A 55,831-nucleotide genomic window follows, 5' to 3' on the forward strand; every position below is an offset into this window, starting at 1 on the left:
GGTGCGGTTGTGGGCGGGGCCGTTCATGGTGGTGCCGCGTCGCAGGGTGCGGTTGTGGGCGGGGCCGTTCATGGTGGTGCCGCGTCGCAGGGTGCGGTTGTGGGCGGGGCCGTTCATGGTGGTGCCGCGTCGCAGGGTGCCGTTGCCGGCGGGGCCATTCGTGGTGGCGTCGTGTCGGCGGGTGCCGCTTTCGGGCGGGCGGTTGATGGTGTCGTTTCGGATGGTGCGGCGGCGGATCGGCCCGCCGCCGGTGGGCCGACGGGGATCCGGGTGACGCCGCGTGATCTGCGGGAGTCGGTGCACGTGGGGCGCGAGGCGAATCTGGTGCTCTTCGTGGTGGACGCGTCCGGGTCGATGGCGGCCCGGAAACGGATGACGCTGGTCAAGACGGCGGTGCTGTCGTTGCTGCGGGACGCCTACCAGCGGAGGGACCGGATCGGCATGATCACGTTCCGGGGCCGGGACGCCGAGGTGGTGCTTCCGCCGACGTCCAGCCACGAGGTCGGCGTGATGCGACTGGCCGCGCTGCGGACCGGTGGGCGCACCCCGCTCGCGGCCGGGCTGCGGGTCGCGGCCGCTACCATCGCAACGGAACGCCGCCGCGACCCGCGACGGCGGCCCCTGCTGGTGGTGGTCACCGACGGCCGGGCCACCAGCGGGCCCGACCCGGTCCTGTTGGCGCCTGTGCTGGCGGGTGTGGCCACCGTGGTCGTCGACTGCGAGTCCGGGCCGATCCGGCTGGGCCTGGCCGGGACGCTGGCCGCCGCGCTGCGCGCCGACCTCATGCCACTCGAACAGCTTCAGGCCACCACCGTCCTGCAGCCGGCAGGCCGCGCCGCCACCGCGTCGGTTCCCGCCGACCGCGCCTACCGGACAGCCGCGTAGGCGATCCCGGTGCGGGTCAGCCCTCCGGCCCCGTCCGTGTGCGGCCTTCACCCGAGCACCGGCGCTGTCCCGGCCGAACCGGGACAGCGCCGATCGTCGGCCACACCGGGAATGTCGGGATATCGGCGAGTCCTGTTCGGCTGGTCGTCAGTGCGGTCTCAACACCGTTGAGCCCGCACCCAGCGCCGGCCGAGTGGTTCCCAGAGCGGTCCCGGCGGGCCGTGGGCGATGTCTCAAACGCTCCGGGACAGCGCCCACGACCAGCCGAACAAGATCGACTGCGGCGCATCGCGGGCCACACCCGCCCCACCGAACGCGGCTGGCAGAGTCGGGCCAGCGCTGTGGGTGAACTGGTGGGGCTTGGCCGGTTGTGGGGGTTGTTCCGGCCGGGCCCGGACAGTGTTATGAGCCGGCTGGGTTGGGGGCCGTTTCGGGTGGATTGATGCAGCGCTGGGAGCCGGTCGGGGTTTGTGCTGGGCGGTGCTGTTCTCGTGTCGGAGCGGTCGAGTGGGGCCGGCGGCGGGGGTTCGGCTGGGCTTCGCGGCTGGTTGGGGGCTGTTTCGGGTGGGTTGAGGCAGCACCAGGGCTGGTCGGGGTGAGGGTGGGTTTCGCAGGGGGGTGAGGGGCGCGCGCCGGGCGGACCACCTTCGCCGCGGCCAGCGGGACGGTCAGGGTTCGGCGGGACGGTCCGGCCCGTACCGGGAATGAGTTTGATCTTGATTGGGAGAAGGAGGAGCGCATGCCGCAAGGGAAAGTGACGAGCGTGCCGGATGACGGGCTGACGACGCGGCAGCGGCGGCGGCAGGCGGTGTTCGCGGTGCACACCGGGGCGGGCAAGGGGAAATCGACGGCCGCGTTCGGGATGGCGTTGCGGGCGTGGAGCGCGGGCTGGCCGATCGGGGTGTTCCAGTTCGTCAAGTCGGAGAAGTGGAAGGTCGGCGAGGAAGCCGCTCTCAAAGCGCTGGGTGAGGCCGGCAAGGCGCCGGTGACCTGGCACAAGATGGGTGAGGGCTGGTCCTGGATCCAGCGGGCGGGCAGCGAGCGGGATCATGCCGCGGAGGCCGCCGAGGGGTGGGCGCAGATCAAGCGGGATCTGGCGGCGGAGACGTTCAGGTTCTACGTGCTGGACGAGTTCACCTATCCGATGAAGTGGGGCTGGGTGGACGTCGCCGACGTGATCGAGACGCTACGGGACCGGCCGGGGACCCAGCACGTGGTGATCACCGGGCGGGACGCGCACCCGGACCTGCTCGCGGCCGCCGACCTGGTCACCGAGATGACCAAGATCAAGCACCCGATGGACGCCGGGCGCAAGGGGCAGCAGGGCATCGAATGGTAGACCGGCTGGTCATCGCCGCGCCGGCGTCGGGGCACGGGAAGACGACCGTGGCGACCGGGCTGCTGGCGGCGTTCGCGCGGCGCGGGATTCCGGTGGCGCCGTTCAAGGTCGGGCCGGACTACATCGACCCCGGCTATCACGCGCTCGCCGCCGGGCGGCCCGGCCGCAACCTCGACCCGGTGATGGTGGGGGAGGAGCTGATCGGGCCGCTGTTCGCGCACGGGGCCCAGGGCGCTGAGCTGGCGATCGTCGAAGGGGTGATGGGGCTCTACGACGGGCGTACCGGTGCCGGCGACACGGGCTCCACCGCGCAGGTCGCGGCGCTGCTCGACGCGCCGGTGATCCTGGTCGTGGACGCCGCCGCGCAGGGCCGGTCGATCGCCGCGGTGGTGCACGGTTTCCGCAGTTTCGGGACGGTGCGGCTGGCCGGGGTGATCCTCAACCGGGTCGGCTCCGAGCGGCACGAGCAGATTCTGCGGGACGCCTGCGAGGAGGTCGGCACGCCGGTGCTGGGCGCGCTGCGCCGCGCTGACGCGGTCGCCGCGCCGTCCCGGCATCTCGGGTTGATCCCGGCGGCGGAACGGCGTGCCGAAGCCCTCGCCTCGGTCGACGCCCTCGCCTCGCTGATCACGGCGTCGGTCGATCTGGAGGCGGTCGCGGCGGTCGCCCGGTCGGCGCCACCGCTGCCCTTCCGGGCGTGGACCCCGATCAGCGAGACGCCGGTTGCGGGCCGTCCGGTGGTCGCGCTCGCCGGTGGTCCGGCTTTCTCCTTCGCGTACGCCGAGACGAAAGAACTGCTGGCCGGCGCCGGGGCCGACGTGGTGACCGTCGACCCACTCCACGACACGGCACTGCCCGGGGGGACGCGGGCGCTGGTCGTCGGCGGCGGATTCCCCGAGGTGTACGCGTCCGCGCTGTCCGCCAACGAGCGGTTGCGGGAGTCGGTGCGGACGTTCGCCTCGTCCGGTGGGGTGATCGCCGCCGAGTGCGCCGGGCTGCTGTGGCTGTGCCGCACCCTGAACGGCGAGCCGATGTGCGCGGTGATCGACGCGGAGGCGGTGATGACGCCATCGCTGACCCTCGGCTACCGGGACGCCGTGGCGCTGACCGACAACCCGCTGGCGGCGGCCGGAACCCGGGTGACCGGCCACGAGTTCCACCGCACCGTCACCCACCCGCGGTCGGGGCTGCTGCTGTCCCCGGCGCAGGGGGCGGCGTGGGCCTGGCGGGGCGCCGACCCGGAGGGGTTCGCCACGCCGACGGTGCACGCGTCGTACCTGCATCTGCACTGGGCCGGGCAGCGCGGGATCGCGGAGCGTCTGGTCCGGGCGGCGGCCTCGTGACGCTTGCCGTCGGGTTCGGCGCGCGCACCGGGGGCGGGGCCTCGTGACGCTTGCCGTCGGGTTCGGCGCGCGCACCGGGGGCGGGGCCTCGTGACGCTTGCCGTCGGGTTCGGCGCGCGCGCCGGGGTCGTGGCCGGTGTCCTGGCCGGAGCGATCCGGGATGTGCTGGCCGCGGAAGGGCTGGAGTCCTCACCGGTGGCGGTGCTGGCCACGCTGGACCGGCGGGCCGCCGAGGGCGGCCCGCGGGAGGTCGCGGCGTCGGCCGGGTGGCGGCTGGCCGGGTTCCCGGCCGCCGCGCTGGCCGCTCAGCGGGTGCCGACGCCCAGCGCGGCGGTCGGCTCGGCGGTCGGTACGCCGAGTGTCGCCGAGGCCGCCGCGCTGCTGGCGGCGGGACCGGGTGGCCGGCTGATCGTCCCGAAGCGGGTGTGCCGTGGCGTCACCGTCGCGGTGGCCGGCTGGCCGTGGGGGTCGCCTCGGCGGTCGTGAGTCAGCCCCGACGGCCGGCCGGATCCTCGGCTCACTTGCCCGGGGGCCACTCGTGGACCGGGATGTTGTCGTGCATCAGCGGCAGGTAGCGGCGCAGCATCTCATGCAGCGCCCGCTGCCGGTCCGCCCCCTGGGCCTCGATCTCGTGCAGGGTGTCCACCTGCCAGGACGCGCCGTTGCGGTGCCGCAGGCAGCGCTGCTCGATGATGCCGAGCAGCCGGTCCCGCTGGGCCGCCGAGACACCCCACATGTCCAGGCCCGCGGCGGCCTGCGGCAGCAGCCGGCGCAGCACCAGCTCGGTCACCGGAACCGTGCCGTGGCCGGGCCAGAACACGCTGGCGTCGATGCCGTGCCGGGCGCAGTTGTGGAAGTTCTCCTCGGCGGCGCGGAAACTCATCTGCGTCCACAGCGGGCGCTCCGCCTCGGCGATGCAGCGGACCAGGCCGTAGTAGAACGCGGCGTTGGCGATGGTGTCGGCGACGGTCGGGCCGGCCGGCAGCACCCGGTTCTCCACCCGCAGGTGCGGGCGGCCGTTGACCACGGCGTAGATCGGCCGGTTCCACCGGTAGACCGTGCCGTTGTGCAGGCGCAGTTCGCTCAGCTCGGGAATCTCGCCGCGTTCCAGGATCTCGGCCGGATCGTGCACGTCGCAGATCGGCAGCAACGCGGGGAAGTAGCGGACGTTCTCCTCGAACAGGTCGAAGACGCTGGTGATCCAGCGTTCCCCGAACCAGACGCGTGGGCGTACCCCCTGTGCTCTTATCTCCTCCGACCGGGTGTCGGTGGCCTGCTCGAACAGCGGGATGCGGGTCTCCCGCCACAGCTCGCGGCCGAACAGCAGCGGCGAGTTCGCGCCCAGGGCCAACTGCACGCCGGAGGTGATCTGCGAGGCGTTCCAGTACGCGGCGAACTGCGCCGGGCTCACCTGGAGATGAAACTGGGTGCTGGTGCACGCCGCCTCCGGCGCGATGGTGTCGGTGGTGACGGCCAGCCGGTCCACACCGTCGATGCGGATGTCCAGGTCCTCGCCGCGGGCCGCGAAGATCTGCTCGTTGAGCAGTTGGTACCGGGGGTTGACGGTGAGGGCCTCGCCGGTGAGGTGCTCGCGCCGCAACGTGGGAAGGATGCCGATCGTCACCATGTGCGCGCCGGCCGCCCGGGCCCGCCGCTCCGCCTGATTGAGACTGGCCCGCAGGCCGCGCTCCAGTTCCGCGAAGTCGTCGCCGGCCAGCCGCCGCGGCGGCAGATTGATCTCGATGTTGAACTGCCCCAGCTCCGTCTGGAAGTCGGGGTCGGCGATCGCGCCGAGCACTTCGGCGTTGCGCATCGCCGGATCGGCGTTGCCGTCGATCAGGTTGAGCTCGATCTCCATGCCGGTCAGCGGCCGTTCGAACTCGAAGCGTGCCTCGCGCAACATCGTCGCGAACACGTCGAGACTGCGGCGGATCTTCTGCCGGTAGCGGGTCCGGTCCTCACGGGTGAAATCGGTCTGGTCGACTTTCTCGCCCACCGCGCACCACCTTTCGAGCCGTCAGAGACGCCAGGAGATCGCGCGGCGCCGTAGCCGCCATCCCCTGCGCCCATGATGACCGCTGTCGATGGTGGAGCGCCCTGTGCCGACCGTCCATTCTCGCCAGGCTGGCAAACGATCTTCCATGGGCGCTGTCTCTACCCGAACCGGCCGGAGATCATCCCAACCAGGCGGCCAGCAGTGTCCCGGCGATCGCCACCCCCACCGCCGCCTGGAGCAGCAGCGCCGGGCCCATGTGCGACCACTGGGTCGGGATGCGGGGGGTCAGCGGCTGCATGGTGGTCAGGTTCACCACCTGTACCAGGCGTACCGGAAGTGTCGGGTCGGCCTGCGGCTGGGTGCGGACCTGCACCAGATCGCCACGGTGCAGCGCCGACTGCGGGAGCTGGCCGTGCATCTCGATCTCGTACGTCTGGCCCAGGTCGTCGCGCAGCCGCACCGGTGTCACCAGGAACTCCGGGCCCTTCCGGAGTTCCTTGAGAGTGCGCCGGGACGGTTTCATCCGCAGCAGGGCGCCGATCATCTGGGCGATGCCGGCGGCCACGAAGACGGCCAGCGCGATGGGGCGCCCCACCCGTACCTCACGGGTGTAGGAGGCCTGGAAGCCGAGGAACCGGCCGGTGATGATCGGACTGACGTGCCGGAGGATCCGCTCGCGGTGCAGTTCGGTGTCGTCCATGGGGGGTCACCTCCTGGAAGTACTTCAAATGCTACGGAGAGAACTCGCCTCACCACCGTGAGTGAATAGGCAGTCTTTGCATACCGCCTGCTCCGCGCCGCCGCCGCCGGATCACCCCGATTTCCTCTCCGGGCCCCGCTGATCTGCACAGATCTTCCGAAAATCACCCTCACGGCACACCCGAAGGGGTGAACTGAACCAGGGCCGTGTTGACCCGGCAAGACCGCCGTGCCGTCCCGGCACGTGGACAGCCGGGGATGGGGGGCGGGGACCGGTGAAGGCATACGTCAAACCGGAGAGCGTGCTGGCGAGCGTCGCACGCCAGGTGGTCGAGGCGCACGGCGGCGGAGCCGGCGCGCACGACGGCATGACGCACTGTCCCGCCTGCGGCGAGCCGCTGCCCTGCCGTGCCGCCCAGTCCGCGGCCGAGGTCCTCGTCGCGGCCGGGCTCGCCGAGGAGTCCGGGCTGGTCGCCGCGAGCCGTCCGGCATGGTCGCCGGGCTCGTCCGGGTTGATGCCGTCGGCGGTTCCCGGGCCGTCGCCGTGGGCTGTCGAGGAGTCTCCCGCACATGATGCCGCGCCTGCTGTATCTCATGGTTCTCCGCCTGCTGCCGCTGAACCGGCCGTCGCGCCCGGCCCGCCCGCCGGCGCGAGGTCCGGGCCGGACGGCGAGATCGCTCCGGCAGTCGGCTCGGCGTCCGTCGCCGGCTCCGTGCCGGCGGGCCCCGACATCACACCGGGGCCGTCCGCCACCGGTTCGCCGGGCCCCGCGTCAGGTACTGCCGCCGAGGGCGTCTCGGCGCCCGGCTTCGGGCAGGGCCTTCCCGCGCGGGGCGCGGTACCGATGCCTCCACCGCCGGCCGACGACCCGCTCGCCCCGGGTCAGGCCGCGGAGAGCCGTCGGCCCGCCGGGGGATGGCCGGCCGCCGGGCCCGGGAGCTGGCCACCACCGGAGGCCCCGGCGCGGAGCGAGTCACGCCCCTGGCCGCCGATGGAACCGTCCGCCCCGTCGTGGGCCACCGAGGAGACCGGAGCGTGGGCGACCTCGGGACGACCGGAGGGCAACCGGCCGCCGTGGCTGTCCGCCGAGTCCACCCCGGCCGATCCCGGACTCTCGGCCCCCGGCGGTCCGGCCCCGCTCAGCGGTGACTTCTCCCACCTTCCCGGTACGGGCGAAGCGGGCATTCCCGGGACCGCCACCGGCTTCCCAACGGTGCCGAAGACGGGACCGGGACCGGGCGCCGACGTCCCGAACCCAGGCCAAGACGGGCCGGGCGCGAACGGCACGCTGCCCGCGGGCGGCCTGCCGTCCGAGGCGTCCGGAATTCTCCTGGGCGGATCGATGCGGCCCGGGCCGGTGCTCGGCGGATCGTTGCCGCCCGGTCCCACGGCTCCCGGGTTCGGCGGTCCAGGGGCCGCCGGCCAAGGACCCGGTGACCGGGCTTCGGCCGGGCAGGCGCCGCCTTCGGGGATCTACCGGGCCGGCGACCAGGGATCCACCGCCATGCCGGGTCCCGGCCCGCTCGGCACGTTCGGGCCGGGTGCCGGGGACGCGGGGACGGCGGGGCGGGCGCGGTCCGGTTCGGGTGGTGCCGGGCCGGGCGCTCCGGATGCGGCCGGTCACTTCGGGCCGGGTGCTCCCGGCGGATCCTCCGGGCCGGGTGCTCAGGGTGGCGCTACCGGGCCGGGTGCTCAGGGCGGTCTCTCCGGGCCCGCTGCTCCCGGGGGCTTCCTCGGGACCGGTGCTCAAGGTGGCTTCTTCGGGCCGGGCGATCCCGGCGCCGGTGATGCGGGTTCGGCTGGTTCAGGCGGATTCGCCCCGGGTACCGCCGGGCCGGCGGTGGGGAATCAGGCCGCGACCCGGCCCGGTGGATTCGGGCCGGATGCTCCCGGTGTGGCCGGGGGCGCTGCTTCGGCGGAGCCGGGGGGACTCGCCCCCGGCGGGCCCGCGATGGCCCTACCCGATGGCCCCGGACCGGCCGGGTCTGGCGGTACCGGTCACGTCGGTCAGCCTTCGGCTGGTCCGGGAGCCCACGGAGCCACGGGCGAAGCCCCGGCCGGTTCGGGTTTCCTCGGGGCCGCGGGGCGGGAGTCGGCGGGTCCGGGTGTGTCCGGTGCGGTGGGCGACGGTTCGGCTGGTTCGGGCTTCTACGGGGCCGCCGGTCCGGGCCGGGGTGGGCCGGGTGACGGCGGTTCGATGCCGGCGGGCCCCGCAGCCGGTGGCCGGGCACTCGGTGGGCAATCCCGGACCGGGCCGGCGGCCTCCGGGGCGGGAACGCCGGGCCCAGCCGGCTTCGGCGCCGGTGGTCAGAGCCCGAACGAGCCGGCGGTGTCCGCGTGGGGAACAGCGGCGTCCGGCGCGGCGGGCCGCCAGCCGGCCGCCGGCCCGGCGCCGGACGCGCCCGTCGGCGTACACGGCCCGTTCACCCCGGAGGAACTGGACGAACTGGTCCGGCGTCCACCGGCCTACAGCCAGCAGAACAGCCCGCTCGACGCGCCGCGCTTCACCCGCTCGGCCCGGCCCGCGCCGGCCGCCGGCAGCCTCCCGGCGCCGGACACGACCGCGATCTTCCCGTCGCCCGTCTCGGCGCCGAGCGGGGAGACCGGTACGACCGGCCCGGCTCCCGCACCGTCACAGACACCGGACGTGGGCCGGCACAACACGCCCGTGCAGGCAGGCGGAGACGTGCCCGGCTCGCCGGGAACGACCTCCGCCCGTCCGCCGCTCCAGGCCCCGGATATGGGTCAGGACGACGGTGCCCGGTCGGCGGGTGTGGGTGGGCAGGGTTTGGGCCCGTCACCGCTGCGCGCTCCGGACATGGGTCAGAGCATCAGCCACCCGCAAGCTCCCGACATGGGCCAGCACGCGGCGCGGTCGCCGTTGCAGGCGCCGGACATGGGTCAGCAGAACGCGCCGGCGCGGAGTCCGCTTCAGGCGCCGGACATGGGTCAGACGGTGGGTCGGTCGCCGTTGCAGGCGCCGGACATGGGTCAGCAGAACGCGCCGGCGCGAAGCCCGCTCCAAGCGCCGGACATGGGCCAGCATTCGGCCCGGTCGCCGTTGCAGGCGCCGGACATGGGTCAGACCGCCCCGCCGGCGAGCCGCCCCGCCGGCGAGGGCCCGCCGATGGACGACGAGAACACCCCGTCCGGTCTGCCGTCGCGTACCGGGACCCCGCCGGTGCGCCCGGTCGCGCCCAGCGCTCCCGAGATGCTGGAGGATCCGTCGACCGCGCCGAGCGGCCTGCCGCCCCGGCGCCCTCGATGACGGCCGGCCGGGGCCGGTCCGGCGGGCAGCGGAACGGTGGTGCTGCGACATACGACCGCGGATCTGTTTGAAACGGTGGAGGATCGGGCAAGAGCGTCCCGATTACCGGGGTGGGTGCCGGAGGGCACGGCGCTGGGCGGCTCCGACGCCGCAGGGTGACCGCCGCCGCCGTGACGGCGGTGACCGCAGGGAGGAAGCACCGGGAAGGATTGGCATGTCCGCGCGAGGCGACATCGGTGAACAGACCGACAACACGCTCGAGGATCTCGACGCCGCCGCACTGGATTTCGCCGTGCGCCGGTCGGGCGCCGCCGAGGCCGAGGCCGACGCGCTGCGGGACGAACTGGTCCGGCATTGCCTGCCGTTCGCCGGGCGGCTCGCCCGCCGTTACCGCGGCCGGGGCGAGCAGATGGAGGATCTCGAGCAGGTCGCCCGGCTCGGCCTGGTGAAAGCCGTCGATCGGTACGATCCGGACCGCGGCTCGTTCACGGCGTACGCGGTGATCACCATCTCGGGCGAGCTGAAGCGCCACTTCCGGGACCGCACCTGGGGTGTCCACGTCCCCCGGCGGGTGCAGGACCTGAGCCTCGAGGTCGGGCACGCTTCGATGGTCCTGACCAGCGCGCTCGCGCGTACCCCGACGGTCGCGGAGCTCGCGGAGCATCTGGGGGTGAGCGAGCCGGCCGTGCTGGAGGCCGTGGAATCGGCCGCCGGATATTCTCCGGCGTCGCTGAACGCGCCGGTCGCCGGGGAGGGCGCGGCCGAGTTCGGCGATCTGATCGGCGGCGTCGACGACGATCTCGAGTCGGTGACCGACAAACTCACCGTCACCGATCTGCTGCTGCGGCTGCCGACCCGGGAGCGCCGGATGCTGGCGATGCGTTTCTACGGCAACCGCACCCAGGCGGAGATCGCCGCCGAGCTGGGCATCTCGCAGATGCACGTGTCCCGGCTGCTGAGCCGGGCGCTGTCCTGGCTGCGGGAGGCGATGCTCAACGACGCGCCGCCGCCGTGGGAGGGCGAGAGCCGGGCCGGCCACCAGCACGGCATGGAGGTGTCGGTCTCCCGGGACGGTTCGGCACTGCGGGTGCGGGTCCGCGGCGAAGTCGACCGGGACACCGCCGAGCGGCTCCGGACCGGTTTGCGGCACGCCGTCACCACCGGTGGCACCGGCTCGGTCGTGGTGGATCTCGCCGGTGTGCCGCTGGTGGACGCGGCCGGTGTGTCGGTGCTGCTGGAAGCGGTACGGGTGGCGGCCCAGGCCGGTACGGAGATCTGCGTGTCGGGGGCTCAGCCGTACGTGGCCCGGATCCTGGCCGTGTCCGGTCTGGCCGGGGTGCTGCGGCGCTGCTGACCGCCGGTCACCGGCGCAGCGACGCCCACACGACCTTACCGTCCTCGGACGGCAGCCAGCCCCACGAATGGGCCAGCTCCCCGACGAGCATCAGCCCGCGCCCGCCGGCGGCCTCCGGTGAGATCGGCCGGGACGGCACCGGCGGCGCCGGGGAGCCGTCGCGGACCGCGAGGCTCAGATCGCGGGAGTGCAGCGTCAGCCGCAACGTCATCATCGTGTGGGCGTGATCGACCACGTTGGCCACCAGTTCGGTGACGATCAGGCTGGCGGCGGGGATCAGGCCGGGCAGGTCCCAGCGCAGGCAGGCCTCGGTGGCGACGTCGCGGGCGTGCCGCGCCGATCCGGCGACCGGCGGCAGCCGCTCGTTCAGCGCCGGCAGGGACCGCCGCCCATCGTTCACGTGCGCCCTCGCCTCGGCCAGGCCGCCGAACAGCGGCAGCCGCTGGTGGGCCCCGGTGAGCAGCAGCTCCCGGGTCGCCGGAGGCGGCCCGCAGAGCAGCACCGGGGTGCCGGGCCAGTGGGCGGCCTGCCGCAGCACCGCGAAGAAGACGGCGACCGCCAGCGGCTGGTTCACCCGCAGACCGGACAGGTCGAGGAGCAGGGCCCCGGGCTGTTCGGCGAGACATTTGAGCAGGCGGTTCCGGAGCGGGACGGTGTCGGGCAGCCCCAGCTCCCCGGCCACCGCGACAACCACATCGGGGCCGTCGTCACGCATCTCGCACCGGATCGTCATGACCTCGCCTTCCAGGTGGCGGGCGCGTACCCGGGGGTGTGGACGGTAAACGTCAGGCCGTCTGCCTCACGGTGACGGCCCCGTCGCCGGGGCGGCGCGGTGCACACCACCCGTACCGTGACGGCGTGCCCGCGCCGGTCGACCGCGTCGAGGTCAAAGCGTGGCTCCGGTGGCGAGCCGGGTCCACACGACCTTGCCGTCGGTGACCGGCAGGACGCCCCACGCGTCGGTGAGGTCATGGATGAGGCGCAGGCCCCGGCCTCCCGTGTCGGCGACGCCCGGATCGAGGGCGCGCGGCATCCGGCGGCTGTGGTCGCGGACCGCCATGGTGAGCCGCCCCTCCCGCAGCCGCAGGGTGAACTCCATGGTGGTGTGGGCATGCCGGACGACGTTGGCGACGAGCTCGGTGGCGACCAGCGTGGCCGTCGCGGTGACGTCGCCGCGCTGCCACGTCTCGCACGCCTGGGTGACGAGATGCCGCACCTGACGGCAGGCCTCCGGCACCGGCCGCAACCGGACCCGGACGGCTGTCGGATCGACCTCGGAACGGACCTTCGCCAGGACTCCGGCGCAGTCCCCGGACACCTCCAGAGCCGCGCAACCCGGCTCGGCGGCGAGTGCGGCCACGGTGGGCGCGTCGGCGCCGCAGACCACTATCGGCACCGCCGGGAACTCCTCCGCCCGGCACACGACGGCACCCAGGGCGGACAGTGCCAGCGGATCGCCGATGTGTAATCGGGTCACGTCCAGAACGACTCGCAACGGCTGCACCGAGAGGCTGCGGCGGATCGCCGCGTCCAGTGCGCCACCGGTGACCCGGTCGAGGGTGCCACTGATCGCCAGGACCGCCACCGGAAGATCCTGCTCCGGCCGGCAGACGAGCTGGCTGGGCATGCGTCTCCCTCCGGGCAGCGGGCGTCGAACACCCAACGTGCCCGGCGCCCGCGGACGGCAAACGTCAGAGGAGCCGCTCGTAGAGGCCCAGATAGGCGCGGGCCATCACGGCCGGGGTGAACCGGCGCCGCGCCTCGGCCCGGCAGTCGGCCGGATCGATGGTGACGGCCTTGTGCACCAGGTCGCCGAGCGCCTCCTCGTCGCCGGTCAGCAGCCCGGTGTGGCCGTCCTCGATCAGCTCGGGCAGGCAGCCCATGCCGACGCCGACGACCGGGGTGCCGAGAGCCAGCGACTCGACCACCGCGGTGCCGCCGGGCTCCGCCCAGCGCAACGGGAACAGCGCGGCGCGGGCCCCGGCGACGAGAAGATCACGGTCGCGGCCGGTCACGGTGCCGATCCACCGTACGCGTACGCCGTCCACGTGCGGCGCCACCTTCTCCCGCCAGAAGCGGACGTCCGGGTTGTCCCCGTCGGCGACGGCCAGCTCGGCGGCGTTGTGGTACGGCCCCACCGGTCCGGCCAGCACCAGGTCGAACCCGGCCTCGTGGGCCAGCCGGGCGGCCAGGTCCTGCCCCTTGCCCGGGTTGATCCGGCCCAGCACCACGGCGTACGACCCGCGGTTGACCGCCGGCACCGGCTGGGCGGCCAGCGGGGTGGCCAGGTGGACGTGCCCGATCGCGTGGTCCCGCAGTGCCCGCGGGGCCCGGGCCAGCTGGGACGCCGACACCCCGTTGACCCGTACTCGCTTCCCGCCGTCGAACGTGCCGTACAGCTCGGGATGTTTGTGCAGGTCCCAGTGCAGGGTGTGCAGTGCCGGCGGGGCGCCGTCGCCGAGGGCCGCGGCGGTGACCAGACCGGCCGCCTCGACGTGGTCGTGGATCAGGTCAATGTCGCCGCGCTCGGCCAGCGCCCGCGTCACCGCGTGCTGGTGCGCCTGGACCACCCCGACCGCCTGGTTGTACGGCTTCTGCAGCGCCGGGAACTGGCCCCGCTCGAAGACCGACACCCGCCCGTCCACCTCGAGGGTGCTCTCGCCGACGCCGGCCAGCACCACTTCGACGCCGAGCGCGCGCAGTTCGGGCACCAGGGTGGCGACGATGTTCTCGATCCCGCCGTACCCGGCCGGCGGCACCGGCAGCCACGGCCCCGCGTTCATCAGCACTCTCATGCCATCACCTCCGCTTCGCTCCGGCGCCGGCATGAGTTCGACCCTGAGCCCAATGATTCGCTCGCAAGCTCGCTCATGTCCATCACCTCCGCTTCGCTCCGGCGCCGGCATGAGTTCGACCCTGAGCCCGATGATTCGCTCGCAAGCTCGCTCATGCCGCCACCGCCCGCTTGAGGGTGGCCAGTGGGGGCCGCTCGGTCACGCCGGTCTCGGTGACCGCGATCTGCCGGTCCAGGTTCGGCAGCGCGTCCTGCCCGCCCCGCCGGAACTGGGTGAGCATCGTCGACGGTGGCACCGGCTCGGTGGCCAGCCCGCGGCGGTACATCCGGGACCAGGCGGTCACCATGATCTGCGCGGCCATCCGGCCGAGCGCCTCGGTGCCCTGGTGCCGGTGTTTGCGCTCGCCCAGGTCGACCTGCGCGAGCGCGTCCAGCCCGACCAGGTCCACCAGGTCGATCAGCATGCCGATCTCGACGCCGTACCCGGAGACGAACGGGATCCGTTCCAGGGCGCGGCGGCGGCCCGCGTACTCGCCGGCCAGCGGCTGCACGAATCCGGCCAGCTCGGGGAAGAAGAGGTTGAGCAGCGGCCGGGCGGCCAGTTCGGTGACCCGGCCGCCACCGTCGGTCTCCACGCTGACCGGCCCGTTGAGCGGCCGGTGGTAGAAGCCCTTGACGAACTCGACGGACTGGTCGGTGAGCAACGGCCCGAGCAGCCCGGTGACGAAGTGCGACGAGAACTCGTGCAGGTCGCCGTCGACGAAGGCGACCACGTCGCCGCTGCTGGCGGCCAGGCCGGCCCACAGGGCGTCGCCCTTGCCCTCCATCCGGGGCAGGCCGCGGGTCATCCGGTCCTGGCTGACCACCCGGGCGCCGGCACGGCGCGCCACCATGGCGGTGGTGTCGGTGGACCGCGAGTCCACCACGAGGATCTCGTCCACCAGCGGCACACGTTCGATCAGGTCGCGGCGGATCGTCGAGACGATCGCGCCGATCGTCGCCTGCTCGTCACGGGCCGGGATGACCACGCTCACCCGGTCACGGCCCTTGGCCGCGGTGAGCCGCTCCGGTGTCCATTGCCGGGCGCTGCCCGTCCGGTAGGTGGTCCACGCCTCGACAACCGGCGAGACGGTCGCGTGTGAGTGCCACATCGGATTTCCCCCAAGTTCGCGATCGTTCGGCGCGGCCTCATTTCCCCAGAGGAAGTGATATCAATCTTTACGTTTAGTGACATTCTCATCACTCGACTGTGGAGGGTTTGGGATTCGGGCCCGTGGTTACAACACCGGCCGATCGAACGGCCCGGCGGGGACAGGGGAGCGGATGACGAAGACACGGATCGGCCTGATCGGCGCGGGCGGCGTTGCCGCCCGCCACGCGCGGGTGCTCGCGGAGTTGCCGGAGGTCGAGGTCAGTGGCGTGACCGATGTCGTGGCCGAGGCCGCGGGGCGGCTCGCGCGGGCGCACGGGGCGACGGCGTACGCCTCCGTCGGGGACCTGCTGGCGTCCGCGCCGGACGCCGTCTACGTCTGCGTCCCGCCGTTCGCCCACGGCGACGCGGAGCGGGCCGTCATCGAGGCGGGGATTCCGATGTTCGTGGAAAAGCCCATAGCGATCAATAACCGCACAGCATCTGAAATTGCCTCACTTGTGACAGAGCGTGGCATCCGCACCGCCGTCGGGCATCACTGGCGCTATCTGCCGGTCGTGGAGCAGGCCCGGAAACTGCTCGCCGGCCGGCCCGTCCGGCTGATCGCCGGCGCCTGGCTGGACAAGGTCCCGCCGGTCGCCTGGTGGCCGGTCCGGGACCGCTCCGGCGGCCCGGTGATCGAACAGGCCGCGCACGTGCTCGACCTGGCCCGGCACCTGGGCGGCGAGGTGGACACCGTGTTCGCCTACGGCAACGGCACGCCACCGGAGGCCGAGAACGCCGACGTCGACGGCGCCACCACGGCGGTGCTGCGCTTCGCGAGCGGCGCGGTCGGCACGCTGTCGGCCACCTGCGTGCTCGGCTGGAAGCACCGGGCCGGCCTGGAGTTGTACGCCGACGGCCTGGCCCTCGCCCTGACCGAGAGCGAGCTGGTGATCCGCGACGGCGACGGCACCGAGACGGTGACCTGCGACCCCACGTCCGCGCACGTCGCCGTGGACCGGGCGTTCGTCCGCGCGATCCGGGGCGAGGAGGACGACGTCCGCGTCCCCTACGACGAGGCACTGCGTACCCATGAACTGGCCCTTGCCGTCGCGGCCTCGGCCGCCGAGGGCCGTGAGGTGCGGATCCATGGGTGACCGCAACTTGATCGTGGCCGGGCCCGGCCGCCTCGAGATCGAGGAGATCGGCGCCGCCGGCAGCGCCGCGCCGGAGGGCGGCTTCCACGCCCGCACGCTGTTCAGCGGCGTCTCCGCCGGCACCGAGCTGACCTACCTGAAGGGCACCAACCCGGCCCTGCACGCCGGCTTCGACACCGCCCTCGGCCTGTTCGGCGCCCCACCCGAGCAGGCCTACCCGGTACGCCGTCTCGGCTACATGGAGGTCGCCCGGGTGGAGGACAGCCGGACCCCGGCCTTCCCGGACGGCACCGTGGTGGCGATGACCTACGGGCACCGCACCGGCTGGCCCGCCCACCCGCTGCGCGACCGGGTGGTGCCGCTGCCGCCCGGCCTGGACCCGGTCCTCGGCATCTACGTCGCGCACATGGGCCCGATCTGCGCCAACGGCCTGCTGCACGCGGCCGCCGACCGGTTCGGCCCGGCGGTCCGCTCGCTCGCCGACGGCGTCTCCGGCTGCCGGGTGGCGGTCGTCGGGGCGGGCGTGGTCGGCCTGCTCACCGCGCTGTTCGCCCGTGCGCACGGCGCCGCCTCGGTGGTCGTGGTGGATCCGACCGAGTCGCGACGGGCGGTCGCCGGGGCGCTGGGCCTGGAGACCCTGGACCCGGAGGCGTCCGACGCCGCCGTGACGCTCAAGACCCGCTGGCGGCACGCCGACGGCGACCGCGGCGCCGACGTGGTGTTCCAGTGCCGCGGACAGGCCGCCCAGCTGCACCTGGCGCTGCGCCTGCTGCGTCCCCAGGGCACCGTGATCGACCTGGCGTTCTACCCGGGCGGCGCGGACGAGGTGCGGCTCGGCGAGGAGTTCCACCACAACGGGCTCGCCGTCCGCTGCGCGCAGATCGGCCGTGTGCCGCGCGGGCTGGCGCACGCCTGGGACCGCGAGCGGCTCTCCGCCGCCACCGTCGACCTGCTCCGCACCGACGGCGACGCCATCCGGAAACACCTGGTCACCGTCATGGTCCCGTTCGACGAGGCGCCCGCGCTGCTGACCGGGCTGGCCCAGCGGAGCCGGCAGGAACTCCAGGCGGTGATCACCTTCTGACGAGCGGGCGGGAGTCCGCCGCCTGAGACGGGACAAAATGAAGTACCGTTGCGCGCCATGGGTGTGTCGCAGCGGCTGAAGAGCCGGTTCCGTAAGTTTCTCCAGCGTCCCGGTACGACGGTGGACCTCGGGCCGTTGGCGAAGCGGCTCGGCGCCATCGAGGCACGGGAGGACGCGCTCAAGGAGCTGGACGGCGCGGCCCTGACCGATGCCGCCCGCGAGGCGACCGACTACGCCGAGATCTGCGCCGTCGGGCGGGAGGCGGCGCGCCGGGCGATCGGCCAGCGGCCGTACGACGTGCAGCTGCTCGGCGCCATGGCCCTGCTCGACAAGCGGGTCGCCGAGATGGCCACCGGTGAGGGCAAGACGCTCACCGCCGCCGTCGCGGCGTACGGGCACACCCGTCTCGGCAACGGCCCGGTGCACATCCTGACCGTCAACGACTACCTGGCCAAGCGCGACGCCGAGTGGATGGAGCCGATCTACACGCTGCTCGGCCTGACCGTCGCCTCGGTGACCGAGACGATGACGCCGGAGGAGCGCCGCGAGGCGTATGCCGCGGACGTCACCTACGTCTCGGTGAGCGAGGCCGGCTTCGACTACCTGCGTGACCAGCTGGTCACCGACGTGGCCGACCGCGTGCAGCGCGACCTGGCCACCTGCATCGTCGACGAGGCCGACTCGATCCTGATCGACGAGGCCCGGGTGCCGATGGTGCTGGCCGGCAGCACCTCGGTGGAGAGCGATCCGGTGCACGAGGCCGCCGCCCTGATGAAGGAGCTGCGCCGGGGCAAGCACTACGAGGTGGCCGAGGACGGCCGCAGCGTGGCGTTCACCGACGACGGCCTCAAGCACATCGAGGAGAAGCTCGGCGGCATCGATCTGTACGCCGACGACCAGGTCGAGATCCTCTCCACGGTGAACGTGGCGCTGCACGCGCACGCCCTGCTGCGCCGCGACGTCGACTACATCGTCCGCAACGGCGGTGTCGAGCTGATCGACGAGATGCGCGGCCGGGTGGCCCAGCGCCGCCGCTGGCCGGACGGGCTCCAGGCGGCCGTCGAGGCCAAGGAGGGCCTGTCCGCCACCGCCGAGGGCGAGGTGCTGGACACCATCACGGTGCAGGCGTTCATCGCGCTCTACCGGACGGTGTGCGGCATGACGGCGACCGCCGTGCACGTCGGCGAGCAGCTGCGGGAGTACTTCAAGCTCGAGGTGGCGGTCATCCCGTCGAACACCCCGAACATCCGGGAGGACGACGTCGACCGGATCTACTCGGCGCACGACATGCGCGACGAGGCCCTGGTCGAGGAGATCAAGATCGCCCACGAGTCGGGGCGGCCGGTGCTGATCGGCACGCTGGACGTGAAGGCCTCCGAGCGGCTGGCCCGCCAGCTCGCCGACGCCGGTGTCCCGTGCAACGTGCTGAACGCGAAGAACGACGCCGAGGAGGCGGCCATCATCGCGGAGGCCGGCGCGCTCGGCGCGGTCACCGTCTCCACCCAGATGGCCGGCCGTGGTGTCGACATCCGCCTCGGCGGCAGCGACGAGAAGGACCGCGACAAGGTGGTCGAGCTCGGTGGGCTGTACGTGATCGGCTCCGGCCGCCACGACAGCCGCCGCGTCGACGACCAGCTCCGTGGCCGGGCCGGCCGGCAGGGCGACCCGGGCCGCTCGGTGTTCTTCGTGAGCCTCGAGGACGAGCTGGTCTTCCGGCACGCCGGCGACATCCTGCCGGCCTCCCCGCGGATGGACATCGACGGCGTCGTGCACGACTCCCAGGTGGAGTACGCGGTGGAGCACGCCCAGCGGGTCGCCGAGGGTGTGAACCACGAGATCCACAAGAACACCTGGCGGTACAGCGTGGTGATCGAGCAGCAGCGCCTGCTGCTGGCCGAGCGCCGTGAGCGCCTGCTCACCTCCGAGGTGGCGGCGATCATGCTGCTGGAGAAGGCGAAGGAGAAGGCCGACGAGACCGACGAGGACGTGCTGTCCGACGCGGCCCGCGCGATCGCTCTCTATCACCTGGACCGGCTGTGGGCCGAGCACCTGGCGTACCTGTCCGAGGTGCGCGAGGGTGTGCACCTGCGGGCGCTGGGCAAGCTGGACCCGCTGGACGAGTTCCACCGGGCGGCCGTGCCGGCGTTCCAGGAGTTGCTCACCCAGGTCGAGGCGCGCACCATCGAGACCTTCCTCGAGGTCGACCTGACCGACGGGTGGCAGCCGGACCGGGCGGAGATCGTCCGGCCCAGCGCCACCTGGACCTACCTGGTGCACGACAACCCGTTCGGTTCGGAGCTGGACCGGCTCATCGCGGCCGTCGGCCGGCGTCTCACGTCGGGCGGCTGAGAGGTTTCTCTCCCGGGGCGCCGTCCTGGCGGCGCCCCAGCAGTTCCGTCATCTCGGGCAGGTTGAAGAATTCCGCCGTCGCGACGGCGGTCCGCGGGTCGGCGCCCGCGCCGAGCAGAATCCGGACGGTCTCCGGATTCCGCCGGAACACCGCCGCGGCCAGTGCGGTCTGGCCCCGGTCGTTGGCCCGTTCCGGGTCGGCGCCCCGCTCCAGCAGCGCCGCCACGGTGCCGGCGTGATCGTGATAGGCCGCCAGGATCAGCAGCGTGTCGCCCTTGTCGTTGGTGAGGTTCGCGGGCAGTCCCGCGTCCACCTGGGCGGCGAGTGCGGTGGTCGCCCCGGACCGGGCCAGATCGAACATCCGGTGGGCGAAGGCGATGGTCTCTGCGTCGAGCTGTGTCACGTTTCAGCACTACCCGCGTTCGGCAACGTTTAATGAGGCTGACAGAAAACGTTCCCGGAATGCATTTGTGTGATGCGCGACAATATGGAACGTCCTTCCCACACTGTGGTTGGCGACTTGACCCGCGATCGTGCGGGCGGGAAATATCGTCCCCGCTTTACGCACAGTGATCAGTCATATTCGCTTGCCGCAGCAAATTCTGGGGGATACACCAATGCCGGTCAGCGCATTGTCGCCGCGAGCCGATCGTCGTTCCGCCGGACCGGGCCGGGGCTCCGGCCGTCGTTCCGCCGAACCCGCGCTGACCGTGACGCTCGCCATTCCGCTCACCGGTGACGTGATATCGCCACAGGCGCACCGGCTGCTCGCCGCGGTCCGCGAGCTCGTCGAACTGAGCAGGGGGACGGTCACCGTCGAGCAGGCCCCGTCCGCGGAGGCCCCCGAGCCGTCCGCAGGCGAGGCCGAGGGTCTTCCGGAGGGGCCGGAGGTGCGCCTGCTCACCTCGTCGCGCCAGGCGCTGCTGGACGGGGAGGCGCTGCAGCTCACCCGTCTCGAGTTCGACCTCCTCCAGTACCTCGCCGAGCGGCCCCGCCGGGTGTTCACCCGGGCGCAGCTGCTGGCCGCCGTGTGGGGTTACGAGCGGGCCGGCGAGCGCACCGTGGACGTGCACGTCCGGCGGCTCCGGCTCAAGCTGGGCGGGCAGCTCCCGCTCATCACCACGGTGTACGGCGTGGGCTACCGGCTGGCCGACGACGCGCGCGTGGTGATCCTGCCGCACGATTGACTCTTCTTCGCGACCGGCGTCGAGGGGCGCCGGAGAGTAGGTTTCCCGCATGATCTCCACCGTCGCGAACAAGAGTGACTGATCCATGCGGGTTCGCCCCGTCGCCTTCCCCTCCCTTGTCGAGGATCTCGCCGACCGCCTCGCCAGTCGGGAATCCGACAATAGACTCCGGGTGGCCGTCGACGGGGCGGATGCCGCCGATCCGGCCCGTCTGGCCGATGCCCTGGTCGACCCGCTGAGGGTTCGCGGCCGCCCGGTGGCACGGGTCGCGACCAGGGATTTCCTGCGGCCGGCATCGGTGCGCCTGGAGTTCGGGCGCACCAATCCGGACTCGTTCTACACCGGCTGGTTCGACGACGCCGGGCTGATCCGCGAGGTTCTCGCCCCGGCGGGACCGGGCGGATCGGGCCGGATCGTCGGCCGTCTCTGGGACGCGGCGGCCGACCGGGCCGCCCGGTACCCCTACCAGGAGCTCCCGCCGGGCGCGATCGTGCTGGTCAGCGGGCCGCTGTTGCTCGGCTCGGGGCTGCCGTTCGATTTCTCCGTCCACCTTGAGCTGTCCCCGGCGGCGCTGGCCCGGCGTACCCCGCCGGAGGCCGCCTGGACTCTTCCGGCGTACCACCGCTACGCCGCCGAGGTGGCCCCGGAAACCTTCGCTGACGTGGTCGTTCGTCTCGACGACCCGAAGCGCCCAGCGCTCGTCGTGACCGACTGGTGACCCTCGGCACAAGACCCGCGTGCCGAGTCCGTGGCGGATCCCACCACTGACAGTTATGCTCCGGTTACTTTTTCGCGGGGGTCCCGTTTGGGATCTCCGGCGGTGGGTATCGACCGGCTCCACACGCGGAGCCGGCCGGGGGCGAGGGTGACCCGGCGGATGGCCACCGGCTGGGGCTGAGGGAAGGGCAGGGGGACTGCATGCTCGTCAACGGAGCGGTTGTTGCGGGTAAGGGCGCGAGCACGGCGAAGGGGCTGCGCTCGGTCGAGGAGATCGAGCAGATCCGGGTGATCCTGCAGAGCCGATTCGAGGAGCTCAACACCGAGTACGAAGAGGCCGTCGCCCAGAACACCCGGCTTCGGCTGGTCGAGATCGGCGACGCGGCCGGCGACGACCAGGCCGACAGCGGATCGAAGACGGCCGAGCGCGACGCCGCGACCTCGCTGTTGAGGACGTTGCTGGACCGGCGGACCCAGGCGGAGCACGCGTTGCACCGGCTCGACGAGGGGACGTACGGGAACTGTGAGGGCTGCTCGAAGCCGATCCCGGTGGAGCGGCTGGAGGTGTTCCCCTCGGCCACCTCGTGCGTCAACTGCAAGCAGGTCCGCGAGCGCCGGGCCAGCTGACGACAGACCGGGCCCGTCCAACCGGCGGGCCCGGTATTCGGCACGCACACGAAAACCCGGCGGTGTCACTTTCGAAAATGGTGGCGGCCGCCACACATGCGCAATTCTGCAACCGTTTACCGGCGCGCCCGCACTCGCGGAACCCGGCTGATTTCAAGGCCGCGCCGCTCGGCTTCGGTGGCCATCACACCGGCGTCGATCACGGCGGCGCCACCCGGATCGTTGTTGAAGAACACAAACATTTCCGGTACGCCGCAGCGATCCAGCCACGAACGCAGCGCCGCCCGGCCGTACCGCGGCCACGGGTTCGCGGCCCCCTCGTGCAGGCGCAGATACCCGAAATCCGCGGTCCGCCAGAGCGGGGCGACCGGCCGCCCACGACGGTCGGCCCAGCAGAGAGCGGCCCCGTGCCGGCGCAGCAGGCCTTCGCAGTCACGGCTGAACCAGCTGTCGTGCCGCGGCTCCACCGCCACCCGTACCCCCTTCGGGAACTCCGACAGAGTCGCGTCCAGGGCGTCCAGATCGGCCCGCAGCGTCGGCGGCAGCTGCAGCAGCACCGGGCCCAGCCGGTCGCCGAGCGCCGACGCCCGCTCCAGGAACCGGGCCACCGGCTCGGCCGGCTCCCGCAGCCGCTTCACGTGCGTCAGGAAGCGGCTCATCTTGACCGCCACCACGAAGCCGTCCGGCGTCCGTTCCCGCCACCGCGCGAAGGTCGACCGCTCCGGCAGCCGGTAGAAGGCGTTGTTCACCTCGACCGTGGCGAACCGTTCCGCATAGTGCTCCAGCCAGGCCCGCTGCGGCAGCCCGGCCGGGTACAGGAATCCGGCGCCGCCGGACCCCTTCGGCGGCCGCCAGTCCCGGTACTGCCAACCCGACGTCCCGATCCACAACATGCAACCCACATACCCGGGTACCTTCCGTCTCATGACGGACACACCCGACGAACAGCAGACCGACGATCCGGTCGAGCAGACCGGCGACTACGAGTACGACGAGGCCCACGGCGGCGGCGACACCGGGCCCGACGTGCCGGCCGCCCTCCGCGAGGAGGCGGCGCGGCGGGTCAGCTCGGCTGGGCGAGCTGAACCGCGCTGAACAACAGCGCGGCCGTCAGCAGGCCGGTGCCGAGAACCGTCACGACGGCGGCCGTGTCCAGGCCGGCGCCACGGCGGTCGGCGATCAGCTTCGCCGTCACCACGGCCAGAACCGGGCAGCAGAGCAGCACCAGCAGCGCCACCACCGGCGCGGCCTGCTGCCACTCGCCGCCGGCCGCCTCCCCGGTCCGGCGGACCAGCAGGTTGCCGGTCACCCCGAGCAGCCCGCCGGCCAGCCCCAGCAGCCCGAAGAGGAACTTGGTGCCGAAGGTGATCGGCCGGGCCGGTGGCGTGTACTTGACCCGGCTCTCCACCTCGTCCAGATAGTCCGCCGCATCCCGGTCGCCGCGCTGCCGCGGGATGCTGGCCGGCGGCAGGGTACGCCCGAACCGTTCCGCGGCGGGCCCGACCCGGTGCACGAACTCCGACCACAGACCGGCCGCCCGGGCGTCCACGTGCTCCAGGTCGCGCCGGGCCCGGCGGACCTCACGCTCGGCGTCGTCCAGCTGCCCGGCCGCCTCCCGGACCGCGGCCTCGGCGGCGGCCCGGCGCTCGGTGTGCCAGCGCTGCGCCTCCTCGCGCAGGGTGGCCGCCCGCTCGTCCAGGGTGGTGAGGCGGCGCAGGACGGTCCGGTAGTCGGCCCGCTCGAAGTCCGCCGGCTCCAGCTCGCTCATGCCGCCTCCGCGTCGCTCCGGGTCGCGTCGCTGCGGGTCGCGTCGCTCATGAATTTCCGTAGGGGATGATCACCTCGGCGCCACGATGCACCGAGCGGTCGAAATGCAGGGCCCGCCACGGGCGTGGGTACCAGTTCGGCGCGCCCGTCCCCGGGTAGTACGGCGACAGTTCGCTGCCGTGCACGTCCAGGGCCACCCAGGAGCCGATCGCGTCGGTCCGGGCGGCGTGCCCGCCGAGGCTGTCCCGCAGCAGGCCGGCCCCCCGCCACCAGCCGAGCACGTGCAGCCGCCGCTCCGGCCCCTGCCGCAGGACGGTGCGCAACTGGTCGCCGGCCGCCTTGCCGCCGGGCAGCGCGTCGGCCGCGTAGATCAGGATGAAGTGCGGGCGGTCGGCGGGCCACGCGGCGGTCGCCTCCGCGGCGGCGTCCTCCAGCAGCCAGTCCACGTTCTCCGCGTCGTACCACCCGCAGTCCGGGATCCGCGCGTGCAGTGCCTCCGCGGACGCCCGGGCGTCGGGATCCAGGCAGACCACCGAGAACCGGGCCCCCTCCGGGGTGAACTGCGCGGCCAGGGAGCGGCCCGCGGTCGCCAGCACGGCGCACGCCTCGTCCACCCGGGTGCCGAGCACGGCCAGGTTGCGGCCGGGCGCGCGCCGCAGCACGGTACGCGCCGACCGGGCCGTCACGTCGATGGTCTCGCCGAGCAGGGCGATCGGCGCGGCCGGCGACTCGGTGGCCCGCAGCGCACGGAAGTCCGGGCTGTCGGCCAGTTTCGGGATCACGTCACCGTCGAACAGCCGGGGCGGCGCGTCGCCGGGCGGGCGCCGCCGCCACAGCCGGTGCTGGAGGGCGGCCCACTGCTCCCGGTCGCCGGCCGCCGGCACCCGGACCACCCGGTTCGCCTCGGTGGCGCCGGAGTCCGCGTTCACCACGGCGTGGTAGCGGGGCAGCGAGTCGGCCGCCGCGTTCGTCTCGGCGAGCACCCGGCGGGCCCGGGGCAGCGCGATCCGCAGGCTGAACTGGGCGACCAGCGCGGGGCGCCCCCACAACGCCTCGATGCCGGACACGTCCTGGCTGGCCAGGATCAGATGGATGCCCTGCGACCGGCCCCGCCGGGCGAGGTCCTCCAGCAGGTCGACCGCCTCGGCGGCGACGGTGTCCCGCCCGGCCAGCAGCACCTGGAACTCGTCGACCACCGCGACGATCCGCGGCCACGACCCGCCCGGGTCCTCGGCCCGCAGTTCGGCCAGGTTGGTGACCTCGTGCTGCTTGGCGGCGTCGGCACGGCGCCGCAGCTCGCCGCTGAGGAACCGCAGCAGCGCCAGACCGAACTCACGGTCGGTGTTGACGTTCACCCCCACCAGGCGTACGTGCGGCAGCCACGTGGGGTCCCGCCGGCCCGGCGCGAACCGGGCGAACGACACCCCCTCCTTGAAGTCGAGCAGGTAGAAGGCCAGCTCTCCGGGGGAGTAGCGGGCCGCCAGCGCCCCCATCCAGGCGTAGATGAAGTTGGTCTTGCCGGTGCCGGACGGCCCGGCGATCAGCGCATGCGGCGGATAGTCGCTCAGCGTGACCAGCACCCGGGCGCCCTGCGGGCTGTCACCGAGCGGGGCGGTCAGCCCGGTCGCCGACTCCTCGCACCACTCCTCGCCGGAGACCGGCAGCAGGCTGTCCAGCGCGACCGGCGCCGGCCCGGCGGCGACCGCCTCGGCGATCTGCCGGCAGGTCGCGGTCACCACGGATGGCGGCGGGCCGGGATCCAGCCGTACCGGCAGGTCGCCGGCGCTTCCGATCCGGGCGCCGTCGCCGGAGGCCGCCACCACGACCTCGATCCCCGGGCCCGGCTGCACGGACAGCCCCCGGATCACCAGGTGCACCCCGCACGCCGCCCCGGTACGCAGCAGCCGGTCCAGCTGGGACCGCTCGTGCCGGGACAGCTCGCCGCCGCCGAGCAGCACCGCCACCCGCCACGGCTCGGGCCGGCGCCGGGTGGCCCGGTGCAGCTCGCGCAACGACGAGTACTCACCCGCCAGCACCGTCTCGTTGACCCGCCGTACGTGCCCGACCAGCTCGTCCAGCAGCTTCTCCAGACCGCCCGGGCCGACGAAGGTCAGCACCCCGGCGGTGGCCAGCGGCGCGAATCCGGCCAGACCACCGCCCAGGCTCTCCGGGTCGTACCCGATGATCTTCAGGTGCCCGGGCGTGCTGGTGCCGAGCGCGCGCAGCAGCAGCCCGGCCGCCACGTCGTCACCGGCCCGCCGGTCGCCGTCGATGACGATGTGCCCGTGGTCGAGCAGCGGCACCAGGGCCGGCACCTCGGGCGGCCCGTCCTCCGGGACCGGCCCGGCCACCGGCGGCTGTCCGCTCTCCGGCCCGGCCTGCGGCTCGGTGACCTCGCCGGGCGCGCCGGCCCACGCGCCACCGGCCCAGGTGTCCGCGCCGGCCGGGTCCGGGCGCTCGGTGCGGACCGGGGACGGCACCGGTGCCTCGGGCAGCATGAGCCGGCCGACCCGCAGCTCCGCGGCGGTGTCCAGCGGCGTGGGCTCCCAGCTGTGCCACGGCTCGCCGGCCGCGCCCGGGGCCGCCCGGTCGGCCGCGGCGGCCGCCGCCCCGGCCAGCGCCGCCAGCTCGGTGTCGTGCCAGGCATCGATCTCGCGGATGCGCTCGTCCCGGGTCGCGCTCAGTTTCCGTTTACGCGCTGTCGCGGCGGCGCTGACCCGGCGGTACCGGGCCTCCGCCTCCGCCAGGGCCTCCTGCGCCCGGGAGAGCGCGACCTGCGCGGCGCCGAGCGCGTGGGACAGCCCGGCGCGGATCTCCATCACCCGGTGCTTGGTGGATTCAGCCATGACCTGCCGGCATCGTCGCAGTTACGGAAACCCGGGCGCGGCTCACCGCTGCTCCTCCCGGCCGGCGGGCCGGGGCCGGGACCGGGCCGGCTCCGGCGCGTCCGGGTCGAGGGCGCCCACGTCCCGGCCGAGCCGGGCCAGCAGCACCCCGGTCAGCACGCTCGCGGTCACCGCGCTGTCGGCCGGGTGCCCGGCCGGCCGGTCGCCGCGCTTCTCCTGCTGCTGTTTCACCGGCACCCGGCAGATCCGCATCAGGAGGGTCTCCAGCACGTGCGGTTCGGTGCCGGGCAGCAGCGCCCGCACCCGGCCCTCGGCCGCGGTCCGCAGTCGTGGCACGTCCTCCGGGCGGGGATCGTGGCCGAGCAGGTCGCCGGCCAGCCGGTGCAGCACCGGGGGAGTGACCGCCGACAGGCCCAGGCCGGTCGAGGCGTTCACCGCGTGCAGCTCGCGCCCGAGCCTGGCCCGGTCACCGGAGCGGACGCCGGCCGCGATCCGGCGCAGCAGCTCCGAGGAGTCCGGCGACTCGCCGGAGCCGGAGCGCTCGCCGGGCGGGTTCTCCCCGGTCAGTTCGGCGACCCGCCGTTGCCACCACGGGCCCAGCGTCTGCACCGAAGGGGCCGTCTCGGTCCGCTCCGGGCGCGGGCGCTCCTCCTCCCGGCGCAGGCCCTCGCGCCACTCCTGGCCGGCGGGGGCGCCGGGGACGCCGGCCAGGCCGAGGACCGCGAGATATCTCTCCACCGCGTCCTGGGTGCCGCGCAGGGCGGCGGCCGTGGTCTCCACGTGCTCGGTGGCGTGGGCGAGCCGGGCCACGCCGATGTCCTGACTGGACTCCTCCTGGACCCAGCGCATCAGCTCGGTGGCGGCGCGCAGTTTCTCCATCGCCATCGTGACCAGGCCCGTCGGCAGGTCGTCGGAGGTGGCGCGGATCTGGGCGCCGAGTTCCTGGAGCAGCGACATCGCGTCAGAGGTTCGCCGTGTAGGTGTGCGCCTGTTCGACCGCGGCCACGGTGGCGTTGAACCCGTCCTCCAACTGCTGCTCGGCGTGCGACAGCGAGGCGTGGGCGGCGCTGACCGCTTCGTTGCCGCTGCCGTCGAGGGCGGCGGCCAGGCTCTGCTGGGCCTCGCCGATCTTCTGTTTCGCCGCCTCTATCGCCTGCTGTGCCTCGGTGACCTGTTGAAGCGCGGCCTCCACGGCAGCTCTGAGTTCGGCGACACTGGCCACCCGGGCAGCCTCCTGTGCGGGTTTCACGGCTTGCGGTCCCAGCCTACCGCCCGGTTCCGGTATGGCTGTCCTCGGTCGCCCGGTTTTGGCAGACCCTGCCAGGCACGGCACAACCGCGGGTTTCCCCGGCGCGACCGAAGATCGCGCAGGTGGGATCGTATCGGACGAAGATCCACAATGGAGAGAGGGGTGGCCGGTGGTCATGTGCGAAGCGTCGCGAACACCCGCCGCCAGGGTGACGAAACGCCCCCGGCCGGGGGTCAGCCGAAGAGGGTCAGCGGGGGACCGAGGACGGGCCGCGGACCTCGGCGCCCAGGGCGGTGACCCGGTCGCGGAGGCCGCGGTCGGCGGTCACGACGATGGTGCGCCTGGTGGCGGCCGTTCCGCGTACCAGATCAACGATCTTGTCGTCGCCGGAGCCGGTGGCGCGCTCCACGCGCACCCCGCCCGGAGCCCGCGGGATGTCGCGTGCCCGGCCCTCGACCACCAGGACCACCTCGACGGGGGCCGGGACGTCCGGAAGGCCGGCGGCGGGCACCGCCGCCAGGCGGTCACGGAGCCGCTCCGCCGCGCCCGCCCGGTCCCGCCACCAGCCGTCCGGGACGGAGCCCACCACGTTCGCCCCGTCCACGACGATCAGCGGGACGCCGGGGTCGCCGGAATCGGGCGCCAAGAACTCCGGGGTCAGGAAGGGTGGATCCGAGGGAACCGACATGAAGTTGAGCCTACTGGAGTCAAGTTTTCGCGTGATCCGGGAATCGCCGGGGTGGTTCACGCGGTTCTAACCCTCGGGCGGCGGGAGTTTGCCGTCCAGGCGGCCGGGTAGCCCTGCGGGGACTCCGGCCCGAGGTACCAGGAGAAGAGAGACAGATGAGCATCGGAGCGTTCGGGCCGGCTGGGCCCGGCCAGTGGGACGACCTGTTCGCGCGCTTCTTCGGTGCGGCCGAGCCGCGCCGGTCGGCGCAGCGTTTCGACATCGCGCGTTACATGAGCAACGACGCCCGGCAGGTGCTCGCCGATGCGGCACGCCGGGCCGCCGAACTGGCCGGAGGCGTGGGCCGGCCGGCCGACCTGGACACCGATCACCTGCTCTGGGCGCTGCTCCAGCAGGAGGCGATGAAGCAGACCGTACGCCGGGCCGGCGCCGACCCGGAGCGGCTGCTCGCCGAGATGGGCCGCCCGGCGGACGCCACCAGAGACCTGCCGGACAGTGTCGCGCTGACCCCGGCGGCCAAGCGGGCACTGCTGGACAGCCTGCAGATCTCCCGGGCGGTCGGCGCCTCCTACATCGGCCCCGAGCACATCCTGATGGCGCTCGGGCTGAACACCGACTCCGCGGCCGGCCGCCTGCTGGCCGGGCGGATCGTCGACCCGCGCTCCATCCCGCACCACAGCGAGCTGCCGAAACCGTCCGGCGCCACGCACAGCCCCGCGGCACCCACCCCCACCCTGGAGCAGTTCGGCGTGGACCTCACCGAGTCGGCGCGGCGCGGCGAGATCGACCCGGTGATCGGGCGGGCCGACGAGATCGAGCAGGCCGTCGAGATCCTGTCCCGCCGCACCAAGAACAACCCGGTGCTGATCGGCGAGGCCGGCGTCGGCAAGACCGCGATCGTCGAGGGCCTGGCCCAGCGGATCGTGGACGGCGAGGTGCCGCTCACCCTCCAGGACAAGCGGGTCGTCCAGCTCGACCTGGCCGGGCTGGTCGCCGGCACCCGGTACCGCGGCGACTTCGAGGAGCGCCTGAAGAAGGTCATCGACGAGATCCAGGCCTCCGGCGACAACCTGATCGTCTTCATGGACGAGATCCACACCGTGGTCGGCGTGGGCGGTGGCGGCGAGGGCGGCGGCATGGACGCCGGCAACATGCTCAAGCCGGCCCTCGCCCGCGGGCGGCTGCGCGTCATCGGCGCGACCACGCTCGACGAGTACCGGAAGAACATCGAGAAGGACGCGGCCCTGGCCCGGCGCTTCCAGCCGGTGCTGGTCGGCGAGCCGAGCGTCGAGGACACCGTGGGGATCCTGCGCGGGCTGCGCGACAACTACGAGGCCCACCACCAGGTCCGGATCACCGACGAGGCGCTGGACGCGGCGGCCGTGCTGTCCGACCGGTACCTCACCGACCGGTTCCTGCCGGACAAGGCGATCGACCTGATCGACCAGGCCGGCGCGCGGGTCCGGCTGCGCACCAAGACGCCGGACGCCAACCGCCGCGAGCTGGAGCGCCGCCTCGAGCAGCTCTCCCGGGACCGGGACCAGGCGGTCGCCGCCGAACACTACGAGCAGGCCTCCGAGCTGCGCGACCAGATCAACTCGCTGAAGGCGGAACTGGCCGGCGACGGCGCGGGCGCCGTAGGGGTGCCGCAGGTGACGCCGGACGAGATCGCCGAGGTGGTGTCGCGGTCCACCGGCATCCCGGTGGCCCAGCTCACCGAGGCCGAACGGGACCGTCTGCTCCGCCTCGAACAGCACCTGCACGAGCACGTCATCGGCCAGGAGGAAGCGGTCGGCGCGGTCGCCGAAGCGGTCCGCCGGTCCCGGGCCGGACTGGGCGACCCGGACCGGCCGGTCGGCAGCTTCCTGTTCCTCGGCCCCACCGGCGTCGGCAAGACCGAGCTGGCCCGGTCACTGGCCGAAGCCCTGTTCGGCGAGCCGGACCGGATGATCCGGCTGGACATGAGCGAGTTCCAGGAGCGGCACACGGTGTCCCGGCTGGTCGGGGCGCCGCCCGGATACGTCGGCTACGGCGAGGCGGGACAGCTCACCGAGGCGGTGCGGCGGCGGCCGTACAGCGTGGTGCTGCTGGACGAGATCGAGAAGGCGCACCCGGACGTCTTCAACGTGCTGCTGCAGGTGCTCGACGACGGGCGGCTCACCGACAGCCAGGGACGGACCGTCAGCTTCAAGAACACCGTACTGATCATGACGAGCAACCTCGGGGCCGACCTGATCAACGGCAGCACCCGCAGCGTCGGCTTCGGCGGCGCGGACACCGGCCGCTCGCCCGACGAGGAACTGCGCGACCGGCTCGACCGGCGGCTCAAGGAACAGCTGCGGCCCGAGTTCATCAACCGGATCGACGAGATCATCATCTTCCGGCAGCTGGAGAGCGGCCAACTGCACCGGATCACCGAGATGCTGCTCGAGGAGACCCGCCGGCGCCTGCACGCCCAGGACGTCACCCTGGACATCACCTCGGCGGCGGTGGACTGGCTGGCCGAGCGGGGCTTCCAGCCCGAGTTCGGGGCCCGGCCACTGCGCCGGACCATCCAGCGGGAGTTGGACAACCGGCTGTCGAGGATGCTGCTCGCCGCCGATCTCGCCCCCGGCCGTACGGTCCGGGTGGACGCCCGCGACGGCTCGCTCACCTTCGACGTGGCCGTCACGACGGCCGCCTGACCGCCCGGATCGAGGGGGCGCTGCCCCCTCGATCCGTCTCAGGCCGCGGCGAGCTGGCTGCTGCCCCCACCCAGGTGGGTCTGCGTACGGATCCACTCCATGTAGTTCTCGTTGCGGGCCAGGGTCTCCTGGTACGCCTCCTGCGCGTGACCCATCAGGATGGGCGCGCTGCGGGCCGCCTGGGAGTCCGGGTGCCAGCCGAGGATCATCCGCCAGCGCAGCGGCGCACCCATCAGCGGACGGCTGACCAGCCCGGCCGGAGCCCGGAAGGTGGGCTGGCACAGACCGATCGCGGAGCCCAGCTCCACCATGTCGATGCAGTTGCGGACATCCGACTCGAGCACCCGGCGCGGGGCGAACCCGGCGCGGGCGCACGCCGCGGCGAAACAGTCGCCGAAACAGCCGTCGCCGGCGCCGGCCACCCAGTGCTCGTCGGCCAGGTCGGAGAGGTCGACCTCCATGTTCTTGGCCTGTGGGTGGTCCTCCGGCATCAGCACGCAGACCGCGTCGATGCCGATCGTCTCCCAGACCAGCCCGTACTCCGCCGAGGGGATGGCGTCGCCGCAGACGCCCACCTGCGCGTAGTCCAGCTTGCCGGCGAGCACCATGTTCGACAGCTCGGAGATGTAGTACGACGCGTGCGTGGAGATCTGCGCCTCCGGCTGGGTGGCCGACAGGCGGTGCACCAGATGGGCCACCACGGGGCCGCTGATCGCGCCGATCCGGTACCTGCTCATCGTGTCGTGCCCGCCGCCGGCGGCCAGCCGGGCCGCCTCGTCCTGCAGGCCCTTCATGGCTGGCAGCAGAACCCTGGCGCGGGACAGCACCAGCTCCCCCAGGGCCGTGGGGCGCGCCCCCCGGCGGTCACGGTCGAACAGCGGGCCACCCAGAGTGCGCTCGATCCGCTGAAGTTGGGCGGTGAGCGCAGGCTGGGCAAGGCCGAGTTGTGACGCGGCCTTGGTCACGCTGCCGGTCTCCGCGATGGCGCAGACCACCTTCAGATGCCGCAGCTCGAGGTTCATAGCGTGACGTTAGGACTAGAACGGGATCGAACGCTAGTCCAGGAGCCGTGGAATGATCGGCAACCTGTGACAAACGTATGAACGAACAGGACGAAGGGCACTTACCCCACGCGATCCCGCGTTTGTTACAGATCGCGTACGTACGTGGTGCGCGCGGTGACCGCGTCCCGGACCTTGTCCACCACACCGACGATCGGGTCCACCACCTTGTTCCACGGCGGTGACGACGGCGTTGCCGGATGCGGACGGGTCGGCGCCGCCTCCTCGGCCGTCTCGAACCGGTTGCCCAGCCGCACCAGATCCTCCGCGGACACCATCTGCTCCAGCAACGGCAGCAGCTCCCCGGCGTCGGCCGCCACGTGCCGCTCGATCGCGGCGCCGAACTCCCGCACGTCCCCGTCGCTCAGCAGGCGCAGCAGCAGCGCGTCCTCGGCCAGCTCCCGGTCGGCGATCCGGTCGCCGCCGGGCACCGCGGCCCGCACCGCCGGATAGAGATACTGCTCCTCGGCGCTCAGATGCCGGGAGACGGTGGCGACCAGCACGGAGACGACCCGCGGGTCGCCGGGCTCCGACCTCAGCCGCTCGGTCAGGGCGAGGATCTGCCGGTGCTGCTCGCCGACCACGTCGACGATGCTGCGACCGGAGGTCTCGCCGCCGGTCGGCGGAAGCGGGGGAAGGTTCACGTCGGACACGGCCGTCCCGATACCCGTCCCGGCTCACCGGCCAAACCTCCGTGACCGGCTGCTGGTAAGAAGGGCGGATGGACACCACCGCCGAGAGGGAGGTCACCGGGCTCTGCCGTGACCTGCTGCGCATCGACACCACCAACACCGGCGATCAGCGGACCACCGTGGGGGAGCGGGCCGCCGCGGAGTACGTCGCGGAGAAGCTGGGTGAGGTCGGGATCGAGTCTCGGCTGCTGGAGTCGGCGCCGAGACGGGCCAACCTGATCGCCCGGATACCCGGCGCCGACCCCGCGCGGGGCGCGCTGCTCGTCCACGGTCACCTCGACGTGGTCCCGGCCGACGCGAGCGAGTGGTCGGCGCCGCCGTTCGCCGGTGAGGAGAAGGACGGCTACCTGTGGGGCCGCGGGGCGGTCGACATGAAGGACTTCGACGCCATGGTGCTGGCCGTCGTCCGCGAGTGGAAGCGCACCGGCTACGTCCCGCCGCGCGACATCGTCCTGGCCTACACCGCCGACGAGGAGGCCGGCATGGAGTACGGCTCCCAGTGGCTGGCCCGCAACCACCCGGACGAGTTCGACGGCTGCACCGAGGCGATCGGCGAGGTCGGCGGCTATTCGTACACGGTCAACGACGACCTGCGGCTCTACCTCGTCCAAACCGCCGAGAAGGGGCTCGACTGGCTGCGGGTGCACGCCACCGGGCGGCCCGGTCACGGCTCCTTCATCCACGACGACAACGCCGTCACCGCGCTGTCCGAAGCCGTCGCGCGGGTCGGTCGGCACCGGTTCCCGACCGTGGTCACCCCGACCGTACGGTCCTTCCTGGAACAGGTCAGCGAGGCTCTGGAGATCGAACTGGACCCGGACGAGCCGGAGCTCGCGGTGGCCAAACTCGGCCCGATCGCCAACCTGATCGGCGCCACCCTGCGCAACACCGCCAACCCGACCCGCCTGGAAGCCGGCTACAAGGACAACGTCATCCCGGGCCGGGCGTCGGCCACCATCGACTGCCGGACCCTGCCGGGCCACGCCGACGCGTTCCTGCGCGAGCTGCGCGAGGTGATCGGGCCGGACCTGGAGATCGAGCACGTGCACCAGCAGCCGGCCGTGGAGACCTCGTTCGACGGGGCGCTGGTCGACGCCATGGGCGCCGCGCTGCGAGCCGAGGACCCGGGCGCGCGCACCGTGCCCTACCTGATGTCCGGGGGCACCGACGCCAAGGCCTTCGCCACCCTGGGCATCCGCTGCTTCGGGTTCGCGCCGCTGCGCCTGCCTCCGGATCTCAACTTCAGTGCGCTCTTCCACGGCATCGACGAGCGAGTTCCGGTGGAGGGACTAAAGTTCGGCGTGCGTGTGCTCGATCGTTTGCTCCGAAACAGCTGAAATCGGAAGGACCCCCAATTCCATGACTGACCAGAACGCCGAGCTCGACGAGGCCCTCGAGCGGGTGGTCGAGGCGGCGCGGGCGCACCTCGCGGCCGTCAAGGTGGCCGCGGGCCGCATCGACGACGACGACGTCTGGCAGGCGTACGTCGACCTCAACAACGCCTCTTTCGCGTACGACGAGAAGCTGCTCGACGCCTTCGGCGAAGTCACGCCGTGGGACGTCGAGGCCATCGACCCGGACGAGGCCGACCGCAGGTTCGGCCAGCTCGCCGAGTCCGGTGGCGCGGCCGGCGCCGACCCGCACCCGCAGGTCGTCTCGGTCCGGCAGCGCCGTGACTACCGGGTGCCCAGCGTCTCCGCACTGCTGCGGGTCGCCGAGGCCGCCCGGCGCAGCTCCGTCCCCGAGGACGAGGACGCCGGCCCGGTCGAGTCCGTCGGCGAGGCCGTGCTCGAGCTGCTGCAGGCCGGCGACGGGTCGCTCGCCTCCCTCGACGTGCCCGAGCTGGAGCCGCTGGACGGCCTGCTCACCGTCACCGAGGTGGCCAAGCCGCTCGACCTGGAGGCCTTCGACGACGCGGACGGCAGTGGCCCGTTCGCCCCGGTCGAGGGCGACATGCTGGTCGGCCGGCTCGACGAGCACCCGTTCCTGCCCGACGAGGACGACCACGACCACGACCACGCCGGTCACCACCACCACTGACGGACCAGGGCCCGTCCGCGGGAGCGGGCGGGCCCTGTCAGTAACTGAGGCCGGGCTGCGGCGTCGGCTGCAGGCGGCGCCGCAGCATCACCTTGCGGCTCCCGTCGGCGAAGAGCTGAACCCTGGCCAGCTCCCAGCCGGAGAATTCGGCCTGTATGGCGAGCTGCGCCGCCGCGGTCAGACGATCGACATTCGAAGGCAACCGGAGCGGCGCGTATTCGTAGTCCATGGCGTCTAGATTGCACCCGCTCCAGGGTCTCCGACAAGCGCTGACCAGCGGCTATTCTTGTCCTCCGTGCTCGGTGCCCGGCGAAGCGGGGCGGCACCGCACCTCTCACCGCAGGCGCCGGCGCCCCGGGTCACCGCGGTCGAGGACCCGTCACCAGGTGGTGCCTCTGGTGGGCCCGCCGCGGTTCGACGGGGATCGTCAGTCGTAGGGGCTGTGGGGGTGGCTGGCGCCCTCACGTTCGGGGTAGCCGACCTCGATGGCGGAGACGTCGTCGAGGGCGAAGGCGATCTCCGCGGGCAGCGTGAGGTGCTCGCTGCGCAGCGCGCCCTCCAGTTGACCGGCCGTGCGGGCGCCCAGGATCGCGGCGGCCACGCCGGGACGGTCGCGGATCCAGGCGAGCGCCACCTCGAGCGGGGACACGCTCAGGCCGCTCGCCGCGGTGACCACCGCCTCGACGATGCTGGAGCTGCGCGGTTCCAGATAGGTCCGCACGAACGGGGCCATGTGCTCGGAGGCGGCCCGGGAGTCGAGCGGCCGGCCGTTGCGGTACTTGCCGGTGAGCACGCCGCGGCCCAGCGGCGACCACGCCAGCACCCCGAAGCCGAGGGCGGCGGCGGCCGGCAGGATCTCCCGCTCGATACCGCGTTCGAGCAGGGAGTACTCCATCTGGGCGGCCACGATCGGCGCCCGGCCCGGGTAGGCCGCCTGCCAGGTGGCGGCCCGCGCGGTCTGCCAGGCGGCGAAGTTGGACACCCCGACGTAGCGGACGCGGCCGCTGGCCACCGCGTGGTCGAGCGCCGCCAGGGTCTCCTCGAACGGGGTCTGCGCGTCGTAGCCGTGCACCTGCCACAGGTCGACGTAGTCGGTGCCGAGCCGGCGCAGCGACGCGTCGAGGGAGCGCAGCAGGTTGCCCCGGGAGCCGTCGCGCGGACGGTAGCGGTGCGGGGTGAGGCCGGCCTTGGTGGCGATCACCACCTCGTCGCGGGGCACCAGGTGGTCGAGCAGGGAGCCGATCACCGACTCGGCGTCGCCGTCGCCGTACACGTCGGCGGTGTCCAGAAGCGTGCCGCCCGCCTCCAGGAAGATCTTCAGCTGATCCGCCGCGTCGTCGGGGTCGGTGTCCCGGCCCCAGGTCATGGTGCCGAGCGCGAGCCGCGAAACCGCTAGCCCGCTTCGGCCGAGCGGTCGCTGATGCATGAGTGAACCTTATTCAGGCCACACCATTCGCGAAATGCTCGAGCATCAGCCGGGCGGGTCGGTTACCGGACCGAAACGGGTCGGCCACCGGTCAGTAGGCTTGCCCGGGACTCATCAAGATCTCGGGAGGGCGGTTCGGTGCGGCTCGGACTCAGTCTCGGCTACCAGACGGCGTGGAGCACCCCCGCCGACCATCTCGCCATGGCACGGGAGGCGGACCGGCTCGGCTACTCCGTGGTCTGGGCCGCGGAGGCGTACGGATCGGACACGGTGAGCATGCTCGCCTGGATCGCCGGCCAGACCGAGCGGATCGACCTGGGCGCGGCCGTCATGCAGATCCCGGCGCGGACCCCGGCGATGACCGCGATGACCGCCGCCACTCTGGACACTCTGTCCGGCAAGCGGTTCCGGCTGGGCCTGGGCGTCTCCGGCCCGCAGGTGTCCGAGGGCTGGCACGGTGTGCGGTTCGCCAAGCCGCTGGCCCGCACCCGGGAGTACGTGGACATCGTCCGGCAGGCGCTGTCCCGGCAGCCGGTGTCCTATCAGGGCGAGCACTACACGCTGCCGCTGCCGGGCGGCGCCGGCAAGCCGCTCAAGCTGGGCTTCCGCCCGGCGCGTACCGGGATTCCCGTCTACCTGGCCGCGGTCGGCCCGAGGAATCTGGAGCTGGCCGGTGAGATCGCCGACGGCTGGCTGGGGATCTTCGTGGCGCCGGACGCGGCCGGCGACCACCTGCGGCACATCGCGGCCGGCCGGGCCCGGCGGGGCCTCGGGCTGTCCGGGTTCGACGTGGTGGCCGGTGTGCCGGTGGCGATCGGCGACGACCTGGACGCGTGCGCCGACGTGATCCGGCCGTACGCGGCCCTGTACGTCGGCGGGATGGGCAGCCGGGAGCAGAACTTCTACAACGCCCTGGCGGTCCGGCTCGGCTACGCCGACGAGGCGAAGCTGGTGCAGGACCTCTATCTGAGCCGGAGACCGGCGGAGGCGGCGGCCGCGGTGCCGCGCGAGTTCATCGAGCGCACCTCGATCATCGGCTCCCGGGAGCAGGTGCGGAAGCGGATCGAGGAGTACGCGGCGGCCGGCGTCGGCACGCTGTCGATCAGCCCGTACGTGGGTGATCTGGAGAGTGGCCTGCGGACGCTGCGGATCGTGGCCGAGGCCTTCGCCGAGTCCGGTGTGGCCCGGTAGTGGCCACCGTGCTGCTGCTCCGGCACGGCCGGACGACCGCGAACGCCTCCGGTGAGCTGGCCGGCCGCCGTCCGGTCGAGCTCGACGACGCCGGCCGCGCCCAGGCGTCCCGGGTGGCCGGCCGGATCGGGGGGCTGCCGCTGGCCGCGGTCGTCTCCAGCCCGCTGATCCGCTGCCGGCAGACGGTCGGCCTGGCGGCGCCGGACGCCGAGCCGGCGCTCGAGGAGGGCCTGACCGAGTGCGGGTACGGCGACTGGGAGGGCCGCCGGCTCAAGGACCTGGCGAAGGAGCCGCTCTGGCAGGTGGTCCAGCACCATCCGAGCGCCGTCGTCTTCCCGAACGGCGAGGCGATGGCGGCGATGTCGGCGCGGGCGGTCGCCGCGGTCCGCTCCTGGGACTCGAAGATCACCGCCGAGCACGGCCCGGACGCGGTCTGGCTGGCGTGCAGTCACGGCGACGTGATCAAGGCAGTCGTGGCCGACGCCCTCGGTCTGCACCTGGACCAGTTCCAGCGGATCGTGGCCGATCCGGCGTCGATCACGGCGATCCGGTACACGGCCGGGCGGCCGTTCGTGGTGCGCCTCAACGAGACCGGTGAGCTGGGTTCGCTCGTACCGCCGAGAACCGGGGGCCGGGAGAAGGCCGCGGAGAGCGACGCGGCTGTGGGTGGCGGCGCCGGAGGCGGCGTCTGACAACGCTCCGTGATCGGCGCATAGTCGCAGCGTGGACTCGTTTGCGCCCTCGGCGAACCGGGGACCTTGGCCCGCGCGGTTGCCGCCGCGGATGGCTAGGGTTGTCGGCATGACCCACCAAGTGCATGCCTTCGAGCCGCCGGAGCGGTTCGTCGCCGGGACGGTGGGCGAGCCGGGGGACCGCACTTTCTATCTCCAGGCCCGCGGTGGCGGCCGGGTGATCAGCGTCGCGCTGGAGAAGGTCCAGGTGTCGCTGCTCGCCGAGAAGCTGGAGGAGTTGCTCCTCGAGGCGAACAAGAGGTTCGGCGTCACCCTGCCGGAGGCCGCGCTGCCGGCCGTGCACGACAACGAGCCGCTCGACACCCCGGTCGACGAGGAGTTCCGCGTCGGCACCCTGGGTCTGGCCTTCGACGTGGACACCGGCACTGTCGTGATCGAGGCGATCGAGGCCGGCGAGCCCGACAGCGACCTCTCCGGCAGCCCGCTCGAGGACGACGAGGACGACGAGGACTCCGAGGACGACGAGGAGCCCGACGACGATCTGGACCGGCTGCGGGTGCGGCTGACTCCCGAGGCGACCCGCGCGTTCATCGACCGGGCCCGCCGGGTGGTGGCCGCCGGCCGGCCGCCGTGCCCGCTCTGCGGTCAGCCGCTCGACCCGGCCGGGCACCTCTGTCCCCGGCACAACGGTTACCACCGGTGACGGCGGAGCCCACGTCAGTGCTGGCCGAGGCCGACGCGCTCGAGTTGCTCGGGCGCGGGCGGATCGAGATCGAGGGGCGGCTCGTCGACGCCTCCAACACCACCTTGCGCGCCGAGATCAGCCTGGACGGGCTGACCCGGCGCTGTGTCTACAAGCCGGTGCGCGGCGAGCGCCCGCTGTGGGACTTCCCGGACGGCACGCTCGCCGGCCGTGAGGTGTCGGCCTACCTGGTGTCCCGGGCCACCGGGTGGGACCTGGTGCCGCCCACCATCCTGCGGGACGGGCCGCTCGGCCCGGGGGCGCTGCAGCTCTGGATCGACGAGCCGGAGCAGGCGCCCGCGCTGATCGGGTTCGTTCCGGCCTACGACGTGCCGCCCGGCTGGTTTCCGGTGGCGGCGGCGCGCGACGACGACGGCGACGCGTTCGCTCTGGCCCATGCCGACGATCCGCGCCTGGCCCGGCTGGCCATCCTCGACGCGGTGATCAACAACGCGGACCGCAAGGGCGGGCACGTGCTCTACCCGGCGACCGGCGGGCTGCACGGGGTGGACCACGGGGTCAGCTTCCACGTGGAGAACAAGTTGCGCACGGTCCTGTGGGGCTGGACCGGCAAGCCGTTGCCGGACGAGGGCACGGCGGTGCTCACCCGCCTCGCCGAGCAGTTGACCGGGCCGCTCGGCGAGGCGCTCGAGGAGCACCTGACGGTCGCCGAGGTGCAGCATGCCGCGCTGCGGGTGAAACGGCTGCTGCGGGCCGCGCGGTTTCCCCGGCCTCCCACGGACTGGCCGGCCATCCCGTGGCCGCCGATCTAGGACGGCCGGAACCTTGAGGTTTAGCTCACGCCCCCGGGTGGCGTGCGGGGCCGCTGGCTAGGCTCCCCTCATGGATGCATGGACCGGCCACGACGTACCCACCCTGCCGGATTCGCCCGCGCGGTCGCCGCTGCGGTTGTACGACACGGCGCGGGCGTCGGTGCGGCCCAGCACGCCGGCCGGCAGCGCGACGATGTACGTCTGTGGCATCACACCGTATGACGCCACCCATCTCGGTCACGCCGCCACGATGATCACCTTCGATCTGGTCAACCGTATGTGGCGGGACGCCGGAAATGATGTCCGTTATGTGCAGAATGTGACTGACATTGACGACCCGCTGCTGGAGCGTGCCGAGCGGGACGGCGAGGACTGGATCGTTCTGGCGATGCGGGAGACGGCCCTCTTCCGGGAGGACATGGAAGCGCTGCGGATCATCCCGCCCGCGCACTACGTCGGCGCCGTCGAGTCCATTCCGCGAATCGTCGAGCACGTCGTCGAGCTGGTCGGGAAAGGCGCGGCGTACCGTCTCGGCGACGGCACCGGCGACGTCTACTTCGACATCTCCGCCGCGCCCCGGTTCGGCTACGAGTCGCACCTGTCGCGCGAGGAGATGACCGTGCTCTCCGCCGAGCGCGGCGGCGACCCGGACCGGGCCGGCAAACGCGACCCGCTCGATCCGCTGCTGTGGCGCGGCGCGCGCGACGGCGAGCCGGTGTGGGACGGTGGCGAGCTCGGCCCCGGCCGTCCCGGCTGGCACATCGAGTGCGCCACCATCGCGCTCGACCTGCTCGGCGACACGATCGACGTGCAGGGCGGCGGCAGTGACCTGCTCTACCCGCACCACGAGTGCTCGGCGGCGCACGCCGAGGTGCTCACCGGGGCGGAGCCGTTCGCCGCGCACTACGTGCACGCCGGCATGATCGGCCTGGACGGCGAGAAGATGTCGAAGTCGCGCGGCAACCTGGTCTTCGTCTCCCGGCTGCGAGGCGACGGCGTGGACCCGATGGCGGTCCGGCTGGGCCTGCTCTCCGGGCACTACCGCGCCGACCGGGACTGGACCGACGACGTGCTCAAGCAGGGCCAGCAGCGGCTGGCCCGGTGGCGGGAAGCGGCCGCCGCGCCGTCCGGGCCGTCCGGCGCGGGCCTGCTCGGCGCGGTGCGCGAGGCCCTCGCCACCGATCTGGACGCTCCGGCCGCGCTGTCGGTCGTGGACGCGTGGGCGGAGGCCGCGCTGTCCGGCGCGGGCGATGACACCGGCGCGCCGGAGTTGATGACACGAACGGTGGACGCGCTTCTCGGCGTGCGCCTGTAGAGCCATTCATAAAGGCCCCCGTCCACGCGTGGACGGGGGCCTTTCGTGCGCCTGGAGGCGTGTCGGGAAGAAGGTCGCCCCGCGTGACCCTAGCCAGATTCTCGCCGATTTTCGGGAGTTTCCTCTAATAGGTGAAATGGCAGAAGTTGTTGGTCTAAATCCCAGCGATCGCGGGTCGTGCCGTCCAAACTTTCCCTTGGCACAACAAGCCAAAACCCAAATCCGAAAGGAAACACCATGCGCAAGACGGCTCTGTACCTGGGTGGGCTCTTCCTCGCGACCGGCGCCGCCCTGGCAGTGTCCGCTCCCGCCCAGGCGGCCCCGGACTGCGGCAGCTACTGCGGCGGCAAGTCCTACCCGTCGTACGACCTGTACCACGTCAACAACGACAACAAGGCGTTCAACTACCAGGTCGCCAAGGGTGACGGCTTCAACTTCGCCGCCCAGAACAACGTGGTGAACGGCGAGGGCGCCTCCCTGGGCACCATCATCGGCTGGTGAATTAGCCGTTTCCGCTCGCGTAGCGGAATCGTTAATACGACTGACGCCCGAAGTGCCGATGGCGCTTCGGGCGTCGGCCCGAAGTCGGACTTCGATTTCGGGAAATAGCCCGATCCACCGCACCTGAAAGGCACAACATGCGTAAGACGGCTCTGACTCTCGGCGGCTTCCTCATCGCGACCGGCGCCGCCCTGGCAGTGTCCGCCCCGGCCCAGGCTGCTCCCGCCTGTGGGTTCGGCTGCGACTCGATCGTCCCGATTCACCACAGTGCTCCGTACCAGCAGGGGCCGAAGGTCAACTCTGACAACTTCGCCTACAACGAGCAGTACGGGATGATCAACATCAACATGCAGAACAACACCCTGATCGGCGACGACAGCGCGCTCGGCGCCGTCCTCCGCTGAGGCCACCCCCGGCAACACGGTTCAAAACGCCCGAGGCCCGTACGGCGCCTCGGGCGTCGATAATTTCAGGCGCCCCCGCCGGCCCGGACCAGCCCCGACTCGTACGCGTAGACGACCGCCTGCACCCGGTCCCGCAGCCCGAGTTTCATCAGCACCCGCGCCACATGCGTCTTCACCGTCGCCTCGCCCACGGTCAGCGCGGCCGCGATCTCCCCGTTCGACATGCCGCGCGCCAACAGCCGCAGCACGTCCAGCTCCCGCGGCGTCAACTCGCCCACCTCGGCCGGCGGCTCCGGCCCCGGCCGCCCCGCGAACGCCGAGATGACCCGGGTCGTCACCGCCGGATCGAGCAGCGCCTCCCCGCCCGCCACCACCCGGATCGCGGTGATCAGGTGCTCCGGCGACGACACCTTCAGCAGAAACCCGCTGGCCCCGGCCTGCAGCGCCCGGTACAGGTTCTCGTCGGTGTCGAACGTGGTCAGCACGATGATCCGTGGCGGATTCGCCGTGGCCAGCAGCGCCCGGGTGGCGGACAGACCGTCCTGACGGGGCATGGCGATGTCCATGAGCACCACGTCCGGTCGCAGCCGCCGAGCCACCGCGACCGCCTCCACGCCGTCGCTCGCCTCACCGACCACGTTCATGTCCGGCTCGGTCTCGATCACCATGCGCAGCCCGGCACGCAGCATCCGCTGGTCGTCGGCGATCACCACACTGATCGTCACGCCCGGGCCTCCCCGGCGGCGACCGGCAGCCGGGCCATGACCGCGAACCCGCCGCCGGGACGGGGCCCGGCGGTGAGATCGCCGCCGAACAGCGTCACCCGCTCCCGCATCCCGATCAGGCCCTGCCCGCCGCCGGACGCCCGACCGGCCGGCGGCCCGTCGTTCACCACACCCAGATGCAGACCGTCGGCCCGGTAGTCGACGGTCAGCTCGGCGGCGCTCGCGTGCGCGTGTTTCAGCACGTTGGTCAGCGCCTCCTGGACGATGCGATAGGCCGACAGGTCCACTGCGGGCAGCAGCGGCGCCGGTGTCCCGCCGCGCCGCACGGTCACCCGCAAACCCGCCTCCCGGACCTGGCCGACCAGATCGTCCAGCCGGTCCAGCCCGGCTGGCGCCTGAGCCGGGCCGTCGCCGTGCTCGCCGCGCAGCAGCCCCAGCGTACGGCGAAGCTCCACCACCGCGTCGCGCCCCGACTCCTCGATGCTGCGCAACAGTTGTGGATCGACCGGCAGATCGGCGTCGAGCCGCCGCCGCACCACCCCGGCCTGGATCACCATGACCGTGACACTGTGCGCCACCATGTCGTGCAGCTCCCGGGCGATCCGCACCCGCTCCTCCATGATCGCCTCCCGGGCCTGCCGCTCCCGGAACTCGGCGCGCACCGCCGCGGCGCCGGCCAGCTTCCGCGCCTGCACGGCCACCACGACGCCCAGGACGTACGGCGTACCCGGGAAGAAGATGTCGGCCATCGGGTCGCCCGGATTGTTGAGGTAGTAGAGCGCCACCGTGTACAGGATCAGCAGCGCGCCGGTCACGCCGCGCCGGGTGAGCCGCCGGTCCGGGCCGAACGGGGGCACCCAGCGGCCCACCGCGTACGAACAGATGATCATCGCGACCACCTGCCAGAGCCGGAAGTTGACCGTCTTCTCGCCGTCGAAGGTGAACTCGACGTAGAACGAGTTCATCACGATGATCCCGTGCGGGAGCATCGCCGTCAGCGGGAACTGCCGGCGGAGCAGGATCAGCACCGCGTAGAACGCCAGCAGACCCGGCCACCAGTCGCCCGGCATCCGGATCAGCAGCTCCTCGACCAGCGCATACCCCACGAAAGCGGTCGCCAGCGCCACATCGCTGCGGCGGATCCGCCGCACCACATCCCGCAACACGCGTCGAACGTACGGGCTGGCGCCGCTCCACCGAACCCACCCCCGGGAGGACCGCCCGTCCCCCTGGCGGGGGAGACCGCATCAGTCCGCGTACGGGCGACGTCCGCGCCCACCGTCCATAACGTTCCGTCCCGTACCACCGACGAGGGGGAGGAATACGATCATGTGGCGGAAAGCCGCGGCGGCGTGCCTGGTGGCCGCGCCGATCGCCCTGACCGTGGCGACCGGGGTGGACCCGGCGCTCGGCGACGACCAGGGCTACGGGATCTACCGGCAGCATCCGGGCGCCGTGCAGGCGCACTCGATCCTGCTGCACTGGGCCTGGGTGCTCTTCGTGCCCGGCCTGCTCGGCCTGCTCACACCGATCCGCCGACGCGGCGCCGTGCTCGCCCGCGTCGCCTGGATCTGCGTGATCGCCGGCCTGACCACGTTCTCGGCGCTGATGGCCAACGACTTCTTCCTGCTCGCCCTGGAGCAGAACCTCCCGGACGCGCGGGTCCAGGCGGTCGACGAACGTTTCCTCGCGATGAGCGTCACGGTGGCCGGCTGGCAGTGGCCCGGCCTGATCGGCTGGGGGCTGTCGCTGATCCTCACCCCGATCGCCGCCGCCCGCGGCCGGGTCATCGACTGGTGGACGGCCGGGGCCGCCCTGCTCGGCACCGCCCTCTACCTGGCGTTCGCCATCTCGCCGGTGCCGCTCTGCCTGCTCGGTCCGATCGTCCTGATCGGCGCCTACGGCGCGGCGGCCCGGCGTCTGGTCCGGCCCGCTGCCGGCCCTTCCGCCGAGCCGGACGACTTCGGGATCTTCCGGCGCCGGTTCGGCCTCTTCTCCCTGTACGCCGCCCCAGCGCTGTTCGCACTGGGAATGGCGACGGTGCCGGACTGGAGCGGCGAGGTCGCCGACAGCGTGGCCAAACCGGTGCAGACCCAGATCAGCGCCCTGTTCCTGCATCTGGCGTGGGTGTTCTTCGTGCCAGCCGTGCTCACCGTGGCGACCGGCGCGAACCGGTTCACCCGGGTGGCCGCCGGTGTCACCGTCCTCGCCCTGGTCAACTTCAGCGGTCTGATGCTGGGCGACAGCGCCGACCTGGCCGCCCGGCAGGTGCTCGACACCGCCACCGCCGACCGGGTGGCCGAGACCCTGGGCGGGTACGCCGCCTTCACCTTCGGATGGGCGATCCCCTCCATGGTGTTCACCCTTCTCGGCCTGATCGCCGTGGCCGTGGGCGCCGCGGTGAGCCGAACCACCCGCTGGTGGACCGCCGCCCTGGTGGTGGCCGGCGTCGTCGCCTTCCTCGGCCTGGGACTGGGCCCGATCGGCGTGACCGGGCCCCTGCTCCTGCTGGCCGGTTTCGGCCTGATGGCCCGCGACCTCGCGCGGCCACCGGCCGCCACCCCGGCCCCGGCGGTGCCCACCCCGGCCTGACCCGTCCGGCCCCGGCGGTGCCCACCCCGGCCTGACCCGTCCGGCCCCGGCGGTGCCCACCCCGGCCTGACCCGCCCGGCCCCGGTGCGCCTCGGAGGGCGTCGCACACCGGGGCCGCCCGGCGGCCGGTGCGGCGCCGTGTCTCGGCGGCTGTCCGTTCGCCGATGGCGATGCGCTGTAGCCGTTCTTTGTCCGGCTGGTCGTGGGCGTTGTCGCGGACCGTTCGGGACAGCACCCACGGCCGGCCGGGACCGTTCGGCTGCTGAGTGCTGATGCTGATGGCCAATTGATCTCCGTGCCTTCCCGCGGCCGGTTGGTGCCGGCCGGCGCGCACGTAAGGCTCTGCGTGGTCGTTCACGGGTGTCACAGCGGTGGTCCGGGCACACGATCGGTGCGCTGTGCGCGCCCACCTGGCCGGCGCAGCGGGGCGGGGCGAGGGCGAGCGATCTATGTCAGGGCTGCCTCAGCGGCGCAGCCGATACCTGGACAGTCTCTCCGGAGCGATAGGCGCGCTGAGAATGCGACACCCGCTGTGGGCGTGATGACACCCACTGCGGGTGTCATGCTTCCAGAACACATACAGCCGTGATCCGTGTCCGGTCTCATCGGATGGGCCCGGGTCCGTCGGCGGCCGCCGCATGCTCATCGCGGCCGGCCAGGTCCCGTCGCGACCCCGGACCGGCGGCGACCCGCTTCTCGCTGATCTCCCGCAGAGGCGAACGCGCCGCCTCTCGGCCGAGGCAGCCGGGTGGCGGCGTGGGCGGCCCGGTCAGAGGAGTTCGGCGTCGTGGACCAGCAGGGCGATCTGTACCCGGTTGTTCAGGGTCAGCTTGCTCAGCAGGCGCGAGACATGGCCCTTCACGGTGGGCACGCCCATGCCCAGCCTGGCGGCGATCTCAGCGTTGGAGCGGCCGTGGCCGACCAGCACCGCCACCTCGCGTTCCCGGTCGGTGAGAGCGGCCAGCCGGGTCCGGGCCCGGGCTCGGCGGGTTCCGGCCGCCGGGTCGGCGACGTGGTCGATCAGCCGCCGGATCACCGTGGGGGAGAGGGACGCGCTTCCCGCCGCGACCGACCGCACCGCGGCCAGGATCTCCCGCGGGGGTGTGTCCTTCAGCAGGAAACCGGCGGCCCCGCCACGCAGCGCCTCCAGGACGTACTCGTCCGCGTCGAACGTGGTCAGCACGATCACCTGGGGCGCGTTCGGCCGGCTGCGGATCCGGCGCGTCGCGATCAGCCCGTCCACCCGCGGCATCCGGATGTCCATCAGGATCACGTCGGGCCAGTGCGCTTCGGACACGGTCACCGCCTCCGCGCCGTCACCGGCCTCCGCCACCACCTCGATGTCCGGCGACCCGCCGACCAGGATCCGCAACCCGGCCCGGACCAGCGCGTCGTCGTCGACGATGGCCACCCGGATCGGCCGCCCGCCCGCTGGCCCGCCTGTCGGCTCGCTCGCTGGCCCACCTGTCGGCTCGCTCGCTGGCCCGCCTGTCGGCTCGTTTGCTGGTCCGTCCGCTGGCTCGTTTGCTGGCCCGCCTGTCGGCTCGCTTGTCGGCTCGCTTGCTGGCCCGTCCGCTGGCCCGCCTGTCGGCTCGCTCGCTGGCCCGCCGCCGGGGACCTGATCGGCCGTGGCGGAGATGCCCGGCGCGTGGACATCCGGGGCCGGCGGGTCCGGGGATTCCGGATCCGGATGCCGGGAAGCCCGGGATGGCGGGACCGGGCGCCAGCCGGCGGGAACGCCGCCGGGAGGGTGGGCGGTCACGACGGCCACGGCAGTTCGGCGTCGAGGTGGAAGAACCCGCCGGCCGGGCCGTGGCTGACGCGGCCGCCGGCGAGGGCCACCCGTTCGCCGATGCCGACCAGGCCCAGACCGGCGCCGGGCGGGCGCGCGGACGGCGTACCGGTGATGGGGTTGATGATCGTGACGCGGAGAGCGTGACCGGCGGCACCGGCCAGGCGCACCGTGGCGGCCGGCCCGGTGCCGTGTTTGCGGGCGTTGGTCAGTCCCTCCTGCACGATGCGGTAGACGGTGCGGCCGAGCACCTCCGGCGGGCCGTCCGGGGGCAGCTCGTTGGTGTAGTCGACGGCCATCCCGGCGTCCCGCGCGCTGTCGACCAGCGCGTCCATCCCGGCGAGCCCGGGTTGCGGCGGCTCCGGGCGGCCGCTCGGCACGCCGACCACGGCCCGCAACTCCTCGAGGGCCTCGTGCGCGCTCCCGCGGATCGCCCCGGCCGCGAGGGTCAGTTCCTCCGGCGACACCGTGCCGCGCACCTCGAGCGCCCCGGCGTGCAGGCTGATCAGCGACATCCGGTGGGCGAGGACGTCGTGCATCTCGCGGGCGATGCGGGCGCGTTCGGTGAGCCTGGCGCGGTCCTCGCGCAGCCGCTGTTCGGCTTCCAGCCGGGCGGCGTGCTCGCGCAGCGAGGTGGTGAGACGCCGGTACGCCTGCACGAACAGCCCCCACCCGAGCGCCGCCACGGTGACGACGCCACGCACCACCACGTCGACCCAGACGTCGAACGCCGGATCGCCGTGCAGCGTGAAATAGACGCCGGCGGTGGCCACGTTCGCCGTCCCGAGCAGCGCCAGGACCGGCGGCCGGCTCCGGATCGCCGCGGTGAACAGCGCCACCATGATCGGGCCGGTGGCCGTCACCGACACCGCCCCGAACGGCAGCAGCGCCGCGGTCACGGCCAGCGGACGGCGCCGCCGCAGGGTCAGCGCGGCGGCGCACGCCACGCCGACCACCACGTCGGCGATCCAGGGCAGCGGCGCGCCCGGCCGGGTGGCATCGCCGAGCAGCATCATCCCCAGGCCGTAGACCAGCGCGAACGCGATGGCGACGGTGTCGGCCACCCGGTCCCGGACCGCCGCACCCCGGGCGCCCGGGTCCGGCACGAGCAGGGCGAGAAGCATGACCGCAACCCTAGGCGTACGGCCTTCGCGCGGGCACCTACCAAAGTAGGGCCCGGACCGGTTCCGTCGTCCGGTGTGGAGAACCCGCGACGGACCGCATTCTCGGCGGCATGACCGATCGAATCAGCTCCGCCCGGACCCGGAAGGGGATCGCCGTCGCGTTTCTCGTCGCCGCCGTCTGGGGTGCGGCCGCCGCCCTGTGGACCCCACGCGGTCCGTCGACCACCGTCCAGGCCCTCGGGTCGATCGCGATCAGCGTGGCGGTGGGTTTCGGGGCCGGGCGCGCGGCCCGCACCCGCTGGGTGATCATCGGGGCGCCTCTCGCGTACGCCGTCGTCCTCGAACTGGCGCGGATGAGCGCGACGGGCCCCTCGGTGGACGCGCCGCACCCGAGCGTGCTGGGTCTTCTGATGTTGATCAGCGGGCGTGGCGTGCACGGCCTGCTGTCGCTGTTCCCGATGACGGTCGGCGCCGCGTGGGGCTGCGGCGTGCGGCGCCGGATCCCACTCGGCCTGGTGACGGCCGTGCTGGCGCTGGTCACCGTGGTGGCCGCGGTGCCCGCCCGGACTCCGGCGATCCCCGGCGGCGTCGCCGAGCTGGCCCGGGCCGGGGATCTGCGGGTGATGATCCGGGGCCGGGACGCGGCGGCGCCGGTGCTGCTGTTCGTGCCCGGCCCGCCGGGCGGCTCGGCCGTGGGGACGATGCGGCTGCGGCTGCCCGCGCTGGAGGACCGATTCGTGGTGGCCACCCTGGACCGTCGCGGTGGCGGTGACCCGCGCGGCCTGGACAGCGAGGTGGCCGACGTCCTCGCCGTCACCGATCTTCTGAGGCAACGTTTCGGCCGGGACCGGATCGTGCTGGCCGGCCACTCGGGCGGATCGATTCCGGCGGTCGTCGCCGCCCACCGTCATCCGGAGCGGTACAGCGCCTATCTCGGGACCGGTCAGGCCGTGAACCTGCGGGCCGGCGACCGGATTCTGTACGACGACATGCTGGCCTGGGCCCGCGCGGGGGGCCGTGACGACGTGGCCGGCCGGCTGGTGAGGCAGGGCCCGCCGCCGTGGCGGGACGCCTACGACTACGAGCCGTTCCACCTGCACGCCGCCGAGGTGTACGCGATCGCCGGCCCGCCGTTCGACCTGGGCGTGGCCGAGTACACCCCGCTGGCGAAGGCGCACGTGATGACCACGATGCTGGACGCCTGGGACGCCCTCTACCCGAACCTGCAGGACGTCGACCTGCTCCGGGACGTGCCGGAGCTGGCGATCCCCGCCTACTTCGTGCAGGGTGGCCGGGAGATGCGCTCGCTGGCCGTGCCGTTCGCCGCCTGGCACGCCGCCCTGCGGTCGCCGGACAAGCGGCTCGTGGTCTTCGGCTCCTCCGGCCACCATCCGATGTCGGAGGAGCCGGACCGGTTCGCCGAGACCGTGACGAGCCTGCTGTCAGGCCAGGGCTAGACCCGGGTCGGTGCCGGGGTCGGCGGCCGGGGCGGGGATCCGGTACTCCTCGGTCAGCGTCGTCATCGGCCCCGGCCAGGTCGCCTGCGCCACCTCGATCGGCTTGCGGGTCTCGTCGAAGGCGACGTGAAGCAGATGCAGGACCGGGGTGTCCGGCCGGATCTGGAGGATCTCGGCCTCCTCCCGGCTGGGCTGGCGGGCGCTGATCGTGTCGGTGGCCGACGTGTACCGGCGGTCCAGCACCTCCTCGGCCTCCTGGTAGAGGGGGCGGCCGAACGCCTCCGCGCGTTCCAGGCTGGTGCCGCTCGCGTCGACGACCCGGAACCAGGAGGCACCCACCTCGACGGTGGCGTCGTCGGTGCGGACCACGTGCCGCCGGACCAGCATCTCCGTGCCGTCCCGGACCCCGAACGCGTCGGCCACCTCGGGCGGCGCCGGCTCCCGGCCGACGGCGGTGAGCTGCTGGCGGTAGCGTGCGGCCAGATCGGCGTGGTAGCCGCGGTGGGCGCCGTACCGGCCGCGGGAGAGACGGTTCAGGCGGCGGCGGGTGCCCCGGACGTACGTGCCGGAGCCGGGTTTGGTGATCAGAATGCCCTCGACCCGCAACTGGTCGACGGTGCGCTGCACGGTCTGTTTGGCGACGCCGAACATCTCCGCCATGGCCGGGATGGAGGGCAGGCGCTCGCCCGGTTGCCAGTCTCCGCGCCGGATCCGTTCCCGTAGCTGGGCCGCGATCTGCCGATGCGGGAATTCGGCGGCGCCCGGATTGATGCTCATGATCCTCCCCTTCCAGCTAGGTTCCTAGGATGACCCAGGAATGGGGTTGTCGTCGCGTGACGCGCCGTCGCCGGGTGAAACCATGAGTGAATTCGGCTATCAGCTATATGGCTCTCAGGAGTCTGGCGAACACGGGCGGTTAGACCCCATACTGAGTGCACGTTAAGGACGGGTCGGTGGAATGGGCGGCACTCAGCGGCAACTGGGTGCCGCCCCGGCCTTCTCTCCCGGGGGAGGGGTCCTTCTCCGGGAGAGAACCCGAGGGGAGGGTGGGAGGTGCCGGTCTTCTACAAGGGTCCGCGAGCCGTCATCACGGAGCACGTCGTCGAGGTCTCGAGGGAGAGCCACCGGCGATTCGTGGTGGCCGAGATGACGGAGCTCCACATCGTTCGTTTCGACCCCGGCACGGAAGGTGCCGGGCGTTCTGTTCTCGGCGTGTCCGCCCTGGTCGCGGCGGTTGTCGCGGTGCCGGTGGTCGGTCCCGCCTCCGTGGTGCTGGCCATTCTGGTCTCCGTCGCCCTGGCCGTCAACGCGCTGTACTGGCTGCGGCCCCGGGCCGGCCGCCTGTGGCAGCTGCGCGCCACCTATCGCGGCCGGGTGGTCGAGGTGTTCTCCTCCCGTGACGAGCGGGAGTTCACCGGCTTCTGTCGCGGCCTCGTCCGTTGCCTCGAGTTCCAGCAGCCCTGACCGGAACCGCCCGGTACGGCCGCGGTATCCTTCGGCGAGCCGTGAGCTGAGCGGTAGATGCAATGTCGCAGTCAAGGTGGATCTGCGACGATTTAGGCGTTTGGTGAGGCTGAATGTCGGCTGCGCGCGACGACTTGCCCGCTGTCTCGAGGCGGCGGGTGCGCCTGGCATTGCGCGCGGCCCGTGAGCGTACCGGGCTCAGTCAAAGCGAAGTCGCCAAGAAACTCGGCTGGTCCCTCTCCAAGTTGCAGCGGATCGAGCTGGGCGAGGTGACCGTCTCGCCCACCGACCTACGTGCCGTTCTCGACATCTACCAGGTCACCGACATGGAGCAGGTCGCCGCGCTGGTTCAGCACGCGCGTACCGCTCGCCGCGAGCGGTACTGGACCCGGCCCGAGCATCGCGACAACCTGCCGCCCGGGCTCCTGCAGCTTCTTCAGTTCGAGCTGGCCGCGACGGCCGTGCGGGAGTACCAGTCCACCCTGGTGCCGGGCCACCTGCAGACATCGGCCTTCGCGGAGGCCACGCTCGCGCAGCACGACCTGGAGCTCACCGCGGAGGAGATGCGGGTGCGCCTGGAGGTGCGCCTGGCCCGGCGGCGGCGGATGGTCGAGGAGGACGGCGCGCCCGACTACCTTCTCCTGCTCGACGAGTCCGCGTTGTGGCGGACCGTCGGAGATCTCGAGACGACGGCCGATCAGTTCGAGGACCTGGCCGAGGTCGCGCTGCGGCCGAGCGTTCAGCTGCGCGTCCTGCCGATGGATGCCGGGGCTCTGATCGGCATGTTCGGCGTCTTCTCGGTGATTCAACTGGGGCCGGACGACGCCGACGCCGTCCTCTACCGGGAATCCTACGATCGCGACGAGTTGATCGAGGACCAGGCCGCGGTGCTGCACCACCGCAACGTCTTCGAGCGGTTCTGGCGGCAGGCGCTCGATGTGCAGGCGAGCCGGGCGCTGATCTTGGCGCGTCTCTACGACATTCGCGCACGGATCGCACGGGCGTCCGGCCAAGATCAGGACATGCCGTCCTGACCGATCCCGTGAGAAAGGTTCGACATGAAAGACACCACAATGGCGTGGCAGCGGAGCACCTACTGTGCGACGGCCGGATGCATCGAGGTCGCACGAATCGACGACACCGTGCAACTGCGTGACAGCAAGAATCCTCATCTGCCGGCGGTGGTCTTCAGCCCCGCCGAGTGGAACCGGTTCCAGGACAGCGTTCTGGCCATCGGAAAGCGGTCCTGAGTTCTTCACCTGACGGCGGGCGGACCTACCGGGACGCCCGCCGTCAGGGTCTCACCAGGAGCCCGCCGTCGGGCCGGCCGAGCCGCCGCGGCGGCGCAGGTACTTCTCGAACTCGCTGGCGATCTCGTCGCCGGTGAGTGGCTGGATCCCGGCGTCGCCGACCCGTTCCTCCAGCTCCCGCACGTACTCACCGAGCTCGGAATCCTGCTCGGCGGCGGCGCGGACCTTCTTCTCCCAGTCGTCGGCCTGCTCGGCCAGGTCGGCCATCGGCACCGGCAGATCGAGGACGTCCTCGATCCGGCTGAGCAGCGACAGCGTGGCCTTGGGGCAGGGCGGATTGTTCGCGTAGTGCGGCACGTGCACCCAGAACGACAGGGCGTCCAGCTCGGCGCGGGTGGCCGCCTCCTGGAGCACGCCGACGATGCCGGTCGGGCCGTCGTAACGGGTCGGGACGACCTTGTACTTCTCGGCGGTCTCCCGGTCGCTGGCGGTGCCGCTGATCGGCAGGGGCCGGGTGTACGGCACGTCGGCCAGCAGCGCTCCGAGCAGGACGATCCGGTTCACCTCCAGGCTGTGGCAGATCTCCAGGACCGACTCGCAGAACGTGCGCCAGCGCATGCTCGGCTCGATGCCCCGGATCAGCACCACGTCGCGGTCGGCGCCGGGCGGGCTGGCCACCGCGAACCGGGTGGTCGGCCACTCGATCTTCCGGGTCTCGCCCTCGGCCATCGTGATCGTCGGGCGGCTCACCTGGAAGTCGTAGAAGTCCTCGGGGTCGATGCTGGTGACCTCGCGGGCCTCCCACACCTGCTCGAGGTGTTCCACGGCCGCGGTCGAGGCGTCCGCGGCATCGTTCCACCCCTCGAAGGCGGCGATGGCCACGGGAGAACGGAGCACTGGGAGGCCGTCGAACTCACTCATGGGAGACAGCCTACGTGCGTGCGGCGGTACGTACCCGGCGGCCGCGCCGGGCACCGCGGGTGTGACGATCCGTATCGACCTCGCTCACTGCCGGTAATTTCGCCGGCATGCCCCCCGGATTGACGGTCGGCGAGATCCGGGAGCGTACCTACAAGCGGCGAGATTCCTGGTGGACGGTGTGGCTCGTCGATCCGCTGGCGGGCTGGTGATCTTCCGCGACCTGTTCCGCCACCTGAACGCGCTCCGGATGGGCAAGATCAAGGAGCTGATGCGCGGCGCGGGCCCCGAACCGGCCGACGTGCACGGCGACTTCCGGGCGCGGTTCGGGCGGTTCGGGCGCATACGCGGGTTCCTGCCGGCGCACCGGATCCGGGCGCACGTGTTCAGCGGCATCGAGTTCATGATGTTCGTCTTCGTGCTCGGCCCGCTGGCCGGCCTCGTCGTGCCGTTCACGGTGGCCGCCGCGGTGCTGCCGGCCGCCTTCGAACTGCTGCTGATCTACAAGCTGTGGCCGACCACCAGAACCTATTCCGCCGATGAAGAGGCTCTTATCCGAACATAATCGGTTTATGGCAGACCACGTGGACCAGGTGCTCGGGCCCACCGACGACACCGTCAGCTTCTTCCAGGCGCGCGGCATGTTCTACGTGACGGCCCTGTGGGTGCTGGCCGCCGCCTGGCTGCCGATGCTGCTGATCACCCTCGGCGTGCGGACCGCCGCCGGTTACCGGCCGAAGCCGTCCGACATCGTGGTCTTCGCCGAGTTCACCCTGATCGTCCCGGCGGTGATGGCCGCCGTGCTCATGCTGCTCGTCTGGCGCCGGCTCGGCTGGCTGCACACCTCGGTGCACGGGCTCGACTTCGCCGCCACCGGACGGCGGCCGGTCCATCTGCCCTGGTCCGGGATCGCCGCGGTGGCCCTGCGCGGGCGCGGGCCGTTCACCGAGCTGGTGATCACGCCGATCGGCGAGGACTACGCGAGCCACCTGCCGGGCAAGGGCGGGCCTCCGCGGGTGCGGCGGCGGGGCGGCGAGTTCGCGTACGTCATCGACGTCGGCCTGATGTCGCCCGGGCCGGAAGTCCTCCTCGCCGAGCTCCACCGGCGGGTGCCCAGCAAGGTGTGACCGGGCACGAACCGCTGATCGGCGAGGAAGCCCCATCCCCGGCGCCGACGTGATGCGGATTCCTCGACGAAGAGGGCGGCCGCGCCGGCTCGTCCTCACGCCGGGCGCGTTCCCGGAGCAGCGGGCCGGCAGCGCCCGCGCAGGCCGGAACTCCAGCTTCACCAAGATCATCGCCTTGACGGGCGGCCCGGCCCCGGGTGTCCCGCGCCGATTCTCGCCCCTGCGCCCAGCCGAGTCTCCGCTTCGCCTCCCGGCCTCCCGACCCGGGTGCGGGGCTGAGCTTTGCGCGGGTGCCCGGGCCGTCTCCTCGGCAAACCCATTTCCGGTACGCGTCCGCCCGCCCCCGCCGAATCCGGATCGTCCCGCCCAGCCCCGCGAGCTGGTGCCCACCTCACGGCCGCGGGGCGCCCTCCGGCGTTGGCGCATCCCCGCGCCCGGGTGTGTCCGCAGGCTGTAGGCGCATCTGTCCGGAACGCGCCCGCATGGCTGCCGGCGGAGGTGCCGCTGCGGCCCTCGGTGGCGGCCGCGTGGAGCGGGCGCCACCGAGGGCCGGGACCGGATCGCCGGGTGGGATCCGGTGAGGCGGATCAGTCGTGGGCGATGGCGCCCAGGACGTTGAGGCGAGCGGCGCGGATCGCCGGCAGGACGGCGGCGAAGACGCCGACCAGGGCGGCCAGGAACAGGTAGGTGCCCATCCGCGCCCAGGGGAGGACGATATCGGTGATGCCGTCGTTCTCCAGGGCGTGGGCCACCGCGCTGCCCATGCCGGCGCCGACCGCCACGCCGAGCAGAGCGCCGAAGACCGCGATCACCACGGCCTCGACGGTGATCATGCGCATGGTCTGGGCACGGCCCAGGCCCACGGCGCGGAGCAGGCCCAGTTCGCGGGTGCGTTCCAGGACGGACAGGGCCAGGGTGTTGACCACGCCGAGGACCGCGATCAGGATGGCCAGGCCCAGCAGGATCTGGATCATCATGATGATCTGGTCGAAGATCGCGGCTTGATCGTCGACGAAGGTCTGCTGGTCGGTGGCGGTCACCTCGGGGCTGTCCGCGACCAGGGCCTTCACCTGCGGCAGCACCGACGACACCGCGACACCGTCGTCTAGGCGGATGAACCCGAGAATCGGCTGGGTGATGCCGAAGCCCTTGATCGCCTCAGCCGGCAGGATGATGCTGCCGGGCAGCGTGTCCTCGGTGAAGATGTGCGCCACCGTGTAGGTCCGTGGCTCACCCTTCGCCGTCTGGATCGTCGTGGTCGACCCCATCTGCCAGCCGCGCTCGGTGGCCTCCGGCGCGCTCACCGCGATCTGGCCGGGGCCGAGCTTCGCGGCGGTCGTCCCGTAGGCCTCCGCCATCCGGGAGAGGTCCTCGGTCGC

Annotated in this window: 53 protein-coding genes and 1 pseudogene (1 of these 54 running past the window's edge); 30 read left to right on the forward strand and 24 right to left on the reverse strand. The window is 72.6% G+C overall.

The window, feature by feature from the left end; translation table 11 throughout:
• Positions 1–261 precede the first annotated feature (261 nt).
• The 4 genes and pseudogenes from AB0I88_RS11515 to AB0I88_RS11530 form a co-directional block, all read left to right on the forward strand.
• Positions 262–885 (forward strand): annotated as a pseudogene (locus AB0I88_RS11515) (VWA domain-containing protein); the annotation flags it as partial.
• A 739-nt stretch (positions 886–1,624) separates the two neighbouring features.
• Positions 1,625–2,224, forward strand: a complete 600-nt coding sequence (gene cobO, locus AB0I88_RS11520) for a cob(I)yrinic acid a,c-diamide adenosyltransferase (RefSeq protein ID WP_361021358.1) — start codon at positions 1,625–1,627, stop codon at positions 2,222–2,224.
• Positions 2,218–3,567: a cobyrinate a,c-diamide synthase gene (locus tag AB0I88_RS11525; RefSeq protein ID WP_361021360.1), complete on the forward strand. Its 1,350-nt coding sequence runs from the start codon at positions 2,218–2,220 to the stop codon at positions 3,565–3,567. Before cobO ends, AB0I88_RS11525 begins: the two co-directional genes overlap by 7 nt.
• 90 nt (positions 3,568–3,657) lie before the next feature.
• Complete coding sequence (locus tag AB0I88_RS11530; protein WP_361021362.1) at positions 3,658–4,053, forward strand: cobalamin biosynthesis protein; 396 nt, start codon at positions 3,658–3,660, stop codon at positions 4,051–4,053.
• Positions 4,054–4,084: 31 nt separating this feature from the next.
• On the opposite strand, the gene AB0I88_RS11535 is transcribed toward AB0I88_RS11530, so the two are convergent.
• Positions 4,085–5,563: a glutamate--cysteine ligase gene (locus AB0I88_RS11535; protein WP_361021365.1), complete on the reverse strand. Its 1,479-nt coding sequence runs from the start codon at positions 5,561–5,563 to the stop codon at positions 4,085–4,087.
• 178 nt (positions 5,564–5,741) lie between these two features.
• Positions 5,742–6,263 carry a hypothetical protein gene (locus AB0I88_RS11540; RefSeq protein ID WP_361021368.1) on the reverse strand — a complete coding sequence of 174 codons (522 nt, stop codon included), beginning with the start codon at positions 6,261–6,263 and terminating at the stop codon, positions 5,742–5,744.
• Positions 6,264–8,592: 2,329 nt separating this feature from the next.
• Between AB0I88_RS11540 and AB0I88_RS11545 the strand changes: the two genes are divergently transcribed.
• A complete protein-coding gene (locus AB0I88_RS11545; RefSeq protein WP_361021371.1) occupies positions 8,593–9,531 on the forward strand; it encodes a hypothetical protein in 939 nt (312 codons plus the stop codon).
• 214 nt (positions 9,532–9,745) lie between these two features.
• Complete coding sequence (locus AB0I88_RS11550) at positions 9,746–10,885, forward strand: SigB/SigF/SigG family RNA polymerase sigma factor (protein WP_361021374.1); 1,140 nt, start codon at positions 9,746–9,748, stop codon at positions 10,883–10,885.
• Between the two features lie 7 nt (positions 10,886–10,892).
• Here the strand turns inward: AB0I88_RS11550 and AB0I88_RS11555 are convergent, their stop codons facing one another.
• The 4 genes from AB0I88_RS11555 to AB0I88_RS11570 all read right to left on the reverse strand — a co-directional run bounded on the left by AB0I88_RS11555 (position 10,893) and on the right by AB0I88_RS11570 (position 14,830).
• Positions 10,893–11,618 carry an ATP-binding protein gene (locus tag AB0I88_RS11555; protein ID WP_361021377.1) on the reverse strand — a complete coding sequence of 242 codons (726 nt, stop codon included), beginning with the start codon at positions 11,616–11,618 and terminating at the stop codon, positions 10,893–10,895.
• Between the two features lie 153 nt (positions 11,619–11,771).
• Positions 11,772–12,512, reverse strand: coding sequence for an ATP-binding protein (locus AB0I88_RS11560; RefSeq protein WP_361021380.1), 741 nt, complete (start codon positions 12,510–12,512; stop codon positions 11,772–11,774).
• 64 nt (positions 12,513–12,576) lie between these two features.
• Positions 12,577–13,680, reverse strand: coding sequence for a glycosyltransferase (locus tag AB0I88_RS11565; RefSeq protein WP_361021383.1), 1,104 nt, complete (start codon positions 13,678–13,680; stop codon positions 12,577–12,579).
• A 151-nt stretch (positions 13,681–13,831) separates the two neighbouring features.
• A complete protein-coding gene (locus AB0I88_RS11570; RefSeq protein WP_361021386.1) occupies positions 13,832–14,830 on the reverse strand; it encodes a glucosyl-3-phosphoglycerate synthase in 999 nt (332 codons plus the stop codon).
• 172 nt (positions 14,831–15,002) lie between these two features.
• On the opposite strand from AB0I88_RS11570, the gene AB0I88_RS11575 reads away from it, so the two are divergent.
• The 3 genes from AB0I88_RS11575 to secA2 are packed head-to-tail and all read left to right on the forward strand — an operon-like array spanning position 15,003 to position 19,401.
• Positions 15,003–15,968, forward strand: a complete 966-nt coding sequence (locus AB0I88_RS11575) for a Gfo/Idh/MocA family oxidoreductase (RefSeq protein ID WP_361021389.1) — start codon at positions 15,003–15,005, stop codon at positions 15,966–15,968.
• Positions 15,961–17,052, forward strand: coding sequence for a zinc-binding alcohol dehydrogenase (locus AB0I88_RS11580; protein ID WP_361021392.1), 1,092 nt, complete (start codon positions 15,961–15,963; stop codon positions 17,050–17,052). Before AB0I88_RS11575 ends, AB0I88_RS11580 begins: the two co-directional genes overlap by 8 nt.
• A 57-nt stretch (positions 17,053–17,109) precedes the next feature.
• Positions 17,110–19,401, forward strand: a complete 2,292-nt coding sequence (secA2, locus tag AB0I88_RS11585; protein WP_361021395.1) for an accessory Sec system translocase SecA2 — start codon at positions 17,110–17,112, stop codon at positions 19,399–19,401.
• Here secA2 and AB0I88_RS11590 read toward each other — a convergent pair.
• Positions 19,385–19,762 (reverse strand): ankyrin repeat domain-containing protein, encoded by a 378-nt coding sequence (locus tag AB0I88_RS11590; RefSeq protein WP_361021619.1) that lies wholly within the window; start codon positions 19,760–19,762, stop codon positions 19,385–19,387. The two genes, secA2 and AB0I88_RS11590, sit on opposite strands and share 17 nt — an antisense overlap.
• A 256-nt stretch (positions 19,763–20,018) precedes the next feature.
• Here AB0I88_RS11590 and AB0I88_RS11595 point away from each other — a divergent pair, with 256 nt between their 5' ends.
• The 3 genes from AB0I88_RS11595 (at position 20,019) to AB0I88_RS11605 (ending at position 21,932) form a co-directional block, all read left to right on the forward strand.
• Positions 20,019–20,588 (forward strand): winged helix-turn-helix domain-containing protein, encoded by a 570-nt coding sequence (locus tag AB0I88_RS11595; RefSeq protein WP_361021398.1) that lies wholly within the window; start codon positions 20,019–20,021, stop codon positions 20,586–20,588.
• Positions 20,589–20,673: 85 nt separating this feature from the next.
• On the forward strand, positions 20,674–21,306 hold the full coding sequence (locus AB0I88_RS11600; protein ID WP_361021401.1) for a uridine kinase: 633 nt from the start codon (positions 20,674–20,676) through the stop codon (positions 21,304–21,306).
• Positions 21,307–21,506: 200 nt separating this feature from the next.
• Positions 21,507–21,932, forward strand: a complete 426-nt coding sequence (locus AB0I88_RS11605; protein ID WP_361021404.1) for a TraR/DksA C4-type zinc finger protein — start codon at positions 21,507–21,509, stop codon at positions 21,930–21,932.
• 116 nt (positions 21,933–22,048) lie between these two features.
• Here AB0I88_RS11605 and AB0I88_RS11610 read toward each other — a convergent pair whose 3' ends face one another.
• A complete protein-coding gene (locus AB0I88_RS11610; RefSeq protein WP_361021407.1) occupies positions 22,049–22,858 on the reverse strand; it encodes a DUF72 domain-containing protein in 810 nt (269 codons plus the stop codon).
• Here AB0I88_RS11610 and AB0I88_RS11615 point away from each other — a divergent pair.
• Complete coding sequence (locus AB0I88_RS11615; RefSeq protein WP_361021410.1) at positions 22,857–23,027, forward strand: hypothetical protein; 171 nt, start codon at positions 22,857–22,859, stop codon at positions 23,025–23,027. The two genes, AB0I88_RS11610 and AB0I88_RS11615, sit on opposite strands and share 2 nt — an antisense overlap.
• Here the strand turns inward: AB0I88_RS11615 and AB0I88_RS11620 are convergent.
• From AB0I88_RS11620 to AB0I88_RS11640, 5 genes are all read right to left on the reverse strand, one after another.
• Positions 22,996–23,700 (reverse strand): hypothetical protein, encoded by a 705-nt coding sequence (locus AB0I88_RS11620; protein ID WP_361021414.1) that lies wholly within the window; start codon positions 23,698–23,700, stop codon positions 22,996–22,998. The genes AB0I88_RS11615 and AB0I88_RS11620 overlap by 32 nt on opposite strands.
• Positions 23,701–23,746: 46 nt before the next feature.
• Positions 23,747–26,545 carry an FtsK/SpoIIIE domain-containing protein gene (locus AB0I88_RS11625; protein WP_361021417.1) on the reverse strand — a complete coding sequence of 933 codons (2,799 nt, stop codon included), beginning with the start codon at positions 26,543–26,545 and terminating at the stop codon, positions 23,747–23,749.
• A 42-nt stretch (positions 26,546–26,587) separates the two neighbouring features.
• Positions 26,588–27,502, reverse strand: a complete 915-nt coding sequence (locus AB0I88_RS11630) for a hypothetical protein (RefSeq protein ID WP_361021420.1) — start codon at positions 27,500–27,502, stop codon at positions 26,588–26,590.
• Positions 27,503–27,506: 4 nt separating this feature from the next.
• On the reverse strand, positions 27,507–27,767 hold the full coding sequence (locus AB0I88_RS11635) for a hypothetical protein (RefSeq protein ID WP_361021622.1): 261 nt from the start codon (positions 27,765–27,767) through the stop codon (positions 27,507–27,509).
• A 274-nt stretch (positions 27,768–28,041) separates the two neighbouring features.
• Complete coding sequence (locus tag AB0I88_RS11640) at positions 28,042–28,482, reverse strand: hypothetical protein (protein WP_361021422.1); 441 nt, start codon at positions 28,480–28,482, stop codon at positions 28,042–28,044.
• Positions 28,483–28,637: 155 nt separating this feature from the next.
• Here AB0I88_RS11640 and AB0I88_RS11645 point away from each other — a divergent pair, with 155 nt between their 5' ends.
• Positions 28,638–31,166 (forward strand): ATP-dependent Clp protease ATP-binding subunit, encoded by a 2,529-nt coding sequence (locus AB0I88_RS11645; RefSeq protein ID WP_361021425.1) that lies wholly within the window; start codon positions 28,638–28,640, stop codon positions 31,164–31,166.
• Between the two features lie 38 nt (positions 31,167–31,204).
• Here AB0I88_RS11645 and AB0I88_RS11650 read toward each other — a convergent pair whose 3' ends face one another.
• Together AB0I88_RS11650 and AB0I88_RS11655 are read right to left on the reverse strand one after the other, a co-directional pair.
• Entirely contained in the window at positions 31,205–32,188 is a 984-nt protein-coding gene (locus tag AB0I88_RS11650; RefSeq protein WP_361021428.1) for a LysR family transcriptional regulator, read from the reverse strand.
• A 125-nt stretch (positions 32,189–32,313) separates the two neighbouring features.
• Positions 32,314–32,880: a hemerythrin domain-containing protein gene (locus AB0I88_RS11655; protein ID WP_361021431.1), complete on the reverse strand. Its 567-nt coding sequence runs from the start codon at positions 32,878–32,880 to the stop codon at positions 32,314–32,316.
• 68 nt (positions 32,881–32,948) lie between these two features.
• Here AB0I88_RS11655 and AB0I88_RS11660 point away from each other — a divergent pair, with 68 nt between their 5' ends.
• Together AB0I88_RS11660 and AB0I88_RS11665 are read left to right on the forward strand one after the other, a co-directional pair.
• Positions 32,949–34,256 carry a M20/M25/M40 family metallo-hydrolase gene (locus AB0I88_RS11660; protein ID WP_361021434.1) on the forward strand — a complete coding sequence of 436 codons (1,308 nt, stop codon included), beginning with the start codon at positions 32,949–32,951 and terminating at the stop codon, positions 34,254–34,256.
• 22 nt (positions 34,257–34,278) lie between these two features.
• The gene (locus AB0I88_RS11665) at positions 34,279–34,959 is read left to right on the forward strand and encodes a hypothetical protein (RefSeq protein WP_361021437.1); all 681 of its coding nucleotides are present in this window, start codon (positions 34,279–34,281) and stop codon (positions 34,957–34,959) included.
• Between the two features lie 37 nt (positions 34,960–34,996).
• Here AB0I88_RS11665 and AB0I88_RS11670 read toward each other — a convergent pair whose 3' ends face one another.
• Positions 34,997–35,188, reverse strand: coding sequence for a DUF5703 family protein (locus AB0I88_RS11670; protein WP_208472072.1), 192 nt, complete (start codon positions 35,186–35,188; stop codon positions 34,997–34,999).
• A 198-nt stretch (positions 35,189–35,386) separates the two neighbouring features.
• Entirely contained in the window at positions 35,387–36,385 is a 999-nt protein-coding gene (locus AB0I88_RS11675; protein WP_361021440.1) for an aldo/keto reductase, read from the reverse strand.
• Positions 36,386–36,523: 138 nt separating this feature from the next.
• Between AB0I88_RS11675 and AB0I88_RS11680 the strand changes: the two genes are divergently transcribed.
• The 7 genes from AB0I88_RS11680 (at position 36,524) to AB0I88_RS11710 (ending at position 42,003) form a co-directional block, all read left to right on the forward strand.
• Positions 36,524–37,576 (forward strand): LLM class F420-dependent oxidoreductase, encoded by a 1,053-nt coding sequence (locus AB0I88_RS11680; RefSeq protein WP_361021443.1) that lies wholly within the window; start codon positions 36,524–36,526, stop codon positions 37,574–37,576.
• Positions 37,576–38,268, forward strand: a complete 693-nt coding sequence (locus AB0I88_RS11685; protein WP_361021446.1) for an MSMEG_4193 family putative phosphomutase — start codon at positions 37,576–37,578, stop codon at positions 38,266–38,268. The genes AB0I88_RS11680 and AB0I88_RS11685 overlap by 1 nt, the downstream gene beginning before the upstream one ends.
• Before the next feature lie 109 nt (positions 38,269–38,377).
• The gene (locus tag AB0I88_RS11690; RefSeq protein ID WP_361021449.1) at positions 38,378–38,971 is read left to right on the forward strand and encodes a DUF3090 domain-containing protein; all 594 of its coding nucleotides are present in this window, start codon (positions 38,378–38,380) and stop codon (positions 38,969–38,971) included.
• 17 nt (positions 38,972–38,988) lie between these two features.
• Positions 38,989–39,783 (forward strand): SCO1664 family protein, encoded by a 795-nt coding sequence (locus AB0I88_RS11695; RefSeq protein WP_361021625.1) that lies wholly within the window; start codon positions 38,989–38,991, stop codon positions 39,781–39,783.
• Between the two features lie 70 nt (positions 39,784–39,853).
• Positions 39,854–41,098 carry a cysteine--1-D-myo-inosityl 2-amino-2-deoxy-alpha-D-glucopyranoside ligase gene (mshC, locus tag AB0I88_RS11700; protein ID WP_361021452.1) on the forward strand — a complete coding sequence of 415 codons (1,245 nt, stop codon included), beginning with the start codon at positions 39,854–39,856 and terminating at the stop codon, positions 41,096–41,098.
• Between the two features lie 237 nt (positions 41,099–41,335).
• Positions 41,336–41,599, forward strand: a complete 264-nt coding sequence (locus tag AB0I88_RS11705; RefSeq protein ID WP_361021455.1) for a hypothetical protein — start codon at positions 41,336–41,338, stop codon at positions 41,597–41,599.
• Between the two features lie 137 nt (positions 41,600–41,736).
• The gene (locus AB0I88_RS11710; RefSeq protein WP_361021458.1) at positions 41,737–42,003 is read left to right on the forward strand and encodes a hypothetical protein; all 267 of its coding nucleotides are present in this window, start codon (positions 41,737–41,739) and stop codon (positions 42,001–42,003) included.
• A 65-nt stretch (positions 42,004–42,068) separates the two neighbouring features.
• Here the strand turns inward: AB0I88_RS11710 and AB0I88_RS11715 are convergent, their stop codons facing one another.
• Both AB0I88_RS11715 and AB0I88_RS11720 read right to left on the reverse strand, forming a co-directional pair.
• Complete coding sequence (locus AB0I88_RS11715) at positions 42,069–42,728, reverse strand: response regulator transcription factor (RefSeq protein ID WP_361021461.1); 660 nt, start codon at positions 42,726–42,728, stop codon at positions 42,069–42,071.
• Positions 42,725–43,894, reverse strand: a complete 1,170-nt coding sequence (locus tag AB0I88_RS11720) for a sensor histidine kinase (RefSeq protein ID WP_361021464.1) — start codon at positions 43,892–43,894, stop codon at positions 42,725–42,727. Before AB0I88_RS11720 ends, AB0I88_RS11715 begins: the two co-directional genes overlap by 4 nt.
• Before the next feature lie 163 nt (positions 43,895–44,057).
• Here AB0I88_RS11720 and AB0I88_RS11725 point away from each other — a divergent pair, with 163 nt between their 5' ends.
• Positions 44,058–45,320 (forward strand): hypothetical protein, encoded by a 1,263-nt coding sequence (locus AB0I88_RS11725; protein ID WP_361021467.1) that lies wholly within the window; start codon positions 44,058–44,060, stop codon positions 45,318–45,320.
• 769 nt (positions 45,321–46,089) lie between these two features.
• Here AB0I88_RS11725 and AB0I88_RS11730 read toward each other — a convergent pair.
• The gene (locus AB0I88_RS11730) at positions 46,090–46,737 is read right to left on the reverse strand and encodes a response regulator transcription factor (protein WP_361021628.1); all 648 of its coding nucleotides are present in this window, start codon (positions 46,735–46,737) and stop codon (positions 46,090–46,092) included.
• 341 nt (positions 46,738–47,078) lie between these two features.
• Entirely contained in the window at positions 47,079–48,236 is a 1,158-nt protein-coding gene (locus AB0I88_RS11735) for a histidine kinase (RefSeq protein WP_361021470.1), read from the reverse strand.
• A 110-nt stretch (positions 48,237–48,346) separates the two neighbouring features.
• Here AB0I88_RS11735 and AB0I88_RS11740 point away from each other — a divergent pair, with 110 nt between their 5' ends.
• Positions 48,347–49,693: an alpha/beta hydrolase gene (locus AB0I88_RS11740; protein WP_361021473.1), complete on the forward strand. Its 1,347-nt coding sequence runs from the start codon at positions 48,347–48,349 to the stop codon at positions 49,691–49,693.
• Here AB0I88_RS11740 and AB0I88_RS11745 read toward each other — a convergent pair.
• A complete protein-coding gene (locus AB0I88_RS11745) occupies positions 49,679–50,470 on the reverse strand; it encodes a GntR family transcriptional regulator (protein WP_361021476.1) in 792 nt (263 codons plus the stop codon). The two genes, AB0I88_RS11740 and AB0I88_RS11745, sit on opposite strands and share 15 nt — an antisense overlap.
• A gap of 276 nt (positions 50,471–50,746) precedes the next feature.
• On the opposite strand from AB0I88_RS11745, the gene AB0I88_RS11750 reads away from it, so the two are divergent.
• The 3 genes from AB0I88_RS11750 (at position 50,747) to AB0I88_RS11760 (ending at position 52,407) form a co-directional block, all read left to right on the forward strand.
• The gene (locus AB0I88_RS11750) at positions 50,747–51,157 is read left to right on the forward strand and encodes a DUF6232 family protein (RefSeq protein ID WP_361021479.1); all 411 of its coding nucleotides are present in this window, start codon (positions 50,747–50,749) and stop codon (positions 51,155–51,157) included.
• A gap of 158 nt (positions 51,158–51,315) precedes the next feature.
• Positions 51,316–52,191, forward strand: a complete 876-nt coding sequence (locus AB0I88_RS11755; RefSeq protein ID WP_361021482.1) for a helix-turn-helix transcriptional regulator — start codon at positions 51,316–51,318, stop codon at positions 52,189–52,191.
• Positions 52,192–52,215: 24 nt separating this feature from the next.
• Positions 52,216–52,407: a DUF397 domain-containing protein gene (locus AB0I88_RS11760; RefSeq protein ID WP_361021485.1), complete on the forward strand. Its 192-nt coding sequence runs from the start codon at positions 52,216–52,218 to the stop codon at positions 52,405–52,407.
• A gap of 51 nt (positions 52,408–52,458) precedes the next feature.
• Here the strand turns inward: AB0I88_RS11760 and AB0I88_RS11765 are convergent, their stop codons facing one another.
• Positions 52,459–53,328, reverse strand: a complete 870-nt coding sequence (locus AB0I88_RS11765; RefSeq protein WP_361021488.1) for a PAC2 family protein — start codon at positions 53,326–53,328, stop codon at positions 52,459–52,461.
• A gap of 178 nt (positions 53,329–53,506) precedes the next feature.
• Between AB0I88_RS11765 and AB0I88_RS11770 the strand changes: the two genes are divergently transcribed.
• Both AB0I88_RS11770 and AB0I88_RS11775 read left to right on the forward strand, forming a co-directional pair.
• Positions 53,507–53,890, forward strand: coding sequence for a hypothetical protein (locus AB0I88_RS11770; protein WP_361021491.1), 384 nt, complete (start codon positions 53,507–53,509; stop codon positions 53,888–53,890).
• A gap of 7 nt (positions 53,891–53,897) precedes the next feature.
• Entirely contained in the window at positions 53,898–54,452 is a 555-nt protein-coding gene (locus AB0I88_RS11775; RefSeq protein WP_361021494.1) for a hypothetical protein, read from the forward strand.
• A gap of 587 nt (positions 54,453–55,039) precedes the next feature.
• Here the strand turns inward: AB0I88_RS11775 and AB0I88_RS11780 are convergent.
• On the reverse strand, positions 55,040–55,831 hold the 3' end of the coding sequence (locus tag AB0I88_RS11780; RefSeq protein ID WP_361021497.1) for an ABC transporter permease. It continues 1,743 nt past the right edge of the window; only the last 792 of its 2,535 coding nucleotides appear in the window; the start codon falls outside the window, past its right edge — the gene reads right to left on this strand; the stop codon is at positions 55,040–55,042.

This window comes from Actinoplanes sp. NPDC049802, from assembly GCF_040656595.1.
Classification (GTDB): domain Bacteria; phylum Actinomycetota; class Actinomycetes; order Mycobacteriales; family Micromonosporaceae; genus Actinoplanes.

Excerpts from the sequence above, each read along its gene's own strand:
- cobO (WP_361021358.1), top strand. The coding sequence starts at position 1,625 with ATGCCGCAAGGGAAAGTGACGAGCGTGCCGGATGACGGGCTGACGACG.
- AB0I88_RS11525 (WP_361021360.1), top strand. The coding sequence starts at position 2,218 with ATGGTAGACCGGCTGGTCATCGCCGCGCCGGCGTCGGGGCACGGGAAG.
- AB0I88_RS11540 (WP_361021368.1), bottom strand. The coding sequence starts at position 6,263 with ATGGACGACACCGAACTGCACCGCGAGCGGATCCTCCGGCACGTCAGT.
- AB0I88_RS11550 (WP_361021374.1), top strand. The coding sequence starts at position 9,746 with ATGTCCGCGCGAGGCGACATCGGTGAACAGACCGACAACACGCTCGAG.
- AB0I88_RS11555 (WP_361021377.1), bottom strand. The coding sequence starts at position 11,618 with ATGACGATCCGGTGCGAGATGCGTGACGACGGCCCCGATGTGGTTGTC.
- AB0I88_RS11560 (WP_361021380.1), bottom strand. The coding sequence starts at position 12,512 with ATGCCCAGCCAGCTCGTCTGCCGGCCGGAGCAGGATCTTCCGGTGGCG.
- AB0I88_RS11565 (WP_361021383.1), bottom strand. The coding sequence starts at position 13,680 with ATGAGAGTGCTGATGAACGCGGGGCCGTGGCTGCCGGTGCCGCCGGCC.
- AB0I88_RS11570 (WP_361021386.1), bottom strand. The coding sequence starts at position 14,830 with ATGTGGCACTCACACGCGACCGTCTCGCCGGTTGTCGAGGCGTGGACC.
- AB0I88_RS11575 (WP_361021389.1), top strand. The coding sequence starts at position 15,003 with ATGACGAAGACACGGATCGGCCTGATCGGCGCGGGCGGCGTTGCCGCC.
- AB0I88_RS11580 (WP_361021392.1), top strand. The coding sequence starts at position 15,961 with ATGGGTGACCGCAACTTGATCGTGGCCGGGCCCGGCCGCCTCGAGATC.
- secA2 (WP_361021395.1), top strand. The coding sequence starts at position 17,110 with ATGGGTGTGTCGCAGCGGCTGAAGAGCCGGTTCCGTAAGTTTCTCCAG.
- AB0I88_RS11590 (WP_361021619.1), bottom strand. The coding sequence starts at position 19,762 with ATGTTCGATCTGGCCCGGTCCGGGGCGACCACCGCACTCGCCGCCCAG.
- AB0I88_RS11595 (WP_361021398.1), top strand. The coding sequence starts at position 20,019 with ATGCCGGTCAGCGCATTGTCGCCGCGAGCCGATCGTCGTTCCGCCGGA.
- AB0I88_RS11600 (WP_361021401.1), top strand. The coding sequence starts at position 20,674 with ATGCGGGTTCGCCCCGTCGCCTTCCCCTCCCTTGTCGAGGATCTCGCC.
- AB0I88_RS11605 (WP_361021404.1), top strand. The coding sequence starts at position 21,507 with ATGCTCGTCAACGGAGCGGTTGTTGCGGGTAAGGGCGCGAGCACGGCG.
- AB0I88_RS11615 (WP_361021410.1), top strand. The coding sequence starts at position 22,857 with ATGACGGACACACCCGACGAACAGCAGACCGACGATCCGGTCGAGCAG.
- AB0I88_RS11610 (WP_361021407.1), bottom strand. The coding sequence starts at position 22,858 with ATGAGACGGAAGGTACCCGGGTATGTGGGTTGCATGTTGTGGATCGGG.
- AB0I88_RS11620 (WP_361021414.1), bottom strand. The coding sequence starts at position 23,700 with ATGAGCGAGCTGGAGCCGGCGGACTTCGAGCGGGCCGACTACCGGACC.
- AB0I88_RS11625 (WP_361021417.1), bottom strand. The coding sequence starts at position 26,545 with ATGGCTGAATCCACCAAGCACCGGGTGATGGAGATCCGCGCCGGGCTG.
- AB0I88_RS11630 (WP_361021420.1), bottom strand. The coding sequence starts at position 27,502 with ATGTCGCTGCTCCAGGAACTCGGCGCCCAGATCCGCGCCACCTCCGAC.
- AB0I88_RS11640 (WP_361021422.1), bottom strand. The coding sequence starts at position 28,482 with ATGTCGGTTCCCTCGGATCCACCCTTCCTGACCCCGGAGTTCTTGGCG.
- AB0I88_RS11645 (WP_361021425.1), top strand. The coding sequence starts at position 28,638 with ATGAGCATCGGAGCGTTCGGGCCGGCTGGGCCCGGCCAGTGGGACGAC.
- AB0I88_RS11650 (WP_361021428.1), bottom strand. The coding sequence starts at position 32,188 with ATGAACCTCGAGCTGCGGCATCTGAAGGTGGTCTGCGCCATCGCGGAG.
- AB0I88_RS11660 (WP_361021434.1), top strand. The coding sequence starts at position 32,949 with ATGGACACCACCGCCGAGAGGGAGGTCACCGGGCTCTGCCGTGACCTG.
- AB0I88_RS11665 (WP_361021437.1), top strand. The coding sequence starts at position 34,279 with ATGACTGACCAGAACGCCGAGCTCGACGAGGCCCTCGAGCGGGTGGTC.
- AB0I88_RS11670 (WP_208472072.1), bottom strand. The coding sequence starts at position 35,188 with ATGGACTACGAATACGCGCCGCTCCGGTTGCCTTCGAATGTCGATCGT.
- AB0I88_RS11675 (WP_361021440.1), bottom strand. The coding sequence starts at position 36,385 with ATGCATCAGCGACCGCTCGGCCGAAGCGGGCTAGCGGTTTCGCGGCTC.
- AB0I88_RS11690 (WP_361021449.1), top strand. The coding sequence starts at position 38,378 with ATGACCCACCAAGTGCATGCCTTCGAGCCGCCGGAGCGGTTCGTCGCC.
- mshC (WP_361021452.1), top strand. The coding sequence starts at position 39,854 with ATGGATGCATGGACCGGCCACGACGTACCCACCCTGCCGGATTCGCCC.
- AB0I88_RS11705 (WP_361021455.1), top strand. The coding sequence starts at position 41,336 with ATGCGCAAGACGGCTCTGTACCTGGGTGGGCTCTTCCTCGCGACCGGC.
- AB0I88_RS11710 (WP_361021458.1), top strand. The coding sequence starts at position 41,737 with ATGCGTAAGACGGCTCTGACTCTCGGCGGCTTCCTCATCGCGACCGGC.
- AB0I88_RS11725 (WP_361021467.1), top strand. The coding sequence starts at position 44,058 with ATGTGGCGGAAAGCCGCGGCGGCGTGCCTGGTGGCCGCGCCGATCGCC.
- AB0I88_RS11735 (WP_361021470.1), bottom strand. The coding sequence starts at position 48,236 with ATGCTTCTCGCCCTGCTCGTGCCGGACCCGGGCGCCCGGGGTGCGGCG.
- AB0I88_RS11740 (WP_361021473.1), top strand. The coding sequence starts at position 48,347 with ATGACCGATCGAATCAGCTCCGCCCGGACCCGGAAGGGGATCGCCGTC.
- AB0I88_RS11745 (WP_361021476.1), bottom strand. The coding sequence starts at position 50,470 with ATGAGCATCAATCCGGGCGCCGCCGAATTCCCGCATCGGCAGATCGCG.
- AB0I88_RS11760 (WP_361021485.1), top strand. The coding sequence starts at position 52,216 with ATGAAAGACACCACAATGGCGTGGCAGCGGAGCACCTACTGTGCGACG.
- AB0I88_RS11765 (WP_361021488.1), bottom strand. The coding sequence starts at position 53,328 with ATGAGTGAGTTCGACGGCCTCCCAGTGCTCCGTTCTCCCGTGGCCATC.
- AB0I88_RS11775 (WP_361021494.1), top strand. The coding sequence starts at position 53,898 with ATGGCAGACCACGTGGACCAGGTGCTCGGGCCCACCGACGACACCGTC.